Below are 51,377 nucleotides of genomic sequence, written 5' to 3' on the forward strand. Positions count from 1 at the left end.
TATGGATATCACTAAGAAATGGAATCAACCAGTTTTTAATTGGAAGAGTTGTATCTCACAGCTCGCCATCCATTTCGAAGATCGACTCAAACCAGAATTACCGTATTGAGGTATAAATCTAATCTTGATCGAGAAAATAGGGATGAAACTAGTAAGTAAATTTATTAAGAGAGATACCATTTACACAAAATTCAGGACATCCTCGAAATGTGGGTGCTATTTGACGCTTACTGCGTCCTTATTTTCTTTTAAGTATGGCATTAGCTCATCGACTGTCATCCCGTCAACGCCTGCCGCTCCTCTGTTTTGCTTTACTCTTTTGTAGGCTTCATTTAAATTCCCTGTATGCATTAATTTATCAAGTAAGCTTTCTGCACTGTCTTTCTCACTAGGTTCCAGTGAGCTAGTACTCCGCGCTCCCTTGGTACTCTCTGGTTCTGCCATACCCTCGCAAGGGAAGCCTGTTTTCACAGTTTTCTGCTCTCTTTGCACTATCTCACCTTCTCTCTAGTTTAAAAGACTACCATTGTTCGGTCCTTCCCGTCTCCGGTACTATGACCTCTGCTGACTTCTTACGGTTCAACCGTGCATCACTGCACGATTTGTCGCTGTGGGTTGTTGGTTAAAACCTCTTGTCGGCAACCCCCGTAAGACCTCCCCTGTTAAGAACGGTAACTTTCCTCTCATGTATCTGCCACATTTACACCGTAGAGTTCGGGTGGTAGTGGATTTTGTTTTGTTATGCACACTTATCCACCCCACATATGCCTTGTATGTGGTTTCTGTTCGTCAGACCGAGATTTTGCATTAGGCTTCCTTCAGACTCCACCTCACGATGGACGCCCTTGCCATCTGCTAACAGTTCCTACCACCAAGCCTGTAGCGGACTTTCACCGCCTAGCTACCGTTCATGTAGGGCAAACAAAGAAGGGCCCCGTTTGAACGGGACCCTCTGTGCTGTCTTATCTTTTATTCAACTTGTATTGCATAAACAGTAAGATCATAAGTACCTTTTTCATTAAATTCAACTTTAAACTCTGTTTTTTTGGTCTCTTCTAAAGTAAATCCATCTGGTCCCCAGTTACCTGTCGCTTTACCATCTTCATAATCAAATGTTTCCATTATACCCTCAAGATCTTCAACTTCATCTATTTTTATGATATCAAAATCATTCTCTTCAATATCGTCTTTCTCAACTTCGATTACATACCTTACATCATCAACCCAGTTAACATTTTCTGCAACTTCTGCTTCCACATCAAAGGTGAGTTCGTCTCCTTTATCAACATTTACAGAGTCATCTAAGGTCCATGAAAGTTGAACTGGTTCTTCGGGGAATGAAATTCTATCCTCATTTTCAAGTACATCTTCCCACTTAACTTCTATTTCTCCACCATCTATGATTAACTCTGCATCTTCTGCTAAAATCAACGTTGATTCATGCCATTCATTATTCCAGTAGTTATCATCGTCATATTCATATGTTGTCGGGAATCTAATAGGAGATGACCAGTCGTTTTCTTCTAACGCAAAAAAATCGTCGGTTGCTGTATTAGTTGCTAGCTTTTCATTCTCTCCGTATATGTTTAAATCTAATTCGTCTAGATGGCTTGAATCAAAACCATTAAAAACTACTTCATAACTATAACCATCGCTAACACCTGATAATCTTTCTAGTTCTATATCATCTTCATCAGGTAAGAAAGCTTCCGCATCACTGTCAAGGTCTACGTCAATGGTTTCTTCATAATCTTCATCATTAATTGTAACAATAACTTCACCTTCATCTGGAACTAAAAAACGTGAATCATGCCAAGTATTTTCCCAATAGCCATCTTCTTCATAATCAAAACTTCCAAATGGAGCAAAAGGTGATGATAATCCTGATTCATCGTCTAACTCTTCCCAACTATCCAATTCATTGGTAGCTAGTTTACTATCATCTCTATATAAGTTTATTTTAACATCATCGACTTCGCATATTGTTGCATTATCTAACGTGAATTCAAAGCTATATCCCTCGTAAAGGCTAGTATGAACCACTAGTCTTTCAATATTCACATCTATGTCTTCATCTACTTCTGTAACTTCAATTTCTGATTCCAAAATATTAGATATTGGGTCATCATTATTTGCCATTGCTCCTCCAGACATCATAAGTACAAACACCATCGATAAAGCTAAAACTATACTTAACCTTTTCATTTAAATATCCCTCCAATTAATTTTTTTGTTTCATTAAATTAATTGGCGGCCAGGCTACCATTCTTTTGAAAGAAAGGTCCTATGGCTTTGCGTCCCTATCTTTCGATAGGTTTGCCTTTTTCAATTTTTAAGTAAGTATTAAATACTTTGCTGTGTGTTTTTTTCTTCATCACCCCCTTGAACAAGATTTTTTATATTTAATTTTCATTGCTACCACTGTTGTTTTGTTAATAGCACCTATCAAGAGTAATGGAAAATATTAAAAACCCCCTCCAGCCCTTGCTATACAAGGACCGAAGGGGGTTAGCCTTCAGAACAATTTGTTGTGATAAAAGATATTTCCCACGGTTCGTTTTTCCCTTTGCTTTAACATCATCTTTCCCTTAAATAAGCTTATTACAATCATCTACAGTAAGTATACATAAAACTTAACAAAAACTATTCTATTACTTTATTTCTATATTATAAGATAAAACATGAGATAATATGTTAATAATTTCGTTAATTAGTTTTTGACCATTACTTTCGTTTTCAAGAATTTGTATTGAATCTTTTAGATACCAATATTTGTCTAAGTTAGATTTTACCTCTTGTAATATCTCTTTAGCAGCATACCCAGTAGAACCAATTGGAATAATTATTTTATTATATTCTTTTGCTATTTCAAACTCTTCAAAGACTCCTGCTGCATTAATTATACCAGTATCATTTTTTTTGTTTCCAAATATAAAAATAGCCACACCTGATTCATAAATCAAGTTTTTTCGATATTCTGTCCAAAGTTCCTTTAAGTCTTTATGACTAGAAGAAACTTGAGGAAAAGGTTTCAAAGTTAAATAATCATCTATTTTTTTAAATTTACTATCGTATATTTCTTCTAGTGCCCCGTTAATTATATAACTACCTACTCCAATACCAAAACCTGAAATAACCCTAAAATCTTGACTTATTAATTCTTTAGACATATTATACATAAAGTTAGTTGCATCATATTTTTCAAATATACCGTATTCTTCTGCACTTCCAGATATAAAAATGTTTTTTAGTTTTGTTTTAAATTCAATACCTCTGAGTATTTCTGTAATCTCTGAATAATCGTCTACTAGAATTGCATTTATGGAATAACGTTTTAAATCGTTACATTTTAATTCTTGCTTAATTAAGTCATATTTATAATCTTCATCATTTTTGTAATCTGTAGGTTGTACTTTTTTAAAAAAACAATAATGATCACGCCTGTTTTCACCTAACAAAATACGTATTCTACTCAGAATATAAGCGAGATTTGGATCTTCAAAGCTAAATCCTATAAATAAGAATGTCTTTGATATTAAATCTCCTTGTAAATTTGTAGAAAATAGTTGTCTATTCAAATTAAAAGTCTCATAATCATCCTTCGTTACAACAGCATTTTCTGGAGTTCTAACATCACCATGCATTTTATATATTATAGCATCTCTGTCAGAAACATTTAATGCTAAATTTTCTTGAGTTATTTTAATATCAGGTTTTCTGTTTTTATCTTCAATTGAATCCTCAATTAAAGTATCATAGTTTGTTGTCCAATACGTTTGGATAGGTAAACGGGTTAATATATCAAGATTTTCGTTAGATTTAACCTCTTTAGTAAATTCTTCTAAAATTTTTTGGTTGATTTTATTTCTGTTTTGGCCTTTTTCATTATAATGATATTGAGCTACTGCAATTAAATCTTCTTCTTTATCTATATCTAGCCCTAGGTCGTCAGCAATTTCTTTTAAAAGACTTCTCCAATCTAAATACCCCGATGGTCTAGATAGACCAGCTCCCGCAAAAATTGCTGCATTTCCATCCCTAATAGCTTTTAAAAAATCTTTTTCAAATTCTTTAATAGTTGCAACCATACCGATACCACCCTTTTGTTGTGCTAAAAGTTGTTAATAATTATTTCTGGTTTCTATTGCTTCTTCAACCCAATCTTGTAAGTTATTATAAATATAGTCGTAAACATTTTTGCTATTCTTATAAGGAGGATCGTAAGCCTTTACTAAGCTCGATAGCTTAACTGTTTTATCTTCAAATTCAACATTAAAGTCCTCAAAAGGATTTTTACCTTTTTTTGATTGATCACCTTTATAATCCTTTAGGTTGTGGATATAAATTCCAAATAGACCTTTTCCCTTTTCCCATGATTTCTTGATTTCACGTTTAATCCATTTTCTACCAGCAGTTTTTTCTCCAATTAGAACTACAGTACATGATTTTCCATACAGTTGTTCATCAATCCAATCTTCAATGGCCTGATCTCCGCTTTTCTTAATTTGTTCCCATTGGTTGTCTGAAACTGGTTTATTTCCCTCAATAACACCCATATTTCTCACCTGTGCAGCTCGCCAATTATCAGGTTTGTAATGAAAACTGTAAAACACTCTCCGTGCCATCAAAATGAACCTCCTTGTAAAGTGATGTTATCTTGGATTTTTGAATTCAAATTGCTTTTTATATTTTACTCCTTATAGCTCGTAAAATATAAGTAAGATGATACTATCTAAATCCAAGATCTTATTTATATGTAAAATTCTTCATTTTCTAATCTAATTCCTTTTAACAAATTTGGATCTTTTATACAATACTTGTTAAAATTAGTTGTTTATATAGTAAAAAAATTAAGCAGTAGCAATTATAAAAGGCTACCGCTGAGTAATAAGTGGCTTAAGTTTATATTTCGGTTTCATTAATTAAGAAGATCATTAGCTATTAGTTCACCTAAAAATATCATTAATTATCTTGCATCATCCTCAAACGATATAGTACAAACTATTACGAAAAGATGTATTTATAATAAGTTGATATTCATTCTAAAGCAATCTTGTGTATACCTCCGTATTCTCAATTTTTTCGTGCCCTAATAAAGATTGTATTGCTCTAATTGGCATTCCTTTTAGTAATAAGTGAGATGCAAAGGTATGTCTTAATATTAACGGAGTTACTTTAAAACTACAAAACTCAGTGAATTCTAAGAAATTATACGTTAAAATATGATAACCGAGGGGTTCTCCTAGTGTATTTATAAATAAATAAGGGCTATGATCTTCTCTATCATTTAGGTAGTCTTTTAAAAGTTCCTTGCAGTATTCTGTAAATAATACTACCCGCTGCCTCTTTCCTTTCCCATTTGTAATTAAAATCTCCCTATTTGCCCAGTTAATATCAAGTAGTTTTATGTTTAAAAATTCTGAAGCTCTGACACCAGTATCATAAAAAGTTTCTATCATAGCTTTTTGAAATTTGTTTTTCGGGGCCTGCCTTAGCTTTTCTAACTGGTCGATTTTTAGATATTGAGGAAGAGGTGGTTTTTTCTTAGGTTTTAATATATTTTTAGCTGGATCTCTTTCTATCAACCCTTCTTCGTAGCAGTAATTATAAAAATTTTTTAGATATGATAGTTTATTCCTTTTAGTTGATGTTCCCCTTTCTAGGCTATCAAGGTGAGAAAGCCAGGCTCTTATATCATTCGGTTTTACTTCATCAAATCTTTTTGAGATAAATGAAAAAAATTGATTGAACATTGTCTTATATGCTTTGACTGTCAGCTCACTTAGTTTGTTTTGGTTATCAAAGAGAAATCTATCTATTACATCTTGATTGCTTTGAACTTGCAATTTAATTATCTCCCTTCTAACCTTTATATTTTCTATACAGTTTTCTTAATTCTATCGATGGGTAATTAGTATAAATAATTGTAGTACTGACAAAGGCATGTCCGAGGGCATCTCGTATAGCCGATAAATCTTTTCCTTCTATTAACAAGTTGGTAGCAAAACTATGCCGAAATCTGTGAGGATACACTCGCTCATATAGCTCTGCTTTTTTCCAATGCTTTTTTACTACATCTCTCACATTATTGGTGGTTATTCTATTTCCATTTCTATTAACAAATAAAGCGAAACTATTACCTGGATGAACCTTTAGATATTTTTCTAGAATAACTCGACATTGATCAGAAAATTTCTTTGTTTGTAATTTGTTTCCCTTTGCAAGTACTTTTGCTTTACAATTTTCTAAGTCTATATCTTTGATATCTAAACCACATATTTCTTTGTTTCTAGCCCCCGATGAAATTAATAGTTCTATAATTGCCTGATCTCTTAAACTTTCATTCTCTACCGTAAGTCTATATTTAGCTAAGTTTATTGGATCAATATGCTTTGGAACAGGTTTTGGCACTTTAGCTCGCCAGCGTTTTTTAACTAAAACTTTTTCAATATATCCTTCATCCTCACAAAATTTAAAGAACATTGTAAATTTGGATAAATATTGATTGAATGTCGCTTCTTTTATATCACCTAGACTATTTAGCCAGTCTATCACATCATTAGAAGTAAGGTGTTCAAAGTCTTTGGGGGTGGCAACAAAGAATCTCTCTAATAGTTGTCCATATTTTTTTATACTTTCAAACTCTCTATCAGCAGATTTCATTTCCTTCAAGAATTCATGTATTGTATGTCTCACCCTTTCTGGAACCTGGTTGTTTTGTACTTGCCAGATCTGTGTCATTGTATTACCTCCTTTAGTTATTCAGTCCGTTCATAGTCTTTTCTATCCTCTTCTTCGTCAGAATCAGTGTAAATTTTGGTGGAATTAATATTCGCATGACCGAGTAATTTTTGTAGGTAGTAATCTTCTAGATCTTTATCAGCCAAGTGCATGGCAAAACTGTGTCTTAACATGTGAGGAGTAATTTTATAACCAAGGAATTCAGAGTACCTATTTAAACACCTCCTGACCCATTCAGAAGATAAAGGGGTGCCCCACCTGTTGCAAAAAAGATAGGAGCTTTCGACAGTTCTGTTTGCCAGATAATTTTTTAATCTTTCCCTACAATCTATACTGAAAAATACATATCTCTGAGTATGGTTTTTGGCTTTTGTGATAAATATTTGACCACTGTCCCAGTAGATATCAGAGAGCCTGATATTTAATAGTTCACTTATTCTAACTCCTGTGACATAAAGTGTTTGAACAATACATCTTTCTCGTTTACTTTCTTTAGAGATCTCCATAAGCTCAGCTACTTGAGCTACTGTTAAATGTTTAGGTTCTTCTGATGAGTCAATTTTCTTTAGCTTAATAGTCTTAGCAGGATTTACTGGGACAAAGTCTTCTTCATCACAATAGCTGTAAAATGATCTGAGTGCTGAGATCTTTTGATTAATGCTAGTCTTTTCTAACCCTGTCACTTCCTCTAAATGTAGCACCCAATCTCTCACATCAGCTTTCTTTACTGTATTAAATTTTTTTTGGCAATAATCAAAGAACTGTTGCAGTGCAATATAGTACACCCTTTCAGTTGAGCTACTAGAGATTTGATTATTCTCTTCAAAAAATCTATCTATTGTTTCTTGCGTAGTTTTTTTCATTTACACTAGCCCCTTTTTAATAATCTATCCGTTTTTCATATTCATACTTCATGTCTTCTGTCAGTATATGGATATAAATCATGGTAGTATTCAAGTCATTATGACCAAGTAAATAAGAGATTAACTTTAACTTGAGTCCCCTGGATAGCTTTTCAGTCGCAAAGCTATGACGACAGGTATGGGGTCTAATTAATAAATTTAAGTCTAGTTTTTTTTCTATTGATTTTAAAATCTTGTAAATTCCATCAGATGAAATTCTTTCACCTCGATAATTTAAAAACAGTGCGTCATCCCCTTCACGTGCTATCCTCTCTTTTAAATATTGCTTTAAGAAGATCCGACAATTTATTGAAAAATATACTGTCCTGGGTTTATTTCCTTTCCCTTTATAAATCTTGGCACTCTTTTTATCTAAATTGATGTCTTCTAGGTTAAGGTTAGTTAGTTCACTTCTTCTCCAACCACAACTAAGGAGCAGTTCTAATATTGCTTTATCCCTCGGTTTGATTTTGTCTAGTTTCATTCTGATTCTTGAGAGTTGAGTGCTATCATAATATATAGGCAATTTCTTAGGGATTCTAGGGTTCCAGATTTTTTTGAGTAACTTTTTCTCTGGACTTAGCCACCCTTCTTCTCTGCAATGGTTGAAGAAACTAGACAATACAGAAATTGTATGCTGCAGGGTCTTGGGTTCTTTATCGAAATAGTTTCCTTTTAACCATTTATAAACATCTTCTTTTGTTAAGTCTTCTAGCGGTTTATTAATTTCAATAAAAAGTTTTTCCAGTTTCCGCCTGTATTGGTCAATAGTATTAGGTGACTTATCGTCTGATTTTAACTCTACTAGAAAATCATTAATGACAGTTTTGTTTGTAGCATCAATTCTTCTATCTTCAACTAACCAGTAGGATTTTTTTATGGTTTCACCCCCTTGTCTGTGATAGTAATTTTAGTGTTATTGTTTCAGTTTCAGGAAGAGTATTCCAATGAATGATATTATGTTAACTTGTTTGTGTTTTCATTTTATAACCATTTACAAATAATTTCATTAGTACTGTTTTGGTCTTTTTGGATATTTGTAGTATTTTACATATTTGCTAATTATTAGTTAGTATTATTATGTTTAAATGCTATCTAATGGATAGCACTTATTGTTATAATCAGTTAAATATAAAATAGCAACTAACACCTTAAGTTGGGGTAATTGATTATAATAGAAACCCATTGTAGAGATTAAACAATAACATTTATAAATCACTTCAGCCGTTCAAGGTCAAGCATTATTCTCTAGAAAACAAAAGAAGGGCCCCGTTTGAACGGGACCCTCTGTGCTGTCTTATTAAGATTAATTGTTAAGGTTAACAAATTCAAATTCTACTGTGGCATCGCCACTTTCATCTTCTGCGGCTTCTATATTCGCTTGAGTTTCAACTTCTTCAGCACCTTCGTCAACTACTATTTCATCATCATAGCTAACTTCTGCTATAACGCTTCCTTCGTCTATTATGTTATGAGATAACCCTACTTCATCTGGCAGTAATTCTGGTGAAATTACTTCAGCATTAACAGTGACATCTTTACTATCTCCTTGATCCATAGTCACTTCTGTAGTACTTACTTCTTCATCCATTCTCAAATAAGTACTATAATGATCATTTCCAGCTTTATCTACAACTTTCACAGGACCTTCCGCATCATAATCTTCTATAGTATTTGACTTAGCTAATTCGTAAGCGGCATCTATGGCATCTTTTTCTTCATCTATTTCTGTTGCAGCCCAAATACCTTCGCTATCCATTACCTCTATAATAGTATTCTCTTTAACAACTATGTCATCAGAAGCTGGATTGTCTACAACAAGTCCAATATTACCTTTTGTTATATCATTATCTTTAATTGTTACTTCATCTACATCTTGTATCATAATAGGTACATGATCATCAGTAGAGTCCTCATGTCTTTCGATTGTATTATCTCGTATCGTTGCATTTTCACCCGTTACGCTGAATTCAGATGGTGCATGATCTTCCTCAGTTTGTACAATAGTAACATCCTCAACTGTAACATTATCAGCTGTGATTTCAAAAATCTCACCTTTATGGAATGCATGCTCCAATGTATTTTCATTCCCATCAATTTCAACATTATCCTCATCAATTACAATAGTATCTTCTATGGTAAAACTGTCATCTAGAGTAATTTTTGCATCTTTTTCAATAGCATTCTCAAGAGCTTCTTGGGAATCAATTTCCTCAACATCTTCTTCAACAGTAACATCTACTTCCAACTCATTTGAAATTGGATTTGCATAACCTACTCCAGACATCATAAGTACAAATGCCATGGATAACGGTAAAATGATTGATAACTTCTTCATTAAAAATCATCCTCCTTAAGTTTTTTATTCGATTGATAGTTAAAGCTTTGAAAGCTTTTATCTACTTATTTTTTCTTCACCACCCCCTTGAACCAGATTTTCTATATTTGATTTTCATTACCACCACTGTTTGTTTTGTTAATAGCACTTCTCGTTTCATCGAACCAAAACAAAAAATCCTGCAGATCACCTTAATGGCAGGTGTTCTACAGGATGGGATTAAACTTTCTTTGTTGTGTTAACGGCTCATAACCGAACTTTCTCCTCCGCTAAAAAACGGCGATTTTTGTCTCGCCGTTTTTTAGCTTACTTTAAATGATGTATTTATCATATACTTCTTTTCTCGCTTCATGATAAAGCTTTGTATATACCTTGGTGTTTTCCCGTTTATCGTGTCCGAGTAACAATTGAATACATTCTAGGGGCATTCCTTGTATAGCAAGATGTGCAGCAAAGGTATGGCGTAGCGTCCTTGCATTAACTTGAAAGCCGAGCCTATCACTGTAGTTATGAAACATGTCTTGGATTGTCTTTTTGCTAATAGGTTTTTTCCCATTGTATGGGGTGAAAAGATAAACGCTTTTAGGGTTTCTATCCCTTAAATAGCCCTTTAGCCGATAATAACACTCGGTGTTAAACTTAACAAACCTTTCTTTTTTTCCTTTTCCATCTCGGATAAAGATAAACTTACTTTTCCAGTTAATGTCCTTTTTTTTAATGCGGACTAGTTCACTTAACCTAACACCTGTAGTATATAAGGTTTCTACTACTGCACTATCTCTTTTATTATCTTTTGCCATTTCCCGAAGTTTATTCAGCTTATCAAAACTTAAATAGTAGGGAAGGGTTTCATCAATCTTTGGGTTTTCAATGTTCTCTGTAGGGTTTTTTGAAGTCTTGCCTTGTTTATATAGATATTCATAAAATAGTCTTAATGAGTTTAGCCTGTCTTTAATTGTTCTTGGCGATAGCCCTGAGTTTTTCATGGCTAGTCTGTAGCTTTTAATATCTTTTCTTTCTACATCGTAATACTCTTTATTACAAAATCTGAAAAAATAGGTTAAATTCTTTTTGTGTAATATTAGTGTTCTTTCCTCTCTAGATTTTCTGTAGTGACTTACGAGCTCATCTATCTTTCTTTGGTTTTTGTCTTTTAACAATTTCATCACTCCATACATCTTTTGTATTCATCGTCAATGCTTCCAAGAAGTAGTCTCGCATAAACACCTGTGACATTTAAGTTGGTGTGACCTAATTGGTCACCGATATAACTCATTTCTGCCCCTTTATTTAAAAGGTCAGTAGCAAAGGTATGTCTCAGCCTGTGGGGCGTAAGTTTAGAAGATAGATTTGCTTTTTTGCCGATATTTTTAATTATTACTTGCATCCTCCTGGTTGAAAGCCTTTTTTTACTTTGACTTAGAAAAACTGCTCCTTTACTTTGATGGCGATTTTTTAAATACTTCTTAAATAACATGTAAGAGACTTCATTAAAGTAGATAAATCTGATTTTTTTACCCTTTCCTATAACTTTGGCGGTTCTTTTTTTCAAATCAAGATTTTGGATATTTAAGCTGTAAGCTTCACAACACCTCGCCCCTGAACTTACAAAAAACTCAAAAAGTAAGCGATCTCTTAATTTTTCCTTTTCTGATTGAATCCTTGCTTTAACTAGTTCATTTTCCTCTAAATATCTAGGGAGCGAGTCTGTAAGTTTGGGACGCCATTCAGGTTTTACATTCAGGTCAGTTATGTATTCTTCATTCTTACAAAATTTTAAAAATGCTGAGATGACTGTAATATAAGTGCTTTCTGTATTTTCTTGTTTTTCTTCAGATAGTTTATCAATACAGTATAAAATATCTTTCGAGCTCCATTTTGTAAGGTCTTTTGGGTTAATTAGAAAGACTCGTTTTAAGACATTTCTATAAAGTTTGATAGTTTCTTTACTTTTGTTGATAGAAGAAAGCTCTGAGATGTAGTCATTTACTATTTCACGGTTCTTCGAGCTTATAGCTTTTGTGGTGATTTCCCAGTCTTTAGTCATTTGAGATGCCTCCTAAAAGTTAGTGTAAGTTTTTAGGTCATTAATATTTTTGTGACCTAATAGTAATTGAAGTTTTTCATCTTCCATACCTTTTTCAGCTAAATGTACTGCAAAGGTATGCCTTAGTATATGGGGTGTTACTTTATACCCCAACTCTTTTGAGCATTTTCTAAAAAACTTCTGTGCCCACTGACAGGTAAGCGGTTTTTTATACCTGTTAGAAAACAAGTATGGGCTATCTACCTTTTTGTTTTTCAAGTGATTTTTTAGCCTTTCTTCACATTCAGAGGTAAATAAAACAAATCTTTCTTTATTTCTCTTTCCTTTTCTAATCCATATTTGTCTTACGTCCCACTTGATATCTTCAAGTCTAATATTTAAACATTCACTAATCCTAACCCCTGTGAAATAAATGACATCGACTAGTGCTCTTTCTCTTGGCTTATTTTTAACTAACTCCATGAGTTCTTTTAATTGTGTCCTACTTAAACTTTTGGAGGCATCATCATCTATTTGGGGACCTTCTACTGTAGACGGTAGATTAACTTCAATTAAATTCTCTTCAAATAAATAGTTGTAGAATGATTTAATGGCCATGAGTTTGTTTTTTCTACTCCGTGGTTTGAGTTCTTTTTCATTTAACTCTTTGAGCCATTCTCTAATATCTTTTCGTTTTACTTTGTCATAATCTTTTTTACAATAGCTAAAGAACTGGTTTAATGCTATTCTATATACTCTAGCTGTTTCATGGCTAAACCACCTGTTCTCGTTAAAGAAAGATTTGACCGCATCATAGGTTCTTTCCATCTTATATACCTCCCATTTTTTTGTTGTAGTCAGAGCTTAATTCATCAGTGGGAATGTGAGCATAAATGGTCGTTGCTCTTAGATTGGCATGTCCCATCTTTCTACCAATTTTAGACAGCTGGTTTCCCTTAGAGTATTCGTTGGTGGCGTAGGTGTGTCTAAAGATATGGGGAGTAATTCTATCTTTGAATCCTGCTGATTCACCTAGTTGTTTTATTATTTTGTATAGCCTTGATTCACTTAATCTTCTTCCTAATCGACTGATAAATAGGGCAGGATTATCGTCTTGGCGGGTTTTTAAGTATTTTTTTAGCAAAAACGAACACTCTTCTGAAAATTCAACCTCTCTAGGTTTGTTGCCTTTACCTATTACGTTAGCAACTCTATCTTCTAGGTCAACATCTTCGATATTTAAGTTTAAAAGTTCTTTTCTTCTGCAACCAGATGACTTTAACAGTTCCTTTATTGCCCGATCTCTTACTGATAGTTCCTCTGCTTTGATTTTTAGCTGTGCTTGTTCATTTTTGGTGAGACTTTTAGGAAGCGATTCGGGAACTTTATAACGCCATCTTTTTTTAATAAGTACTCTGTCAGTGTAACCTTCAACCTGACAAAAAGTTGTAAAGCTTTTTATGATCCAGTAATTTCGGCAATAAGTTGTGGCCTTTTTTTCACCATAGTTCATATGTAAGAATTCAAAAACATCCTTTGGAATAACATCTTTCACTGGCTTATCACAGAAAAGTAGCAATTTTTCTAATACTTTTTTGTAGGTTTCAATTGTTTTAGAAGATTTTCCTTTTTCATTTAAATCCAAAAGATAATCTTCAATCACCTCCCTATTCATAGGATCTAAGGTTTTACTAATTTGTAAGTTTGTCATGGCTTTCCTCCTATGTAACTTTTAGTAAAAGGCAATTCATATTATAGTTTTTGCCTTTAAGGATATATTCTGTTTTGTGTTAATCAATTTTATGCAAAAAATTTAAATTTTTTGCATAAAATTAGTATATATTGGGTAAGCTAGGTAGATTCTAGTATTTTAGAAATAGCATACTAGATTTTATTTAGTATTGAGATAGGCGAATGTTAAACATAAAAAATGCCGCCTTAAAAGGCGGACATTAGCAGCTGACAATTAAACTTTTATTCTAGAAACCAAAAGAAGGGCCCCGACAAAAACGGGACCCTCTGTGCTGTCTTATTAAGTTAATTAAATTACTCTGCTTTTTCTGCCCAAATTTCAAGTTCATATTCTCCTGCTTCTCCAAACTCTATTTCTTTTTCTTTTGTATGCTCATATTTTCCATCTTCTCCAATGGTTACTGGATCAAAGTTAAGCTCTGGTTTAGGATCATCAGCATCAGCTGTTACTTGAGTATCATGCTCATACTCTTCATGCTCCCACTCATGCTTCAATTCTATTTCACCGATATTTCCAAGTCGTCCTGCTTTAACGTCAAATTCGATGTCCATGTCATCATGTGCATCTACAACATCAAACTCTTTTAAATGCTCTTCATTATCCCATACAAGTTCAACTTTATAATCTTCAAATTCAAATGAAATGTCGTCTATGTCTGAAGCATCACTATCAATAAGTTCTTGTCTAGCTTCACGCAAGTTATCATGACTATTTACCTTTTCGTGTTCTTTCATGAATTTAATCGCTTGAGAATCATCCCCATAATCTTCAACTGTTACTCTACTTAATGTTAAATCTTCTATTCTATCAAAAGTCCAAATTCCTTCATCACCTACATCTCTAACTTCTACATCCTCTATAGTGACATCATCATGATCACCATATAAAGCAATTGGACCTCCTGTGATATTAGAATCTTCAATTGTTAGTCCATCATTATTACCACCATCATATTCTGTTTTTACCGCTGCATAAGTAGAACCTCCGTCACGATCAACATCAACATCATGCATTATAAATTCCTGTGCATCCTCTTGTATAAGGATTGGGAAACTGTAATCGCCTTTTTCTAAATTTGAATCAATTGTTAGGTCTTCTAGCTTGATGTTGTCAGCATCAACTGTTACAAGACCTTCCTGACTCCCTGTATCAACTTCAAACTCAAGTGTATTGCCATCTCCGTCAATGGTTAAAGATTCATCAATTACTAAGATATTATCTTCAACTGTAATATCATTATCTAAAGTTATACTATCTTCTTCTTCAATTGCTTTTCTTAACTCGTCTTCTGTGCTTACTGTGTCAGTTACATCAACGTCAAAAGTACCTCTTAGTATATTAGATATACCACTTTCTTCTTCTTCAGCTGCAACTGTCCCAGACATCATAAGTACAAATGCCATGGATAAAGCTAAAATAATTGATAATTTCTTCATTAAAAATCATCCTCCTTAAGTTTTTATTCTGATTGATCCTTAAACTTTTGGAAATCTTCATCTACTTAAGCTTTCTCCACCACCCCCTTAATCAGAATATCAATATCTATATTCAATTTCATTGCTACCACTGCTTGTTTTGTTAATAGCACTTATCAGTACCACTAAATATTCTAGCAATATTCTATTAGTCATCTTCAACTTTAATTTTAGCTTCTAATTCGTTAGATATGGGCTTGTAATCAATAACATCTGGTATTATTTTATTGTCAGAAACTTTGCTTTTAGGGGTGAAGCTATTACTTTCAAGTATATCTTTCAGATCAGTTGTCTCTGATTCTGATTTAACTTGTGGATCATTATTTAAAAAATAATTATCTTCTATCTGTACGTTCTCAAGTTCATCTTTAATTAAAATACCTAAATCATCATTTGTAGTAACTTCAAATCCTTTTAAAATTGTGTTATCAGAATCAATTTCAATAGTATTTTCAATTGTAGCTTCATGTTTTTCTGTTGACTCTACTGTTATTTCTTCGTGAATAGTCACTTCTTCATCATACTCACCTGGATAAACTTTAACACTTTCACCTTGATATTCATTTACATCATCTATAGCGTCTGGGATAGTATTAAAGATTAATAATGTTTCACTATCCTCTTTAAGAAGACCTACTGTATTGGTTACATCAAGTTCTACAACTGATGTATCAATTTCTGTAACACCACCAATACAAGATATGCTACCTATTACTTGTCCTTCATCAACAGAAAGTACACAATCTTCAGGGTCTACATCCTCATCTACGGTGATATGATTTAAAATGGTGTCCTCACCTATTATTGTAAAGCCACCTTCCCCTTCTGCAGTTAACACTTCATCAATTTGTACATTTTTTAATCTTGTGTCGGACCCAGCTAAGATAACATCTCCACCTGGGCTACTACTTATTACTTCAACATTTTCTAAACTAGTATCAATACCTTTATCTTTTAGATCACCTTGAATGGTAAGGTCTTTTAGCTCTATCTTTTCTACATCTTCTTCAATAGTTACATCACCTTCTATAATACTTTCACCTTGGCCCTTACCTGTAATTGTTTGTTCATCTTTAGTAATAGTGAAGTCATCTTTAAATCTAGTATCTTGAAGCTCTATAGTTTCAATTTGTTCTTTTTCAAGAACTTCTAAAAACTCAGATTCATTAAAGACTTCAACTTCCTCCGTTTTTTGTATATTGATCTCTAAAATGGCAGGTTCAATATCATCTTCATGAGATTTAATAACTAACTGTAACTCTTCACCATGACTTTTTTTACCAAAGAAAGCGCTATCAAGAGTTAATTCATCTTCATCAAAATACCATTTTTCTTCTTCTAAAGTTTCTTCACCTTTTTTAATTTCATCTACACTTGGGTAAGCTTCAAGAGTTAAATCATAATCAAAAGTTAGATCATAATCAAACTCGTCTGTTCCTAGATATAGCTTTCTAGTAGTATCTTCATCAACATACACATTTCCTTCTTTATGAGCATAACTACCTTTACTATAATTGATTTCAGTATCACCATCTGCAGTTACTTTTCCGCTTGCAGTCTTTTTAATATATAGGTTATCTTCACTACCATCACTTTTAGTTATTTCATATGCTCTACTATTAACTATCTCTGAACCATCTGATGTAACTAGTATTTCATTTTGTACCCAGCTATCAGTTAAAGTTATGTTATCCCCATCTACTGTCACAAAGCCCCCTGGGCTATTAGATGCAACTTCTATATTTTCCGTTTCAATATCTTCTCCCCTAAGTTCTAGTTCACCCATGATTATTAAATCTTTAATATTTACTTCATCAGCTTCAACAGTTAAATCTCCATCTATAACCGTCTGACTAATTTGACTAGTTGAACCTTGAAGAGTTTGTCCATCAACTTTAGATGTGAAGTCACCATCAAAATTATCTACAGGTAAGTTAACATTTTTAATATCTTCATCCTCTAAAACATCCTGTAAATCTTTAATTTCAAGAGATACAGTAGCTATTACAGTTTCTAACTTTGAAGGAATTATTATATGTTCCTTACCATCAGGTTTAACAACATTTCCTTCAAAAGTATATTCACCAGTTTCTTTACTATCGTAATCTTCACAATCCCAATCACTTATCTTTAGATCTATCTCTGTATCATTATTAAGTACTGCTTCAACCTCATCTGGTAGACCATTAATTACTTCTTCTTGTGAAGTTCCATAATTAAATGACTCAAAGAACTCTTCCTCTTCTAATTGTTTTATTTCAACAACCTCTATTAAGGTAATCGACTCTGTTTTATCTTCATCAAGATCAATCGTACCTTCTTCGGTTCCATACCCATCTTTTGAGACTTCAAAGTCATATTCTCCTTCTTCTACGTCTTCAAATACAACCTCACCTTCATAGTCAGTTTCTTTATCACCTTCACCTTCTAAATCAATTCTTGCATCTTTTAGCGGATTTTTTTCATTATCAGAAACGTTAAAAGTTAAGTCATATTCATCAGTTGTACTTCCTCCTGTTCCTCCACTTGTTCCTCCACCTGTTGTAGTTTCCTCTTCTTTTTCATCTAGATCTTCTTCTATTATTTCAGCATCTTTAACTTTACTGATCTCTTCAGGTTCACTATCAAGGTTTAGCTCCGTTTCACCAGTAACTTCAACCTTAAGTTCTTCGATCTCAGAGCTTCCTGAAATACTTGTGTTTTCTTCATTCACTACTACAGTTTCTATAGAAGCATCATCCATTGTTACAGAAATATCTTTTTTATTAATAGATACTTCTGTAATACTACCACTACCAGATACGGTGTTATTATCACCTTTAATAGATACACTAGTAATAGTTGAATCTTTACTAGTTCTAAAACTAACATCATCAGCATTTAAGTCTACCGCATTAACTTCAGTTTCTTCTTTTAGTTCAGTATTTACCACTTCTTTTTCAATATCTACTTTTTCTAAAGTAGAATTATTGAAAACTACAGACTCAGATCCACCACCCTGTACAAAAGTAGTACCTTCTACTACAACATTTTTCGTTTCAAAATCATTTTCAATATCTTTTGCTATTAGTAGTTCCTCTTCTACAGTTAGATCAGATACTATAACATCTTCTCCTTTTACAGTAACTTTAGGGATAACCTCTTGATTTCCATCAAAACTTACATCAGAGGCATTGATAGTTATAGAGTCTATTGAAACAATTTTATTATCATCATGATTAACTAATAGCTTAGCTCCTTCTAATGCTTCACTATTTTCATAACTAAGTAAGCTAAGATCCTCATAAACGGTATACTTTCCATCTTCTTCTGTAATAAGGTTGTTATCTTCAGTTATCTCTTTTACAGTTACAGAAGAAGTATCAATAATTTCATATGCTTTAGTTATATAATCTTCGGCATTAAAGTAAAGTTCATAAGTTAATCTTGCTAGTGCTTGTCTACTAGCATAAGAGCTAGGGTTAAAACTAAATGAACCATCATCATTTTTACTACCTTCAATAAAGCCAATTTCTGCTCCTAAAGATACATAGTCTTTTGCCCATTTTGATGTCTCTTCCCAATCAGAAAAACTAGGATCTAGTTCTTCTATTGCAGCTATTTCATCTAGCTCAAGAGCTCTCATGAAAAAAGTAGCTAACTGCTCCCTTGTAACATTTCTATCAGGAGCAAACTCAGTTTCTGTCATACCAGTAGTTATTCCAGCATCCACTAAAGCTCCAACCTCTTTTGTATACCAGATGTCTTCTTGAACATCATAAAAAGATGCTCCTAACTCATAATTGTCCTCAAGCTCTAGTGCCCTAGAGAGAATAACTGCAAGTTCTGCTCTAGTAATGCTACTACTTGGTCTAAAGGTTCCATCATCGTAACCAGTAATGATATCTTCCTGGTGCAATGTTTCAATTTCTTTTTCAGCGTAACTACCACTCACATCTGTCAGTCCATCATCTACAGCAAAAGTTATACCTGTAGTACACAATATAAAAGTAATTACTATGAGTAGTAACTTGAACCTTTTACAGCTAGTATAGTTCATGTCGTTCCTCCTTTCACAAATTGCAACTATAAGACAACGGTCACAATTAATTAACCACCTCCTACCTTTGTATTAGTGATAACTAGTTCTTAAGTCACGCTATTAATAGGTTAACAAGTTTTATGCGAAAAGTTTGTCAAAATTTGCTATTGTTTTTAAAATTTGTTTTTTATTATTTAATAAAAGTATTGGCATTTAGGTATTAAAGATAGCTGAAATTCTTTAAAATTTTATTAAAATTATAAAGAATTTTTATTTAAACTCTCCTCATAATGAGTAGGTAGTATTCACAGTAATTAGCTGTAGCTTCTACCTCTCACAGAATCGTGCTTCAGACTGTCTATAATCCTGTAAGAGTAATTGATAAAATTAGGATATCAATTAAGACAAAAACCATATAACAGAAAACACTTACTTAATTCTTTATTAGCTTCGACAAGTCGCAACAAATTTCTCTTTCGATTTAACGTAAAATTAAGTAATGGAATAAAGAGAAAGGAGGTATGAAATTTAGTAATTTCTAGAATTTCATAGATACTATTTTAATTGGAGTGGTCTTTATGGAACTGACACATAACCCATCTTTATTAGTGTTTTTAATTATTTACTTTGGGATAATGTTAGGTATAGGTTATCATTACTCAAAAAAGGTTAGTGACAGTGAGGATTTTATGTTAGCAGGTCGAACTCTTGGACCTGTTGTTTTGATGGGTACCTTAATGGCTACATGGGTTGGTAGTGGTACTGTAACAGGAGGGGATACATCAATAGCTTATTCATATGGTATCTGGCCTGCTATACTATATGGTTTTGCTAGTTTAATAGGTGTAAGCATCTTATTTCTTATAGCTCCTAAAATTAGAGCACTTGGAACATATACAGTTTCAGAAGCTTTAGAAACCAAGTATGGAACAAGTGCTAAGTTAATCGCTAGTATAATTATAATATTAGCTTTTGTAGGTATTGTTTCTTATCAGTTCACAGGACTTGGAATGGTACTAAATGTTACAACTGGAATATCAGTTGATATGGGAACTACAATTGCAGCAGTAATTATAATCTTTTTAGCAACAATCGGTGGTTTAATGTCAGTTGCACCTACAGATGCACTAAGTGCTTTTATCATCGTTATTGGATTAATAGTCGCTGTTCCATCAGCTTTAGGTCAGGCAGGTGGATGGGAGAATATTGTAACTGAAGTACCTGAAGCTAGTTTTGGTATCTTAGGTGAACTAAGTATTATTGAATTTTTAGGTTATTTCTTACCTTCGCTGTTCTTATTATTAGGGGATCAAAATATGTATCAACGACTAGCTTCTTCAAAGGGAGATAAAGAAACTAGGTTAGGTTCAATTGGTTGGGCTATTGGTCTACTTATAATATATCCATTAGTATCAGTAATAGCCTTTACTGCTAGAGTTAACTTTCCTGATATAGATCCTGGTCAGGCACTAATAGCTACAACTACAATTATGCCTACATTTATTGGCGGATTTTTACTAGCATCTATCACTGCTTTTATTATAACTACTGGTAGTTCTTATTTACTTTCTTCAGCTACTAACATCACTATGGATATTTATAGAAACTATATTAATCCAAACGCAACCGGTAAACAACAGCTATTTATAACAAGAGTCTTATTAGTAGTACTAGGAATATTAGCATATGTTTTAACTCAATACTTCCCAACTATTTTAGATGCTCAAATGTATGCCTACACAGTCTATGGCGCAGGCATAACTCCCGCTGTTCTTGGAGTATTTTTATGGGGACATAGAGTAACTAAACAAGCTGGTATTTCATCTATGATTTGTGGTACTATAGCTACTTTAATTATAGAGTTCTCTGGTGTATTTGCTTATGACCCTGTAATTATTTCTGTACCTATTGCAGTAATTGTACTAGTAGTTGTAACTTTATTTACTAAACCTAAAGATCCTGTGGTTTCTAGAGGTGATTAAAATGTCAAAACTACTTATTAAATCAGTCAATATCATTGACGGTGATTCAAATGAACTACAAGAAAATATGGATGTATTAATCGAAGGTGAAAAGATATCTAAGATTAAAAAAACAATCTCAGATAACGAAGCAAAACAAATTGATGGTACTAAAAAATACTTAGTACCGGGTTTAATCGATACTCATGTACACTTAGTTTGGGATGGAAGTGGTGACCCCCAATCTAAGATAGAGAAAAAAGACCATACTTATTTATCACTTACAGCACTAAAACAAGCAAAGTCCTGCCTATATAATGGTATAACCACTGTACGAGATGTAGGTAGCCCTGGATTAACGGTATTAAGTTTAAAACAAGCAATAAACGAACAGAAGGCAGTAGGGTCAAACATTATATGTTCAGGACCTGCCATGGTGATGATAGGTGGTCATGGCTGGTTTTTAGGAAAAGAAGTTTCAGGTGAAGATGAAATAAGAAGAAAAACTCGTGAGGTTTTAAAGGAAGGCGTAGATTTAGTTAAAGTAATGGCAACTGGTGGTATATATACTGATGGAGAAGAACCAGGTGCCCCGCAGTTACAAGCTAAAGAAATAGAAGCTGCCGTTATAGAAGCACATAACCAAGGAAAAAAAGTAGCATCACATGCACAAGGGTTAACAGGAATAGAAAACTCAATAACAGCTGGTGTAGATTCCATTGAACACTGTATATTTGCAGATGATAATTCTCTTCAAAAAATGAAAGAACAAGACATTTTTATGGTACCAACTTTAAATGTTATGAAAAGGATGGCAAACATAGGAGTAGCAGGTGGACTTCCTGAGTTTGCAGCAAAAAAAGCAAGCCAAGTAGTTAAGGTACATCAAAATACTTTTCAAAAAGCTCTTGATAAAGGAGTTAAAATAGCAGCTGGAACTGATTTATTTGCTCCTTACTTACCCACAAAAGAATATTTTAATGAATTAAAACTAATGAATGAGCTTGGTATGTCCCCGTCACAAGTATTACGTTCAGCTACTTCTAAAGCAGCTGAGCTACTAGACATTACAAATAGAGGAATAATAAAGGAAGGTAATATTGCAGATCTTGTATTATTAAATAATAACCCTTTATCCGATATTGGAGCACTTAAAGACCAGTACAAAGTTATTAAAGAAGGCTCATTGATTTGATGTAGTAAGTCCTCTGCCCTTTCAAGCAGAGGACTTTTAACCTTGTGGATAGTGGATAACTTAAAAATAGTGAAAGTTATTCACAGTGTTATCCACGTAGTTCTTAACAAGTTAACTTCTTAAGTTCAATAACTTCAAAATCCATATACTCTGGTCTACTTACAGTATTAGGGCGAAAAGCCCACGCTTTCAATCGTGGGATGAAATCCTATTTTTTTAATAAAATTAAGTTGTACTATACGTAGTTCTCTATTTCTATAGTAACATTTTTAACTAATACTAATCTATATAACAGAAAAACTTTCGACTAAAAATAAGTCGGTAGTTTTTCTGTGTACCTTTTAAATAACTAATTGAGATAACTTTTTTATCATACTGAATATCCTCTTTACCTTAAGGAAATATGATGTAAAACTTAGTTTTATATTCATTAGAATTAATTTTCATTTCTGCATTATATTTTTTGTAAGCCATAACCCCTCCCACTCCCTTTAGTTGAATATCCTTGATCAAAGATTTTTGTTTTTTGTTTCTTTGATATTTTGGATCCATTATTTGAAACAATAATCATTTTATTATTATTGTGATTTTTAAATTCGAGACCAACATACCTATCATTATTATTAAGTACAGCTTTAAATGTATTATTTAAAAGGTTTGCAACAATAGTATTCAGATCCCAAGAACTTATATCCCATTCAGTAATATCATCTTTGAACGCAAAAACAAAATTAATGTCTTTTTCTTCAGCTAACTTATTTTGAGTATTTAACGTGACTACTGTATATCTATTAATAATGTTAAATGCAATATTACACCTGTAACTATTGCTGTATTAATAATTACAGGATAAAATGCAGAGAAATCGAGCGAGTTTCCTTAGACAAGGGTATCATCTCCCTCGATTTATCATTTTTTTGTTATATGGTAACTAGTGAGTAAAGAACTCCTAGTTACAACTACCAAAGGAATTTTTTCTTATATCCGTCCTTCGAAATAAATGCTTAATTGTCCCAGTATTTGAGCCCAATTTTTTGTTCTCATAGTCCATTTTTTATTGATATCCATAGTCGAAAGATAAAGCATTTTTAATAAGGATTCATCTGTCGGAAAGATGCTCTTTGATTTAGTTGATTTTCTGACTTCTCCGGGATATTTAAACATAGCAACCATCTAGTCTCACTTTGTAGTGAACGGCACCCATGACTACATGTGCATAGATTTTGCATACATACTCAATACCTGATTATCAATACTTGATACGTCTCTCTGATTCTTTTTCACTGTTTGAGGTTCGAATTCTCCTTCACGATCTCTTGGTACTTCAATTCTATATTGCCATAATTTGATCTTAATTGTTTTTCTCTCTTTCCATTTCGACTATTTGTAGTTTCCTTTCATACTTCTAGTGAAGGTATACACCGTTTATTTTACACTCTCGAGCCCTTCCTTTGGAAAACAGCTAGTTGCTTTTCTAAATCACTAGGTTATTTTTCGACTTTTTTAGGTCCCTACTTTTTGTGGGAAACTTGTTTAATTATTTTAACACTTCTTTTAATAACAGACCTGTTTATATGGAGCTAAATGTCGAAATATCAATAACTCATATTAATAAATAAAACGATACATTTCCCGGGAAATTCGACATAAAAAAAGAGTTGCCCGAAAACCGGACAACCCTTTTAGAGTCTTATTCTTCATCATCTTCTTTTTCTTCAACAACAACTTCTACTTCTTCAGTCTCATCATCAGTTGAAACTAAGAAAGTATGTGTACCTTTATCATCTTCATCAGTTTCTAAAGAAAATACTACAGTCTCTTTTTCATTAGCTTCAAGATCAGAGAAAACTTCAATATCTAAAATATTGTCATTTACATCAAGAAGTTCAACAATTTGTCTACCTTCAACATACCCATCGTTTTCAACAGTAGCTTCAATTTCTATCTCTTCACCTACTGTTACAGATTCAGTAGCATCTTTGATATCTACACTAAAAGTATTTTCTTCTACAACAAACTCATGGTCTTTTTCAATTGTATCAGCGTTATCAGCTTCAATTGTTAAAAGAGATAAGTATGTATTAGGAGTAGTGAATCTTTTTAAATCGAAGCTTAATTCTTTTTTCTCTGAAATACTATCAAATGTTTTTTCTTCATTAAACACTGCTTCATCTGAGTCTTTACTATATACACTTGAGGTTACAGTTACATCTTCTGCATCTACACCATTTGTTTCTTCAATTGTAATGTCTAATTCACTGTAGTCATAACCAACTACTTCATTTGTTAAAACATCTTTCCAGTCATTACTAACCTCAAGTTCAGCTGTTTTAGCCTCTACAGAAGTGTTAGTTGTAGCTAGTTCTTTAAAGTCATCTTCATCTTCTAAAACTTCATAAATAGAAGCTACAATAGTATCTTCTTCAGAAATTTCATCAATATCACTTACTTCAATTTCTTTAGTACCTTCACTAGAGATATGTTTTACTACACCTTCATCATCATTTTCTTCATTCATAACAACTAAAATTGTTTCACCATCAAAGTTAGAAACATCATATTCTACTTCAAAAGTTTCTTGGTTAACTTTAATATCATCAATTTCTACTTCAATTTCTTTTTCATCTTCCTCTAGATCTTCACCAAAAATTGCTTCTCTTACAAAGTCAGTTACAGCTGCATGAGCTGGTGGTCCTTGTCTCTTTTCTCGATTTTCAAACATTTCTCTTACTTTATCCGGAACACTAGCATGTTCTGGTGGTCCTTGCTCTCCAGCGTGATCAGGTGGACCAGGTTGTCCTGCATGATCAGGGCGTCCTTTAGATTTTGAACTTTCTTTCTCTTCTTCCTCATTTTCACTTTCTACTTCCTTTTCTTCTTCAGTTTCTTCTACTTCCTTTTCTTCAACCTGTCTATTAGGCCCTGCATGATCAGGTGGGCCTGCGTGCTCCGGTGGTCCTTGTGCAAGTGCAGTTCCTGTACTAAAAGTTGTAATTAAAGCTAACATAGCTAAAGTTTTTAACATATTAAATACACCTCCAAAATATTTTATAATTCTTCTGATTCACTCCATCTTTTCTCCATATTTTCAAAGCTGAAGTCATAAATCTTCCATTCGTTTTCTTGTAGACGAAGTTTTAATTGTTCTGTGTAACTAATATTTTCTGAATTAATAATAGTTTCAGTCATAATACTATCAAGTTTGTTTTGAAGCTCTTTTTCACTTTTATCTTCTGTAATTAAAACTTCTTTTGCATTCTTATAGTAGTTTTCTAGTACTACTTCAAAATTGGGTTTAGTAAACTCTACATTTACATAAGAAATATCATCTTCTATTTTGTAATCAATAGGTTTTAGTTGAAACCTTTCAAGAACCTGTTTATCTTCTTCTGTTAATTCTTCTAGATCTATTTCTAGATCTAACTCATCTTCTCTATCGAGATATGTCATGTCTTCTAAGTCTTCTTGGTTTTTATAAGAGCTCCAGTACTTTTCTACTACCTCAGTTGGTTTAGTTCTTTTAGGTGTTTCTAGTCCAATATCAATTTCACCAGTTTCAGAGTGATACTCTACACTATCACCTAAAATTTCACTAACAAACCTTAAAGGAACTAAAGTACGTCCATCAATTGCTTGTCCTGGTACCTCTAGTTCGTTTTTTTTGCCATCTACTAAAACTTCCTTTTTCCCTAGAACCATTTCAATAGTTGTATTATCTCGTTCAATAACTACCATGTTTTCTTTTGAGACCCAATCAACATGAGCACCTAGAGCTTTCGAAACTTTTCTCACAGGAATTAAGGTCCTACCATCTTCCATTTGAGGAGCTACATCAAAGGTTAGTGATTCTCCGCGAACAAAGATTTTGTCCTCTAAAGGAGCATTACTACGTTTCTCTATTAGTTCAGGTGCTTTTTTTATCTTTTGTAACTCTTGTTTTCTTTCTTCGATACTCTCAGTAGCTTCAAAAGACAATCCATAAGCTAAAGAGCTACCACCTAAAAAAGTAACTAGAGAAACTAATGCAAGGATATTTTTCGTTTTACACACTGTATCACCTCCTCTATACGTTATTGTTTTTTACCCCTTCATCTACAAGTACGTAAACTAAATGTAATTTTAGGGACTTTAAGAAAATTGTTTTGTTTGTAATCTATACAATAATAAAAAAAAGAAACTAGTTACAGGTACAAACACCTTAATTTCTAGTACCCCTTAAGTCTTAAGTTAAAAAAATAACCTATATTTATATAGGTTAACAGTCCTAAACTTTTAGACATAGAAAAAGGGGCTAAATCCCAGTATGGGTTTAGCCGCTTATATCTTTAATATTTAAATTTAGAAACCTCTTCTTGCATATCTTGAGCTAACTTTGCTAAATGATCACTAGAACGAGCTATCTCTTCCATTGAGGCCGTTTGTTCTTCAACTGAAGAAGACATTTCTTCAGTACTTGAAGAGTTTTGTTGTGCGATAGCTGCTAAGTTTTGAAGTTTATCAATAATCTCTTGTTTCTTTTTTTGCATCTCACTACCAGTTTCATTTAAAGTTTCAACAACTTCTCTAACCTGTTCAATCCCATCAGCTATGCCTTCAAATTTAACATCAGCTTCTTTTACGTATTGAGATTGTTCTTTAGTTGTTTCACTTACTTCTTTCACAGTACTAACAGCTGTATTAGTTTTATTCATAAGGTCAGTTACTATTTGAGAGATCTCATCAGAATACTTGTTTGAGTTTTCAGCAAGATTTCTTATTTCATTTGCTACTACTGAAAAACCAGATCCTGCTTCACCAGCTCTTGCAGCCTCTATACTAGCATTTAATGCAAGTAAGTTAGTCTGTTCTGCAATCTCTTTAATAGTATTACTAGCTTTTTCTATGTTATCTGCACTTTGTTTAGTTTCATTGATTATTTCAGCAATATTTTGTGAAGCTGACTCGTTTTGTTCAGTTTTATTAGTTAATTCTTCAACTACCTTTGAACCTTGGTTCTTTAAGTCTGTTACATTTTCTATAGCTGTATTTAACTGTCTTACATAAGACTGTTCTTGTTCAACTATCTCACCTAAGCTTTCAGTACTATCTGATGCTTGTTCAGTACTTTCAGCTTGGTTACTAGCACCACTTGCAATATCTTCTACAGCTTTTGAAACTTCATTAGCTGCACTTGTATTTTCTTCACTGTTAGCACTTAATTCTTGTGAAGATGATGCTACTTGTTGTGCTTTTTCTTCAATACCTTTTAATAAGTTTGAAATGTTTTCTCTCATATTAGTGACTGCTCTTGTGATATCACCAATTTCATCATTTCTATCTAAATACTTATTTGAATTAGCTTCTTCATTATAAGTGAAATCATAATCACCTAATCTACTTATAAGCTTTGTTAATTCACCAATTGGTTTACCAGCTACTTTATTTACAAAGTAAGCCATTAGAAAAGCTATTAAAAGAGTTAGTACAAAAGCAGTTACAATTACAGTTTGAGTAAACTCTACATCACCTAAAACTTCATCTTGAGAAACATCATAAAATAATACCCAATCTAACTCCTCTAGATAAGTACTACCTACATAACTATCATCCGCTTCGAATACTTCTTCTTTTTGTAAAGTAGTCTCTTCTATGTAACCATCTCTTAACATATTTAATCTATCTTCATTAGCTTCATTACCAGGTTCAGCTATTACTGTCCCTTCTGTATTCATGATATATACTGAACCTGCGTAATCTTCACTAACTTCTCTTACATAGTTAGATAAAAAACCTAAAGTAATATCAGCCGCAACTACATTATTATCATATGGATAAGATACCGTTACTGTATAGTCACCTGAACTTGCATCTTGATAGGGTTCAGTTACATAGGCTTCACCTTGTTCAATAGCTCCTTGAAACCAAGCTCTATCCCTAGGATCATAGTCATCTCCTAAGTCTCGTTCTGGTTCTACTATTGTTTCTCCTTCATCTGTTCCAACATAAATATTCATGACATGCTCATTATTATTAATTGTATTACTATATAAGTTTCTTAACTCTTCTTTTTCATATTCTAGTTCTTGTTGAGAAAGTGCTAACCCCTCTACAAGTACCATAGTTTCATTTACGACTTCTGTAATATCTTCTCTTATGATATTAACTTGACTCTCTATTTCATCTGTAACATAACCCCTTAAAGCCGGTAATGTATTCGTTATCACAACTGCCGATATACCAATAATCGGTATCAATATCCCTATAACAGATAAAATAAACAGTTTTTGACTTAATTTAAGTCTAGTTAACAATTAATTCACTCCTTCCCTAATTTTGTCTATATTTCTTATTTTTATAAGTATACCATACATTTTTTATTATAAATAGTCCTTGTTTCCTTTCGTTATAACATATATTTTTGCAATTTTCTAAAAACAACAACTGATCCTTTAAAATAAAAATTTTTGTAGGACATATTCATAAAAAAAGTAGGACATATTCATAAAAAAAGAATAGCAGCCTCCTTATTTAGCTCTATAATAAATATGCTGAAACATCAATGTAATAAGTAAGTAATACACCAATCCAAATAAAAGGAACAAAAGGTATTTGTGTCTTTCTATCAACTTTTCCTAAAAGCATACCAGGAATCATAATCAATAATCCAAGTACAGATGCAAAAAACAAGCTATAAAAAGCATCTAAAGCCCCTATAGTCAGAGCTATAACTCCGTAGAGCTTAACATCTCCACCTCCTAGTTTATTACCACTTAAAACCATAACTAAAAAAAGTGATAAAAACATCACAAAACCACTTACTAGATAATATAAAAGATAAAAGTCTAAAGCGATATGTAGTACTATTCTAAGTATAAGTATAATTGCACCAAATACAATTAACAGTTTGTTTAATATAAGCCTTTTTTTAATATCTGTTATGACAGATATTACTAGTAAAGAGCCTAAGGTCAAGTGAATTAATAAATCTATACTAAAACCGAAGTTATGATAAAGAAGCGCAAACGTAACACTAGTTATTAGCTCACCTAGTAGATAATAACAAGAGATGCTTTGCTTACAATTTTTGCATTTTCCAAGTAACAAGATATAACTTACAATAGGTATCATTTCTATTACACTTAATTTTTCTTTACAATTTGGGCAATGAGACCTACCTAAAAGGATATGTTTTAAATTTTCTTGTCCTTTATCAAGTAGGCTAAATGCTACTACATTGTAAAAACTTCCAAATAAAGTTCCTAAAATAAAGAAAATAAATATATCCATTTTACAGTCTCCTATCATGTTATTAGAATAAATCTAGGGTTTAGCTCTCATAAGACTCCACTTAACTTTCCTAAAGACCCATCTAATTAAGTATATTGTTAGCAGGAAGATGCTCGTCCATAGTTTTTTTAGAGATTAAGCCCTGTTGGGCTAATTCTTTTATAGCACTCTCCATAGTTTTCATTTGGTATTTAGCTCCCATTTGCATTTGTGAATAGATTTGATGTGTTTTTCCTTCTCTAATTAAGTTCTTAATCCCAGGAGTAGAAACTAACGCCTCTATAGCAGCCACTCTATTCCCTCCTACGCGTGGGAGTAATCGCTGTGCTAAAATACCCTTTAACGTGCCAGCTAATTGTATCCTTACTTGATTTTGTTGATGTGGTGGAAAAACATCGATAATTCTATCAATAGTTTTTGGAGCATCTACTGTATGTAAAGTAGCCAAGACTAAGTGTCCGGTTTCTGCTGCAGTGATAGCAGTTTGAATAGTTTCTAGATCTCTCATTTCCCCTACTAAAATAACATCCGGGTCTTGGCGTAAAGCTGCTCTTAAGCCTGGAGCAAACCCAGAACAATCACTACCAATTTCTCTTTGATTTATGATGCTTTTTTTATGATCATGTAAGTATTCAATCGGATCTTCTAGTGTGATTATATGTGAGGTTTTTTCACGGTTAATATACTCAACCATTGAAGCAAGGGTTGTAGTCTTACCACTACCCGTAGCACCAGTAACAATCACAAGTCCTTTATCCTCTCTTGCTAAATCCTTTACCAAAGGGATAAGACCTAATTCATCTATTGAAGGTATCTTTGAAGATATAATGCGACAAGAAATACCGTAACTACCGCGCTGTAAAAATATATTGATCCTAAAACGTCCTATACCAGCTAAACTATAAGATAAATCAAGTTCACCTTCAGATGTAAGTTGATCAGTCCCTTTTTTGGACATGAGTTCTTTTGCGAGTAATTGAGTCATACCAGGAGTCATTTTTTCTTCTTGTAAGGGGGTAAGTACTCCGTCTTTTCTCACCATAGGAAAAGATCCTACAGTTATATGTAAATCTGAAGCCTTTCTTTCTACTGCCTTAGTTAATAGGTCAGTCATAGTAATCTTTCCAACAAAGTTATAGTTTCGATCATTTAACTCTTCACTTTGAGTAGTATTTTTTATCATATTATCACTCCTAAGTAAATTATGATCTAAGCTACCTTCTTCTTTAAAAGGAACTTTCACCACCTCTTTCATGGTAGCTAAATTTTACCATATACTCCTTATCATCTTTACCTGATGGATCAGAAAGTCCCCAGTCCTCTTCATATTTTAATCGTAAAAAAGGACAAGTCACATACAACCATTTTTATAGCTATATCTACTTTAGAAAGCTCACTAATTAATATTGGATATTGCTCTTTATTCATATCCACAGCATATAAGTCTTTAATTACTCGAACAGCATCTTAATTAATCTGTGGCTTAGCCCCTATACCAGCTGAGAAAGGCTAAAATACATCAGATGCATATAATTTAGAAATCGCTTCTGCCATTTGTGATCTACAAGAATTATTAACACATACAAAGGCTACTTTTGGTTTCATAAGTATCCTCCTAGTTAATTTTTATACCCACATACATTTTACTAACCATTTCCATTCTATCAATATAGTCTTTAACATGTTTTTTATATTCTTTCTTACAATCCTCCTAACTCTTCACTAATAAATCTTAAAGGTACAAGGGCACGACCATTTTTATCAATATACGGATCTTTTTCTAGTTCAACTAGTTCATTGTCAATATAAATATCTAAGTTTTCTTCAGCTAGAACAAAACTAGTTGATAAAAGTAGTAAACAAGATATGATAATTAATTTTAGACTTTTTCTCAATAGATCACCTCGTTTAAATTATCACTCACATAGGTCAGTAGTTTCTAACAAATCTAGAAACTGTTTTTGTACAAAGTTATCTGTTTTATCATAAAGGTTAATATAATTTTCTAAAAGTTTTTCTCCATTATGAGTCAGGGTAGTTCCTCCACCACTTTCACCACCAGATTTCTTTTCTATTAAATTACAATCTAGTCTATCTTCAACCTTTTTTAATTTTCCCCAGGCAGTACGATATGACATATCTAACTTTTTAGAAGCCTTACTTATAGAACCAGTTTCCTTAATTGCTAAAAGCAATTTTAATAAACCTTCACCTATTATTAGTTCACCATCATCATTTTCTATCCAAAGCTTAAATTTAATTTGCATATTTACACCCCTTATATATAATATCATTTAAATAAGTTTTAATAAATTTATTTAGAAGGATTTTCTATAAGAATATAGAAATTAAATTGACGATATGTTAGTATAGACATATCGAGTTCTTAAATTAGAAGGGAGAGAAGTATTATGTTAAAGAAATCACTATTAGTTCTTCTAGGGTTAACCCTAATTTTACCTTTATTAGGATGTGAAAGTGAATCAGAGGTTTTAACACTAGCAACTACTACCAGTACAGAAGACTCTGGATTATTAGATGAGTTATTACCTATTTTTGAAGATGAAACAGGCTATCGAGTAGATGTAATTGCAGTTGGAACTGGTCAGGCTTTAGAAATTGGTAGAAGTGGTGATGCTGATATATTACTCGTTCACGCAAAAGGTTTAGAAAAAGAATTTGTTGAAGATGGTTACGGGACAAAGCGTTATCCTGTAATGTATAATGATTTTGTTGTCTTAGGACCTTCTAAAGATCCTGCAGCTGTTTTAGAAGCTAATAACCTTGAAAAAACAATAACAGAAATTTATGAAACAGGTGAAAAAAACGAAACATCTTTTGCTTCAAGAGGTGATAAATCAGGAACACACGTAAAAGAAAGTGCACTTTGGGAAAAGTTTCAGTTAGATGTTGAAGCAAAGGAGTGGTATAACTCTCTTGGACAAGGTATGGGTGATACTTTAATTGCAGCAAATGAAATGAACGCTTATAGCTTATCAGATAGAGGAACTTTTCTTTCTATGAAAGATAAGCTAAAAAATCTAGATATTGTTTTTGAAGGGGACGACTTACTTACTAACCCCTATGGAATTATCCCAGTAGATCCTGATACTCATGAAAATGTTAAGTATGACGCTTCTAAAGAACTAGTAGAGTTTTTTACTAGAGATGATACCCAAAAAAAAATATCAGAGTTTCGGGTAGATGAATATGGTGAACCACTATTTTTCCCTGATGCTAACTAATATTTACAACGGAGGATAGATACATGGATAATATTATATCTGGTTTTTTTGAAGCTATAAAATTGTTGGTTAATTTGGATCCTTATGTTATGGATATAATTTCAGTTTCAATGATGGTATCAGGTATTGCTCTAATAATTGCTTCTTTGATAGGAATACCGTTAGGTGCTTTTCTTGGCTTAACTAGTTTTCCAGGTAAACATTTAGTTGTTGCATTGTTATACACAGGAATGGGCTTTCCTCCTGTAGTTATAGGTTTATTTGTTTTTATTTTATTTTCAAATGTTGGACCTTTAGGATCACTTGAATGGTTATACACAACCAAAGCTATGATTGTTGCCCAGTCTTTTATATCATTTCCTTTAGTAGCAGGGTTTACAATGACTGCTGTAATGGGTGTTGATAAAAGTCTATTACTACAATTACGAGCATTAGGTGCAACTAATCGACAAATAATATGGGCAATAATAAAAGAAGCTAGATTAGGTGTCTTAGTTTCAGTTATTGCAGGATTTGGTGCTATTATATCAGAAGTTGGTGCAGTCATGATGGTAGGAGGTAATATAGCAGGTAGTACAAGGGTACTTACAACCGCTATTGTATTAGAAACTAGACAAGGTAATTTTGGACTTGCTATAAGTTTTGGTTTAATTCTTTTAACTATAACTTTTATAGTAAACTTTATTATGCTTCATTTTCAAAAAAGGAAGTTGATTGGTAGTGACTAATGTATATAACCTTAAACATATCTCAAAATCGTATAATGATAAGACTGTTCTTGATATTGATAACCTTACAATTCGCAGAGGTGAAATCTTAGGTTTAGTTGGTCCAAGCGGTGCAGGAAAAAGTACATTACTTCGTATATTAAATTTTATAGAACATACTGATACTGGAAAAATTAATTTTTTAGATAAGACCTATACTAAGAATAAATTACCTGATTTAGATATTCGAAGAAAAGTGACGACAGTATTTCAACGACCCTACTTAATGACAAGTTCAGTATATCAAAACATTATCTACCCTCTTAAAATAAGAAATCAAAGTTACGATCACGAAGTAGATGAAATAATTGAAAAACTAGGACTAACACAATTAAAACACAAAAGAGCTGATAAACTGTCGGGTGGGGAGGCACAAAGAGTAGCATTAGCTAGGGCATTAGTATTTAAACCAGAAGTAATACTTCTTGATGAGCCTACCTCAAACTTAGACCCGGCTAATGTAAAAATTATTGAAGATATGATTGAAGATTATAGAACTAAATTAAATGCTACAATCGTAATTGTAACTCACAATGTATTTCAAGCTAAAAGACTTGCAACAAAAGTTAGTTTGCTTTATAAAGGAAAGTTAATTGAAGTAAATGATAAAAAAGATTTCTTTATTAATCCAAGTCATAGTATTACAAAACAATTTCTTTCTGGTGAACTTATATATTAGTGGGTGTATCAAAAGTATAGTGTGGCCAACTAGTATCCTGATAGATTGTTTACAAAATGTTTACAAAATGTTTGCATTTTGTTTACAATTACATCTTATATAGTTGTTATAATAGTTTCGCTTAGCTAAACTAACATAATTTTGAAGGAGGGGTATTGTTGTTAACCAACAAAAAAATCTTATCAGTATTTGCAGTCTTCCTACTGACAATCTCTGTAGCGTTTATCGGAGCAGGATGTGATGGCGAGGAGCCGGTTGACGAAGATGTAGAAGAGAACGAAATGGAAGAGAATGAGCTAGAGGACGAGAAAAAAGAAGGCGACAAAGATGAAGATGAAGTAGAAGAAGATGATGAAGATGAAGAGGAAGAGGAAGAGGAAGACGAAGTAGAAGAAGATGAAGATGAAGAAGAAGAAGACGAAGAAGACGAAGAATAAGAGAAACATTTATATAGAGTCTGTCAATTAATTGGTGTAAACATTCCAATATGACCTATAAGAATACTTACTTTAAGAAATCGAGGGAGTTTCCTTAAGATAAAGGATTATCTCCTTCGATTTTTATTTTTGTTGTTATATGGTGACTAGTGAATGAAGAACCCTAGTATAAACTACCCGGTAAAATTTTCTTATATTCGTCCTCCAAAATAAATGCTTAATTGTCCCAGTATTTAAGCCCAATCTTTTGTTCTGATAGTCCTTTTTTTAATATCCATAATCGACAAGATAATAAAAGCATCCCCGGGTTTTTAGCAAGGGCTCTTGCTAAAAACCCGTGAAATTTGTCAGTATAGATCGCATCAATTTTAATTCCTTGTTCTTTCTCATATTCTTAGAGTGCTTAAATCTGCCGCTCTATATTCTGCTCTTTCGAGCTCACTCTAACATAATCATAAATCATAACCCCACCTCCAATTAATGTGTTAAAAAGTTTGTATCACTGCCTGTCACAGATTAATTACTTTTTTAACCGAAAACTCTTTTTTTTAAGTTATGTTTCTAGCTATTTTTTGTATCTCAAAAAAGTGTAGGTTTTTAACATATATAAAATTTTTCTAAAAAATTTTTAAAAAAGTGTCTAGAAAATTGTTCAGTTAATCATAACTAGAGTGAAGAAATAATTAATTTATTGAGGGGGGGGAAATTTATGAAAAAGTTGATTTATATGATCGAGAAAGCAAAGAGAGATGAAAGTGGTTTTACACTAGTAGAGCTTTTGATCGTCGTTGCAATTATTGGCGTCCTTGTTGCAATTATAGTACCGGTAATGGGAGGGCAGACTGAAACTGCAAGAGAAAATGCAAACGATGCCAACATAAGAACTATAAAATCTGCCATATCAGCTTATTATGCAGAAGAAGGTAGTTTAGATGAGCTGGATGAAAGTGCACTTAAAGAGTATATCGACGTAGACGAAATAGAATGCCCTTGGGATGATAGTGTTACTGGTATTAATATAGATATAAATGATGCTGACAAGCCAGGTGACCTTGATGTAGAACATGAAGGTGATGGTGAAGGACCCGCGAGTGGTGATGCGTACAAAATAAGTGGACCAGGAGACTAAGGCTAGTTACCTTACGACTAACTAATAATTTCTTAGTTAAAAAACCGCACTCCCATAAGAAGTGCGGTTTTTTAATTGTGACTTTAAACAGTTTTCATATAACCTTTTTTAAAAATTTCTTTATAACAGTACTCGAAAATGTTTTATGCACGCAAAAGTTACTTTATAAAAGGTTTAACTCCTTTACCAAAGGATTTTTATGACTAGAAAATATAATACTCATGATCACAGATTGATATAAATAATTGTTGCAATATATGTTTAAACAAAAATTTGTCACAGTATTAGTATGATACTGTGAATATGTCTATAAATACATAATACAGTCTCAGATATTCCAATCAACACAAATAAAGACGGAACAATTCGAGTGTCCCGTTTTAGATGTAATTATATATTTAGCTTTTCAGGCTTTCATTTTGCTACATATTAGCTTTTCTCTTTAAGGAGGGAATAATCCCTACGTAACTAGATAAAGATGGTCATACAACCAAATGAAAGGGGTCTTTAATCATTTAGTTTTATCTATGTCTCAATTCAGTTGCATAGAAATCGTATACAATTTCTATGCAGAAATACAGTTTTAAATAATTACTCTTTCATGTTTCTTTTAATGCTTCTTCTATTACATCAACCATTTTCTTGTTTTATTTTAGTGAGCAGCATAGATTTTTAATTGAGTGTGAAGCTCACTATCAAGTTCAAAAGTTGTTTTCTTTTTTGTTTTATTTACACCTTCCTCTTTTCGCTGTATTCCTGTATAAAAATCAATCAGAACGGTAATTCATCATCCTCCTTCATCTACAAAGTTTTATATGAAAATACCTGTTTATTTTGTTAAAATCTGCTTAAGATCTTTTTTTATAACAGTTTCAAGCTCTTTTTACACCAATGAATTTTTTTATTGAGAAAGTTACTGCACAACAATACGCCTTCCCGCCATCTACCATTTCTACTATAAGATTCACCATCCCATTTATGGCTAGTCACGCCTAAAGTTCTAATATTTTCTTCTGCTATTTCTAGTGCAATTTTTGCATCAACTCCCTTTTATAGATTAAATTAATTGTCTCCTAGGTTCTATAAGTGATACAATATCTTTGTAATTTTATTAATCTTATGCTAGGAGTCAATAAATGAAACTAATAAAAAAGACAATTGGTAAAATTGTATATGGCACCACCCAAATCATCTCTAAATTATTTGATGCATTAATAAGTTTCATAGAAATCACTGTTTCATTAGTAAAAAGTGCTATGAGTTTATTTTTTGGTTTTTTAATGGTTGGGGGATGTTTTCTAGTACTTATAATGTTAGGTCCCCTTACATTTACTCTGTTAACAGAACCAAACTTATTACTTTTTATAATATTTATTATTATCTATCCCCTATTAGGTACAATTCTGTTAGCATATATAAAATATTTTAAATATATGGTTACAGAATATTTATTTGACCTCTCTAATCACTTGATAAATGATAAGAACAGACGGTTTAATTCATTTATAGAATATGGAGAAGAGTATAAAAGAAAAGAATATGCTAAAAAGGAAAAGGAACGAAGAGAGAGACAGTATCAACAACAAAAAGAATGGGAAGAAAAGTTTAAAAGATGGCAACAATATTCAGGAGATAGACAATATAATTGGTATGGTCAAAGTAACTATCAAACTTATACAAACCCAAATATTGATTTTAAAAAGAAATATGAAGAAAGCTGTGACATTTTAGATATTAGCTATAATGCAAATAAAGATGAAATAAGAAAAGCATTTCGAAAAAAAGCAAAAAAATATCACCCAGATGTAAATGATTCTCCTGATGCTTCAAACTTATTTAAGAAAATAAATGATGCTTATGAGTTTTTAAATGATACTAATATAGAAAGATATAGAAACATTGAATAAAGAAGGAGTTTTGTAATGAAATGGCTAAAGAATTTTATGATAGGTAGATATGGTCTAGACCAACTATCTATAGCTCTAATTGTTCTAGCATTGTTTTTTTCTGTATTAGCACCAATAATACAAAACCCGGTGTTAGAAGCTCTTTATATTGTAACAATAGTTATTTTGTTTTATCGAATATTATCTAAAGATATAACAAAGCGTTCTCAGGAAAATAGAAAATTTCTTGAATTTTGGAGTCCTATAAGAAAAAAATTCTCTAATAAAAAGAACCGCTTAAAAAATTCTAGATACTATCGCTATTATAACTGTCCAAATTGCAAACAAGACCTACGTGTTCCAAAAGGAAAAGGTAATATCATTATTACCTGTCCTAAATGTACCACTAAATTATCTAAAAAGACCTAATATATTTAATAGAAGGTAAATATGATTATTTATAGAATATAATCTATAATATTATAGATGGGTTGTTATCTGGAGGGATTAATTTGGCAAGAAAAAAATCTTACTATGCAGTAAGACAAGGACGTAAGACTGGTATATACTACTCATGGGATGAATGTAAAAAACAGATAGATGGTTATAGTAATGCAGAATATAAAAAGTTTTCTTCACTAGATGAAGCAAAAGCTTATCTAGGTGAAGAGTCCAAAAAGCAAAGTAACTTAAAAACATCTAACTCTGTACTAGCTTATATAGATGGAAGCTACTGTAAAAAATCAAAGCTCTACTCCTATGGATGTGTTATCTTAAAAAACAATACTGTTATTACAGAGTTTAATGGAACAGGAAAGGACACTGACTTAGCTAAGATGAGAAATGTAGCAGGAGAACTTCTTGGAGCAATAAAAGCCATTGAATGGGCGTATGAACATAATTATGAAGGTATCACACTATACTATGATTATGAAGGAATAGAAAAATGGGCAAAAGGTTTCTGGAAGACTAACAAGGAAGGTACTAAAGATTATGCAAAGTTCATACAAAAATATCTACCGTTAATAAATATTGATTTCAAAAAAGTAGCTGCTCATTCAGGTGACTATTATAATGATAAAGCAGATGAATTAGCTAAACAAGCTATCACTAACTATTTAGGAGATAATAACTCAAAAAAACAAGATAAAATTTCTATTATCTTTGATAAAGTAATGACAGAAACTGAAAGTAATAAAAAAACCAGTATTAATTTTAATATTAACGGTTATAGTCTTACAGAACAAAAGGTTTCAAAGTTTACAAAAGAAGTATGGAAAAGTTATGGTAATAAAATTAAAGATATTGATGAGATTAAAGTTAATATAAATACTAAAACTATTCATTGGGTGATAAAAGATCAAAAGGGATCTAACCATGAGTTTAGTTACAGTTTTGACTAGATAAGGGTGAGTAGCCAAAAGAGCCCTAATTCTAAAGATATCTGTAATCTAAGTTAATGAAAGATATTTAAGTAGGAGCTTTGCTCCTACTTTTTTTATTGGTCATAGACTTCATTAAAATTGTGTTTATAAAAAACTTTTTCTTTGAGTTTTTTATACATTATAATCATTTAACAGCCCTCTCCTTATTCAAAGGGCTGTTATAAATAGTGGCTGGCCTTCTAAAAAGCCCCTTCGTTTCAACAAATTTTCCTGTAAATCGATACTATTTTTCCCACTGTATCCCTTTAATATAACAAACTTTGACAAAATTTTATTATAATTTTCAAAATTACCAATATAAGAGAAAAGGGAGGATTTTTAAATTCGTGATAGAATTTTTAAATGGCATTTGTATACCATTATCAAACAATTTTCACAAATTTTTTTACAGGGAGGGCAAGATTAAATGTCTAAGTCTACTTCTAAACAAGGTGGTTTGACTCATCACATGCTTAATGTCATTGAACAGGTAGGTAATAGACTACCACATCCTATTGTGCTCTTTTTCATTCTTTCCATTGGAGTAATTTTCACATCCTTTTTTGTTAGTCTTCTTGATGTAGCAGTTGAACATCCTGCTACCGGAGAATTAGTGGAAGTGGAAAATCTTCTTTCTCGAGAAGGTTTTCAAAGTATCGTCAGTGAAGCTGTAGACAACTTTACCAGCTTTGCTGCCCTAGGTGTCGTGATAGTTGCTATGTTAGGTGTAGGTGTTGCTGATGAAACTGGTTTAATTAATTCTGCTTTAAAAAAGTTAGTTCTAGGAGCTTCCGAGCGCTACCTAACTTCAGTTATTGTTTTTGCAGGTATTATGTCTAACCTAGCTGCTGATGCTGGTTATGTAGTTGTGGTCCCATTGGGTGCAATGATTTTTGCTGCTAAAGGTAGACACCCCTTAGCTGGACTAGCTGCAGCATTTGCCGGAGTTTCCGGAGGGTTTAGTGCTAACCTGCTCGTAACGTCAGTAGACCCTTTACTAGCAGGTATGACTGCAGAAGGAGCCCAAATTTTAGATCCTAGCTATACTATAGCTCCTACTGCTAATTATTACTTTATGGCTGTCTCTACCGTACTTATTGTTTTACTTGGAACATGGGTGACAGAAAAAATAGTTACCCCTCGATTAGGTACTTATGAAGGTAAGTTTGAAGGTGAAATGAAACAAACAACTCCTGAAGAAAACAAGGGATTAAAATCTGCTTTAACCTGGCTTCTTATAGCTATAGCGGTTCTTTTATTGTTGACTGTACCATCTAATGGCCTTCTACGGGCTGATGGAGAACTCATTGGTGCAGGAACACCATTTATGAATGGAATTGTTCCTATTATAGCTGTTTTATTCTTTATACCTGCCTTAGCTTATGGCTTTAAAGTCGGACACATAAAGAGTAGTAATGATATAGCCAATAGTCTTAGCAAAGGTATGAAAGACATGGCCGGTCTCATTGCTCTATTCTTTGTTATCAGTCAATTTATTGCTTACTTTGAATGGTCAAATATGGGAACAATTTTAGCTGTTAATGGAGCTGAATTTTTAGAAAGTATTGGTCTAACAGGATTACCATTAATTATACTCTTTGTTATTCTAATTGGTTTTATAAACCTTTTCATGGGAGGGGCAGCCACCAAATGGGCTATTATGTCTCCAATTTTTGTTCCTATGTTAATGGAACTTAATTACAGCCCTGAATTTGTACAGCTAGCCTATAGAATTGGTGATTCAGCTACTAATATTGTTGCTCCTTTAATGACCTATTTTGCAGTTGTGATCGGTTTTGCCAAAAAGTATGATGAACATGCTGGAATTGGGACTATTATTGCTACCATGATCCCGTATGCTATTGCTTTTAAGTTAGGTTGGATCATTTTACTTTCAATTTGGTTTGTGTTAGGATTACCTATTGGTCCAGGAGATACAATCTTTCTTAGTATGTAATAAAACTTATTTTTTCTATTGTATACTCTCTCTCGAGTATACAATAGAAAAAACACATCTGGCACCAATCATTTAATTGTGGTTGGTGCCATTTTTTTATGCTACTAACCCGTAATCTATTAGATACAACTTGTTTTAAAAACCATAGTTTATTTCGGTTACCTGAGCCATTTTACTCTAGACAGTAGATATGCTCCTCCTAATGGTAAGTAAACTGTCTACCACAAGGGGAACATATCAATCATGGGGTGTCCTACTGCTCTTTATTTGGTAAAGGTTCAACAAGTTCTTCACCGGTTTTAAGATCTTTTACTGTAACCTTATTTTCTTTCACTTCTTGTTCTCCTATGACAATGGCATATCTTTTATTTGTACGGTCAGCATATTTAAAAGATTTACCAATACTTCTATCAACCTTTTCTACTTCTGCTAGATAACCTTTACTACGATATGTAGTTGCTATTTTCAGTGCATCAATTTCATATTCTTTTCCTAAAGGTATGACTAACACACCATCTCTATTTGTTGTTGTCTCATCTTTTAATAGCTCATATACTACATCTAATCCAATTGAAATTCCCACTGCAGAGCTATCAGAACTAGTTACTTCCCTTACACCTTTGTTATATCTACCACCAGCTGCAATGCTTGAGGTAACATTTCCTTCTGTAGTAAATACTTCATAGACTAACCCATCATAAAAGTTTAGTCCCCGAGCTAAAGTTGGGGTAAATAAAATATAATCTTCTCTACCTAATGCTCTAATATAATCAGTAACTTCACTTAATTCACTCAAACCTTCTTGTACTATTTGATTATCAATACTCTTTAAATCATCATAGGACGCATCTGTTAATTCAGAAAGGGTATCTTTTGCAAGTTGTTCAGATAATCCTTTATCAATTAGTTCTTTTACAAGAGTATCAAACTCTAACTTTTCTAATTTATCAATTGTTAAAATAACTTCATCAATCTTTTCATCTTCTATTCCTTTAGAAGTTAAGTAACCCTCAAGAATTTTTCTATTATTAACTTTCACTTTTACACTTAACCCAACTTCTTCAAAAATATCAAGCACCATATTAATAAGCTCAACTTCAGCTAAAAGTTTATCACATCCTACAATGTCAGCATCACATTGAGTGAATTCCCGTAACCTTCCCTTTTTTGTAGGACCATCTCTAAAAACTTTCCCTATTTCATAACGTTTGAATGGTTTTCGAATACTTTCACTTTTTTCTCTAAGCACTTTCATAAGTGGAACAGTCAAATCAAACCTTAAGCCCAGGTCTCTATCCCCTCTATCAGTTAATCGATAGATTTCTTCTAATATTTCAGCTCCTCCACCATACTTTGAGGTGAGGACATCCATAGGAGTTAAAACTGAAGTTTCTACAGATTCAAACCCATACCTTCTATAATGCTTTTCAATTATAGTTTTAATCTTATGTCTTAATTCATTTTCAGAGTAATCCTTTATTCCTTTAAGTTTAGACATAGCTATCACCTCTAATTTTACTATTTTATGAGTATTTTACTTGAAAATATTGGCGCGGGTCAATATTTTTCTCCTACATATAACAACAAAATCACATTCATTAGACAATAAATTGATATATTTCCTGGGAAATTCGACAAAGATAGTGGTCAATAGTGTGGGAACTAAAAAGGTCTTGATTCACAATCATCGCTAAAAGAACAAGGTATATGATAGTAATTAAAAAATACCGGATTGTATATATTTTCTTCAATTAATAACGGAATATAACCTAATAAAGGAATTTTAACTGGTTTATCGTTGATTGTTGGAACTACTCCACCAACCCAATCAGACTGTATAGGTGGAAACATACCACATTCTTGATCTGTTACCTCATTTGCATCTCCTTGTGTTACAAAACCGTCTTCTTTTTCATCACATACAATTCTATGAAGAGTCCAATTACAAATACCTGCTTCTGGCGATCTAAAAATCACTTTATCACCTTTTGATAAGTCTTCACAATCAACAGGTAAAACTGCTACCAAATCTCCTCTTGTCATACTAGGCTCCATACTCCATGAACGAATAGTAACCGCAAGTGTAGGTGCCTGTCGATAAATAGTTATCACAACCATTGAGAGGACAAAGGTGATAACTAAAACGAGTAAAACCGTTTCAATTTTTCTCTTTTTAGACATGAAAGGCCGTTACAAGAAATTTAAAAAGTTCGCTTCCTGTAACGGCTTTCACCACCTTTCTTTTTTAGTTTCTCATAGAGAACTAAAGCTTTTAATTAAATTATATGTTTTTTTCTTTAAACTACAAAACTAATTTTAATCGTCAGAAAATTCTTGTTAACTCTACTATAACTTATTTAAACCACAATTTAAAACGATTTTGTTACAAGTATAATATTTAAAGACTTATAATTTTAAAAGATAATTCCAATACTAAAAATAAACTTTATAAAAAGGAGCGTCTAAAAATGAAAAAAATTAGTCTCTTATCCATAATAATAAGCTTAGTAACATTATTAGCTATTGTGGGTTGTCAACCCGAAGAAGAGGATAATGATACTTCCCCAACAGATGAAAATGGAACAGAGGTAAGTGAAGAAACCAGTGATGTTGTAATAATTGGTGGCGGAGGAGCTGGTATGGCGGCAGCAGTATCAGCAGCAGAAGAAGGTGCAGAAGTTGTACTTATCGAAAAAATGCCTGCCATTGGTGGAAACACCATCATATCTGCTGGAGCTTATAATGCTGCTGACCCAGAAAGGCAAGCAGAACAGGGTATTGAAGACTCTGTAGATTTTCACTTTGAACAAACTTACGAAGGCGGAGACGAACAAGGTGATGAAGAACTAGTAAGGACTTTAGTAGAGAATTCATTAGATACTAAACACTGGCTTGAAGAGTTAGGTTTAGAGTTTGAAGATGAAATAGATTCAGTAATTGGTGCTATGCATGAAAGAACCCATTACCCTGTAGCACCGTCAGGGACTGGGTATATTTCTGTTTTAGAAGATACAGCTAATGAATTGGGAGTAGATATTGAACTAGAGACCAAGGCAAAACAACTTATTGTGGAAGACGATGAAGTTACTGGTGTTATTGCTGAAAAAGATGAGGATGAAATACACTACATGGCAGAGGACGGTGTCATCTTAGCTACGGGTGGTTTTTCAAAAAATATAGAAATGAGAACTGAGTACGATCCTGAATTAGAAGAAGATATCCCAAGTTCTAATCAACCAAGCGCAACAGGTGAAGGAATACTTATGGCTGAAGAAATTGGTGCTGAACTAACTAATATGGACCAGATACAGATTCTTCCTATTGCAAATGAACATGGTGGGCTCGAAGGTAGTACAACTATCAATATTGAAAATGTTGTATTCGTAAATCAACAAGGTAGGCGCTTTGTACATGAAGATGCTAGACGAGATGTTTTAGCTGATGCAGTTTTTGAACAAGAAGGTGGTTACTACTATCTGATTAATGATTCCCAAATCATCGAAGAAGAGAACGAATATGGTGAGTCTATAGATGAATTAATCGATGCCGGATCAGTTAAAAAGGGAGAAACTTTAGAAGAGCTAGCAAGAGAAATAGATGTTCCCGAAGAAGAGTTTGTAGAAACCATTGAAAACTTTAATGAAGCTGTAGAAGCTAGAGAAGATGAAGAGTTTGAGAGAGAAGTATTTAGCAATAAAATCGAAGAGGGACCTTTTTACGCATCTATTAGGTACCCTTCAGTTCACCATACCATGGGTGGTGTAAGTATTAACACTGATACTCAGATTATTTCACAAGAAGGAGATCCTATACCTGGGTTATATGCTGCAGGAGAGGTCACAGGTAACATTCATGGTACCAATAGGTTAGGAGGAAATGCAATACCAGATACAATGGTATTTGGAAGAATAGCAGGTCAAACTGTAGCAGGTATGGAAGAAGGTGATGAGGTATTAACTGGAGTCGGTCAGGGGTATGGAGGTAACATAGAAGTTGAAGTACATATTACAGATGATGAGATTACTCAAGTGGAAGTAATTGAACACAATGAAACTGATAGAGTTTCTGATCCAGCATTAGAAAAAATCCCATATGAGATTGTTAAACAAAACTCTACAGAAGATGTTGACACAGTAAGTGGAGCAACAGATACCAGTGCTGGTATATTAGAAGCTGTGGAGGACGCACTAGAATAGTTGTAGATTAATCTCTAACCAGATATTCTAAATTATTAAAGCCAGAAATTTTTTCTGGCTTTAATTTATTTTATAACAAAATCCTACATAAATTCATATTAATTAATATATAATCGCAAAGTTTTATAAAACTTGATATCTTAAAAGGAAGTTTAATCATAACAAAGAATATATATAAGGAACTAATACTATCTTATAAATATTATAATAGAAGGAGTGGTATTTTTGAGTCAACCTACAAAAAACCCCGGGTTAGCTGCTGTTTTAAGCGCTTTCTGGGGTGGACTAGGACAGATCTATAAATTTTAAAGGGAATTTTAATTATAGGAGCTCAGGTTATTAATTCTTTTCTTGCCTTCATTCTAATTGGTTTTATAACATTTCCGATTGTGTGGATTTGGAACATTTATGATGCTTATAAATGTGCAGAAAGATTTAATGAAAGTAACACACAACAAACTATTTATATCAATCATAATTAATTAAGATAGGGGCCGGTGACTAACCGCCGTCCCTCTTACACCACCGAACATACGGATCCGAATACGGCGGTTCTAGCTTCTCTATTCTTTTCTGCATACTAATCCGGTCCTTTGCGAGATGTTAGTTGTTTAATTTTAGCTTTGAAACGGTTTATTATTTGTCTAGCTAGTCGTATCTTAGGGTTCTTTTTGTGATGAGTGAAGCTAAATCCTAGTAGTTTACGCTTCCATGGTCTATCCACCGTTGTTTACTTTTAGTTTTCAGTTTCTTCTCAATATAAGTTGTAATAGACTGCATTATTCTTTCGCCTGCTCTTTTGATTTCACATAAATGTGAAAATCGTCAGCATAACGAACGAATTTATGACCTCGTTTTTCAAGTTCTTTGTCTAATTCATCTAAAACTATGTTATAAAGTTGTACATGTTAACTTAAAAGTCCCCCGTGGGATTCACCACTTTCTTCTCAAGGTAGGAACTTTGTTTTCTGCTTCTTTGAGACAGATGAACGCCTGGTAATGATTCTCCATAATTGGTTTGGTCCTTCCTTTATATCTTAAGCTACCAAGTACTATGACGTCTGCTGTTCAACATAGCCTCTCGACCATGCTTACCTCTTATCTGTGGCGTTCCAGCAGATTCTCCCCAGGTAGTAAGGACTTTGTCTTGATGTGCAGACTAATCCAGTGTTGCCTAGCCTTGTATGAGATTCGTGTCCCTCGGGGCGAAAATTTGCCGCTTACTTCCTTCAGATGATAGAGTCACCTCCACCACCCTTGTCTTGAGCTACAGCTACTACTACCTTCGCTGTTCGGGACTTTTACCCTATAGCTTATACCCATGCCGGGCACACACATTAAAAGGCTCCAATTTGGAGCCTTTATATTTTATAGATTTTTTCAATTAGTTTCTATAATTTTAATAATTTCTTTCTGTGGATGCCAGTCTACTTGAAAACCCAAATTTTCTAAAGCAAACCTTAATGGAATCAGTGTTCTACCATCTAAAATTTGAGGTGATGAGTCCATAGTAACTTTTTGATCATTAACTATAGAAAGTTCTGAGCCTATTTTTAACTCAACTTTAGTATTTTCATCTAGTAATATCACTTTCTTACTATCATTATTCCAAGTAATATTTACACCAAACTGGTCAAATACACCTCGTACTGGAATATAAGTTCTACCATCTTTAATCACAGGTGGTGTATCTATTTCAATAGTACTATTATTTAATATCCCTTCACTAGTATTCGGGGATAAAATTAGCTTTTTTTTATCTGTTTCAATATTACTATTTTTATCTACCCAATCATAAAAATATTCTAAAGTATGATATGACATACCACTATAGTTATTAAATTCGCTAAACTTTTTATCAGCTCTTATAAGTCGCTTTTTTAATTGTGAGTTATCAAAATCATAAACTGTTCCTTTTTTATTAGGTTGAAACTCTGTACCTATATTTACTTTAGTATTATAGTTATCAAAAAACTGTAAGTACTCTTTCCCTTTATTAATAAATTCTTTACTAGACTCTTTCTTATTCATAAGTGATACTTCATCTACAAGATTAATAATATCTTCTACATTATATTCTAAATAACATGGTAATAACTTAACATTTAAAGAAAGTTTAGTATCATGTTCTTCTATAGTTTTACTAACCTCTTTCAAGTTAAAACTCAACTGCTTTAATAGCTCTTTTTCATTATCATAAACTTTCTCTAAAATATGTGGTTCTACCTCTAAATGGATACCATCAAACTGATTATTCAGGTCTAGAACCTTTTTTGTTTCATGTATTAAATTATTCTCTTTTCTTTTTAAAACCCAAGCTTCAACTTCTATATTAGTTTTATTTGCTAATTTAATAAACTTATTATAAAGCTCTGGATTATTTTTTAATAAATACTTATCATGTAGATCCGCTACATTTAAATATACTCGATCAATACCTAGTCTGTGTAATTTATCTATTATTTCACCAGGTTCTTTTATGTATTTTTTCTCTTCTATCCAGACTGATTCCTTTTTTGTATCTAATTCTTCATGACCACTCGACTCTCCGCCTAATACAATAAAGACAATTAATAGTAAAATTACAACCTTTCTCATAAAAGCCCCCCTTACCTAGAAAATCTTTTTCTAACACACCATTCTATAACTATTCAAAAACTTTATAATTAGACGTCTAACAAGCTGAATTATCCACACAGTTATCCATAGTTTTTGTTAATAAACAAAAAAAGGGCCGTTAAAAGGCTCCTTACATGTCACCTAAGTAGACTATTAGCCAAGATGTTAAAGCTCCAAAAAGTATATGCCATGTTAAATGACTAAGATTAGTAATAGGTTCGACGGGGTCTAGGTGTGCAATTTTCAATCTTAATAAACATCCGAAAATAATGAGCCAAAAAAATAAGCCTACTGTGATCCCTTTTAATAGATAGAATTCACTACCTGTAAAATGAAGTAAAAAAGCTGTGATAACTCCCTTTACTCCAGCTACTGAATAATCATTAATAAAGCCAATAAATAAACCTATTCCTGTTTTTATATCCTTTTTTTCAACAAAAACTGATGTTGAAATATGCCAGATATATATTTTATTTATCCCAAAATGATATAGGAAAAAATCAAATAGATTTACAGGTATATTAGCTATTACTCCCGCTAAAGCACCTAAAGTAAAGATATCATTTATCATGTAATTACTCCTTTCCTTTAAAAATTATTCTTTGTATATAAAATACAAATTATTAATACTACGGCACTAAAGTTACTATATTAGAGAAAGTTTATTTGACCAGATGAGAAAAAATGGGTTCGAATTGTCTAATAGGAATATTTGTCAAATGGAGGATAATGAAGAATCAATAAATGTTATCGAAGACTTAAGAATACGCTATGAGAACAGCAAGTAGAAATGTCATCAGTAATCATGAAAATCTTTCAAATGAAGTAGTAAAACAGATAACTGAAGATTCTGAATAATCTCCAGGTTGCTCCCATCCAACATATTCTTCAATTGAGCTATAGATTATTTCACCATCTTCATTCTTCGTTTCATATGATTTGATTGTATATCCCTAATACTGTAAAAGATGATAATAGATTAAGATAAATCTTTTTAAATGAAGGTAACAACTATACAAATCTAGAATAGTATAGATAATATCTATATCAAGGAGGAATGTAAGATGAGTATAATGGTAGGTAAGAAAGTACCTGATTTTGAAGGAAAAGCTCTTGTAAAAGATGAAATAAAAACAGTAAAACTATCAGATTATGAAGGTAAATGGTTGGTTGTTTGCTTTTATCCAGGAGATTTTACATTTGTCTGACCAACAGAAATAGCAGCAGTTGCTGCTAAATATGATGAACTGCAGAGCTTAGATGTAGAAGTTGTAGCTGTCAGTACGGACAGTAACTTCAGCCACAAAATTTGGCACGAAGTAGAGCTTTCTAAAATGGTAGAAGGTGGCATCCCTTTCCCCATGATCTCAGACGCTAATGGTGAAATAGGTCGATTATTTGGCGTGTACCGTGAGGAAAGTGGTGTGAACGTTCGAGGACGTTTTCTCATTAACCCAGAAGGTAAGCTTCGAGCAATGGAGATCTTGACACCAGAAGTTGGTCGAAATGTTTCAGAGCTACTTCGACAAGTAAAAGCTTACCAACATATAGAAAAAACGGGAGAGGTAACCCCATCCGGTTGGGAACCTGGTAAAAAGACTTTAAAACCCCGAACAGACCTAGCAGGTAAGGTATGGAAAGAATGGAAGGTAGAAGATAATTATTAATTAGTTTTTGATATAAAACAAAACTATTAAGACTGTAAAAAAGCCCTTAAAACTTATTGAAATGTTTTAAGGGCTTTTCTTAGTGACATCCATTAATTAAGCTTTATTTAAGATTTTATTGTCTTGGTAACTTTTCTTAGTTAAGCATGGTAACCTATAATAAAATTGGCGGCGAAAGGCCTAGAGCTTTTAGTTTATTGGGTTAATGCTAAAATATACTAGAGCTCTATTAAAAGAGCGTTCTTCTATCTGCCTAACTCGTTCTCTAGTAATATCAAATTTATCTCCTACCTCTTGAAGTGTCAGGGGTTCATCATTATAAAAACCGTAACGCAGTTTTAATATATCACTTGAGCTATAGTTACTATTTCCATCTTTACTTTCTAAATAGGAAAATAATTTGTTAACTAGGTCTTTATTCGCTATATCTTCGATAAAATCATCATGTTCATATAACCCTTCATAAGATAGCTCAAAATTTTCTTCAAGTTCAGGATTTACACTATTACAAGCCTTATCATAAGTCTCATAATATTTATTTCTAGTTAAATTATCATAATAAAATTCCCTATCTTTTATAAAAGGCACTATAGATGTTTTGGTTTGTTGTTCATCTAAACCTATTAAATAGGTTCCATCATAAAAAAGATTATCTAGCATTCTATTTAAGTAATTTAAATCCTGTTCATCTTCTACATGACTAGATGTAATACTATATCCATACAGTTGATCAAAACTAATATAGTTTAACTTCCAAAGTAGATAATCCCTGTATGTTTTATCGTCAATAAAATAGTTATAAGGATCTTTACCTAGGGGTAGGTCCTTATCTAATATCTTTTCTATTTTCTTTAGTTCATCTATCCTATAATGAGGTATCCTTATGAGATTATGAAAAGCATCTTGATATCTTCTAAAGTATTGACGCAAATAAACAAGAAAATAATTATGAAAACTTGTTTCTCTATTAGGATCAAAATTTTCATAGGCTTTTTCTAAAGCAAAATACGACTCTTGAATATAATCTTCTGGATCAATAATATCACAACTATATGTGTTACTTAGGTCATAAGTGGTTTTAAAATAACTTTTGTAAGTTAGATCTAAAATTTCTTCTTTTGAGTATTCATTAAAATAACTATTTAAAATTCTAGTTGAATTTTCTATTGAATGTTCTTTTAGATTATTAAAATAGTGTTTTAATGGTTTTAACTCATACTCCTCTTCAAAATTATTTTGCTCTAAATGATTTCTATTCCACTTATCTGGGTTAAAACGCCAGAACCCTTTTCTTTGTGGATCCTTTTCAAAAAAGCTTTTTTTAGACAGAACACTAGAAATACTAGATTCACGATAGGGATAGTACTTAGAAACATATTCTTTGATCTCTTTTAAGTGAAGACCAGAAGGATGATAGATTAATATTTCTGATAATAGTTCTAAAAGAGACTTTTTGTCACTATTTGTTATTTCATTAGACAATCTTGTTGTACCTTTATAATGTTCTTGGGCTTTAAACACTTTTTCATCGACTTGTCCTATTTTTAGATGTATGTGATTTGAATCGTAAGCGTCAAATAGCACCCACATTGATTTAATAAAAAACTCCCATCTCATTAAATAAATAAGTGGGAGTGACTGTTATAATCAGTTTTTGCTATTTGCTTTGAGTTTTTTGCAACTTGCAGTTTTC

At 32.6% G+C, this 51,377-nt stretch carries 41 protein-coding genes, 5 pseudogenes and 1 riboswitch; of the genes and pseudogenes, 13 read left to right on the forward strand and 33 right to left on the reverse strand.

Annotation, left to right across the window (positions count from 1 at the left end; translation table 11 throughout):
* Window positions 1-216: 216 nt before the first annotated feature.
* From CDO51_RS08700 to CDO51_RS08770, 15 genes are all read right to left on the reverse strand, one after another.
* Window positions 217-471, reverse strand: a complete 255-nt coding sequence (locus CDO51_RS08700) for a hypothetical protein (RefSeq protein ID WP_205842183.1) — start codon at window positions 469-471, stop codon at window positions 217-219.
* 498 nt (window positions 472-969) lie between these two features.
* On the reverse strand, window positions 970-2,205 hold the full coding sequence (locus CDO51_RS08705; RefSeq protein WP_089023895.1) for a hypothetical protein: 1,236 nt from the start codon (window positions 2,203-2,205) through the stop codon (window positions 970-972).
* 41 nt (window positions 2,206-2,246) lie between these two features.
* A riboswitch (cyclic di-GMP riboswitch) is annotated at window positions 2,247-2,331 on the reverse strand.
* Between the two features lie 320 nt (window positions 2,332-2,651).
* Window positions 2,652-4,088, reverse strand: coding sequence for an SIR2 family protein (locus CDO51_RS08710; protein WP_089023896.1), 1,437 nt, complete (start codon window positions 4,086-4,088; stop codon window positions 2,652-2,654).
* A 33-nt stretch (window positions 4,089-4,121) separates the two neighbouring features.
* The gene (locus tag CDO51_RS08715) at window positions 4,122-4,625 is read right to left on the reverse strand and encodes a TIR domain-containing protein (protein ID WP_089023897.1); all 504 of its coding nucleotides are present in this window, start codon (window positions 4,623-4,625) and stop codon (window positions 4,122-4,124) included.
* A gap of 417 nt (window positions 4,626-5,042) precedes the next feature.
* A complete protein-coding gene (locus tag CDO51_RS08720; RefSeq protein ID WP_089023898.1) occupies window positions 5,043-5,846 on the reverse strand; it encodes a tyrosine-type recombinase/integrase in 804 nt (267 codons plus the stop codon).
* Between the two features lie 16 nt (window positions 5,847-5,862).
* Complete coding sequence (locus CDO51_RS08725; protein WP_089023899.1) at window positions 5,863-6,741, reverse strand: tyrosine-type recombinase/integrase; 879 nt, start codon at window positions 6,739-6,741, stop codon at window positions 5,863-5,865.
* Window positions 6,742-6,758: 17 nt separating this feature from the next.
* Window positions 6,759-7,604 (reverse strand): tyrosine-type recombinase/integrase, encoded by an 846-nt coding sequence (locus CDO51_RS08730; RefSeq protein ID WP_089023900.1) that lies wholly within the window; start codon window positions 7,602-7,604, stop codon window positions 6,759-6,761.
* Window positions 7,605-7,620: 16 nt separating this feature from the next.
* Entirely contained in the window at window positions 7,621-8,523 is a 903-nt protein-coding gene (locus tag CDO51_RS08735; RefSeq protein WP_420811489.1) for a tyrosine-type recombinase/integrase, read from the reverse strand.
* A 426-nt stretch (window positions 8,524-8,949) separates the two neighbouring features.
* Window positions 8,950-9,981 carry a right-handed parallel beta-helix repeat-containing protein gene (locus CDO51_RS08740; RefSeq protein WP_089023902.1) on the reverse strand — a complete coding sequence of 344 codons (1,032 nt, stop codon included), beginning with the start codon at window positions 9,979-9,981 and terminating at the stop codon, window positions 8,950-8,952.
* A gap of 311 nt (window positions 9,982-10,292) precedes the next feature.
* Window positions 10,293-11,141 (reverse strand): tyrosine-type recombinase/integrase, encoded by an 849-nt coding sequence (locus tag CDO51_RS08745; RefSeq protein ID WP_158212405.1) that lies wholly within the window; start codon window positions 11,139-11,141, stop codon window positions 10,293-10,295.
* A 5-nt stretch (window positions 11,142-11,146) separates the two neighbouring features.
* The gene (locus CDO51_RS08750) at window positions 11,147-12,028 is read right to left on the reverse strand and encodes a tyrosine-type recombinase/integrase (protein WP_089023904.1); all 882 of its coding nucleotides are present in this window, start codon (window positions 12,026-12,028) and stop codon (window positions 11,147-11,149) included.
* Window positions 12,029-12,040: 12 nt separating this feature from the next.
* Window positions 12,041-12,835: a tyrosine-type recombinase/integrase gene (locus CDO51_RS08755; RefSeq protein WP_089023905.1), complete on the reverse strand. Its 795-nt coding sequence runs from the start codon at window positions 12,833-12,835 to the stop codon at window positions 12,041-12,043.
* Between the two features lies 1 nt (window position 12,836).
* On the reverse strand, window positions 12,837-13,718 hold the full coding sequence (locus CDO51_RS08760) for a tyrosine-type recombinase/integrase (protein WP_089023906.1): 882 nt from the start codon (window positions 13,716-13,718) through the stop codon (window positions 12,837-12,839).
* Between the two features lie 335 nt (window positions 13,719-14,053).
* The gene (locus CDO51_RS08765) at window positions 14,054-15,196 is read right to left on the reverse strand and encodes a pectate lyase-like adhesive domain-containing protein (RefSeq protein ID WP_089023907.1); all 1,143 of its coding nucleotides are present in this window, start codon (window positions 15,194-15,196) and stop codon (window positions 14,054-14,056) included.
* A gap of 187 nt (window positions 15,197-15,383) precedes the next feature.
* The gene (locus tag CDO51_RS08770; RefSeq protein WP_089023908.1) at window positions 15,384-19,274 is read right to left on the reverse strand and encodes an S-layer homology domain-containing protein; all 3,891 of its coding nucleotides are present in this window, start codon (window positions 19,272-19,274) and stop codon (window positions 15,384-15,386) included.
* 560 nt (window positions 19,275-19,834) lie between these two features.
* Here CDO51_RS08770 and CDO51_RS08775 point away from each other — a divergent pair.
* Both CDO51_RS08775 and CDO51_RS08780 read left to right on the forward strand, forming a co-directional pair.
* On the forward strand, window positions 19,835-21,238 hold the full coding sequence (locus tag CDO51_RS08775) for a sodium:solute symporter family protein (RefSeq protein ID WP_089023909.1): 1,404 nt from the start codon (window positions 19,835-19,837) through the stop codon (window positions 21,236-21,238).
* A 1-nt stretch (window position 21,239) separates the two neighbouring features.
* Entirely contained in the window at window positions 21,240-22,412 is a 1,173-nt protein-coding gene (locus tag CDO51_RS08780) for a metal-dependent hydrolase family protein (RefSeq protein ID WP_089023910.1), read from the forward strand.
* Window positions 22,413-22,866: 454 nt separating this feature from the next.
* Here CDO51_RS08780 and CDO51_RS15405 read toward each other — a convergent pair whose 3' ends face one another.
* The 11 genes and pseudogenes from CDO51_RS15405 to CDO51_RS08830 form a co-directional block, all read right to left on the reverse strand.
* Window positions 22,867-23,223, reverse strand: coding sequence for an ATP-binding protein (locus CDO51_RS15405; protein WP_089023911.1), 357 nt, complete (start codon window positions 23,221-23,223; stop codon window positions 22,867-22,869).
* 167 nt (window positions 23,224-23,390) lie between these two features.
* Window positions 23,391-23,552 (reverse strand): annotated as a pseudogene (locus CDO51_RS15410) (IS256 family transposase); the annotation flags it as partial.
* Between the two features lie 75 nt (window positions 23,553-23,627).
* A pseudogene (locus tag CDO51_RS13505) lies at window positions 23,628-23,809 on the reverse strand (transposase); the annotation flags it as partial.
* 293 nt (window positions 23,810-24,102) lie between these two features.
* On the reverse strand, window positions 24,103-25,437 hold the full coding sequence (locus CDO51_RS08795) for a CARDB domain-containing protein (protein ID WP_089023913.1): 1,335 nt from the start codon (window positions 25,435-25,437) through the stop codon (window positions 24,103-24,105).
* Between the two features lie 23 nt (window positions 25,438-25,460).
* Window positions 25,461-26,462: a copper amine oxidase N-terminal domain-containing protein gene (locus CDO51_RS08800; protein ID WP_089023914.1), complete on the reverse strand. Its 1,002-nt coding sequence runs from the start codon at window positions 26,460-26,462 to the stop codon at window positions 25,461-25,463.
* 275 nt (window positions 26,463-26,737) lie between these two features.
* Window positions 26,738-28,702, reverse strand: coding sequence for a methyl-accepting chemotaxis protein (locus CDO51_RS08805; protein WP_089023915.1), 1,965 nt, complete (start codon window positions 28,700-28,702; stop codon window positions 26,738-26,740).
* Window positions 28,703-28,925: 223 nt separating this feature from the next.
* Window positions 28,926-29,678, reverse strand: coding sequence for a prepilin peptidase (locus tag CDO51_RS08810; RefSeq protein ID WP_158212406.1), 753 nt, complete (start codon window positions 29,676-29,678; stop codon window positions 28,926-28,928).
* An 82-nt stretch (window positions 29,679-29,760) separates the two neighbouring features.
* Window positions 29,761-30,798, reverse strand: a complete 1,038-nt coding sequence (locus CDO51_RS08815) for a type IV pilus twitching motility protein PilT (protein WP_089023934.1) — start codon at window positions 30,796-30,798, stop codon at window positions 29,761-29,763.
* A gap of 106 nt (window positions 30,799-30,904) precedes the next feature.
* Window positions 30,905-31,283, reverse strand: a pseudogene (locus tag CDO51_RS15415) (arsenate reductase/protein-tyrosine-phosphatase family protein).
* Window positions 31,284-31,378: 95 nt separating this feature from the next.
* Window positions 31,379-31,573, reverse strand: coding sequence for a stalk domain-containing protein (locus CDO51_RS08825; RefSeq protein ID WP_089023917.1), 195 nt, complete (start codon window positions 31,571-31,573; stop codon window positions 31,379-31,381).
* A gap of 21 nt (window positions 31,574-31,594) precedes the next feature.
* Window positions 31,595-31,945, reverse strand: a complete 351-nt coding sequence (locus CDO51_RS08830; protein ID WP_089023918.1) for a winged helix-turn-helix domain-containing protein — start codon at window positions 31,943-31,945, stop codon at window positions 31,595-31,597.
* A 144-nt stretch (window positions 31,946-32,089) separates the two neighbouring features.
* Between CDO51_RS08830 and CDO51_RS08835 the strand changes: the two genes are divergently transcribed.
* The 5 genes from CDO51_RS08835 (at window position 32,090) to CDO51_RS08855 (ending at window position 35,935) form a co-directional block, all read left to right on the forward strand.
* Entirely contained in the window at window positions 32,090-32,923 is an 834-nt protein-coding gene (locus CDO51_RS08835; RefSeq protein WP_089023919.1) for an ABC transporter substrate-binding protein, read from the forward strand.
* A 23-nt stretch (window positions 32,924-32,946) separates the two neighbouring features.
* A complete protein-coding gene (locus CDO51_RS08840) occupies window positions 32,947-33,651 on the forward strand; it encodes an ABC transporter permease (RefSeq protein WP_089023920.1) in 705 nt (234 codons plus the stop codon).
* Window positions 33,644-34,369, forward strand: a complete 726-nt coding sequence (locus CDO51_RS08845; RefSeq protein WP_240503535.1) for an ABC transporter ATP-binding protein — start codon at window positions 33,644-33,646, stop codon at window positions 34,367-34,369. Before CDO51_RS08840 ends, CDO51_RS08845 begins: the two co-directional genes overlap by 8 nt.
* Before the next feature lie 158 nt (window positions 34,370-34,527).
* Window positions 34,528-34,806 (forward strand): hypothetical protein, encoded by a 279-nt coding sequence (locus CDO51_RS14325; protein WP_205842186.1) that lies wholly within the window; start codon window positions 34,528-34,530, stop codon window positions 34,804-34,806.
* Between the two features lie 709 nt (window positions 34,807-35,515).
* Window positions 35,516-35,935 carry a competence type IV pilus major pilin ComGC gene (locus CDO51_RS08855; RefSeq protein ID WP_089023922.1) on the forward strand — a complete coding sequence of 140 codons (420 nt, stop codon included), beginning with the start codon at window positions 35,516-35,518 and terminating at the stop codon, window positions 35,933-35,935.
* Window positions 35,936-36,534: 599 nt separating this feature from the next.
* Here CDO51_RS08855 and CDO51_RS15420 read toward each other — a convergent pair.
* Window positions 36,535-36,582: pseudogene (locus CDO51_RS15420) on the reverse strand (hypothetical protein); the annotation flags it as partial.
* Window positions 36,583-37,071: 489 nt separating this feature from the next.
* Here CDO51_RS15420 and CDO51_RS08860 point away from each other — a divergent pair.
* The 4 genes from CDO51_RS08860 (at window position 37,072) to CDO51_RS08875 (ending at window position 41,202) form a co-directional block, all read left to right on the forward strand.
* Entirely contained in the window at window positions 37,072-37,842 is a 771-nt protein-coding gene (locus CDO51_RS08860; protein WP_089023923.1) for a DnaJ domain-containing protein, read from the forward strand.
* Between the two features lie 15 nt (window positions 37,843-37,857).
* Entirely contained in the window at window positions 37,858-38,250 is a 393-nt protein-coding gene (locus CDO51_RS08865) for a hypothetical protein (protein WP_089023924.1), read from the forward strand.
* Between the two features lie 83 nt (window positions 38,251-38,333).
* The gene (locus CDO51_RS08870; protein WP_089023925.1) at window positions 38,334-39,224 is read left to right on the forward strand and encodes a ribonuclease H1 domain-containing protein; all 891 of its coding nucleotides are present in this window, start codon (window positions 38,334-38,336) and stop codon (window positions 39,222-39,224) included.
* Window positions 39,225-39,672: 448 nt separating this feature from the next.
* Window positions 39,673-41,202, forward strand: a complete 1,530-nt coding sequence (locus CDO51_RS08875) for an AbgT family transporter (protein WP_089023926.1) — start codon at window positions 39,673-39,675, stop codon at window positions 41,200-41,202.
* 253 nt (window positions 41,203-41,455) lie between these two features.
* Here CDO51_RS08875 and hisS read toward each other — a convergent pair whose 3' ends face one another.
* Both hisS and CDO51_RS08885 read right to left on the reverse strand, forming a co-directional pair.
* Window positions 41,456-42,700 carry a histidine--tRNA ligase gene (gene hisS / locus CDO51_RS08880; protein WP_089023927.1) on the reverse strand — a complete coding sequence of 415 codons (1,245 nt, stop codon included), beginning with the start codon at window positions 42,698-42,700 and terminating at the stop codon, window positions 41,456-41,458.
* 164 nt (window positions 42,701-42,864) lie between these two features.
* A complete protein-coding gene (locus tag CDO51_RS08885; RefSeq protein WP_089023928.1) occupies window positions 42,865-43,383 on the reverse strand; it encodes a signal peptidase I in 519 nt (172 codons plus the stop codon).
* A gap of 287 nt (window positions 43,384-43,670) precedes the next feature.
* Here CDO51_RS08885 and CDO51_RS08890 point away from each other — a divergent pair, with 287 nt between their 5' ends.
* Complete coding sequence (locus tag CDO51_RS08890) at window positions 43,671-45,398, forward strand: flavocytochrome c (protein WP_089023929.1); 1,728 nt, start codon at window positions 43,671-43,673, stop codon at window positions 45,396-45,398.
* A gap of 555 nt (window positions 45,399-45,953) precedes the next feature.
* Here CDO51_RS08890 and CDO51_RS15425 read toward each other — a convergent pair.
* The 3 genes and pseudogenes from CDO51_RS15425 to CDO51_RS08910 all read right to left on the reverse strand — a co-directional run.
* Window positions 45,954-46,297: pseudogene (locus CDO51_RS15425) on the reverse strand (group II intron reverse transcriptase/maturase); the annotation flags it as partial.
* A 481-nt stretch (window positions 46,298-46,778) separates the two neighbouring features.
* On the reverse strand, window positions 46,779-47,996 hold the full coding sequence (locus tag CDO51_RS08905; RefSeq protein WP_089023930.1) for a copper amine oxidase N-terminal domain-containing protein: 1,218 nt from the start codon (window positions 47,994-47,996) through the stop codon (window positions 46,779-46,781).
* Window positions 47,997-48,147: 151 nt separating this feature from the next.
* Window positions 48,148-48,588, reverse strand: a complete 441-nt coding sequence (locus CDO51_RS08910; RefSeq protein ID WP_089023931.1) for a hypothetical protein — start codon at window positions 48,586-48,588, stop codon at window positions 48,148-48,150.
* Between the two features lie 493 nt (window positions 48,589-49,081).
* Between CDO51_RS08910 and prxU the strand changes: the two genes are divergently transcribed.
* Entirely contained in the window at window positions 49,082-49,684 is a 603-nt protein-coding gene (gene prxU / locus CDO51_RS14720) for a thioredoxin-dependent peroxiredoxin (protein ID WP_089023932.1), read from the forward strand.
* A gap of 189 nt (window positions 49,685-49,873) precedes the next feature.
* Here prxU and CDO51_RS08920 read toward each other — a convergent pair whose 3' ends face one another.
* On the reverse strand, window positions 49,874-51,274 hold the full coding sequence (locus CDO51_RS08920; RefSeq protein WP_158212407.1) for a sigma factor-like helix-turn-helix DNA-binding protein: 1,401 nt from the start codon (window positions 51,272-51,274) through the stop codon (window positions 49,874-49,876).
* Window positions 51,275-51,377 lie beyond the last annotated feature (103 nt).

Origin of the sequence: Natranaerobius trueperi (assembly GCF_002216005.1) — a bacterium.
Taxonomy (GTDB): Bacteria; Bacillota; Natranaerobiia; order Natranaerobiales; family Natranaerobiaceae; genus Natranaerobius_A; species Natranaerobius_A trueperi.

Bases quoted from the DNA above. Each gene is read 5' to 3' on its own strand.
- CDO51_RS08705 (WP_089023895.1), bottom strand. From the start codon at position 2,205: ATGAAAAGGTTAAGTATAGTTTTAGCTTTATCGATGGTGTTTGTACTT.
- CDO51_RS08710 (WP_089023896.1), bottom strand. From the start codon at position 4,088: ATGGTTGCAACTATTAAAGAATTTGAAAAAGATTTTTTAAAAGCTATT.
- CDO51_RS08715 (WP_089023897.1), bottom strand. From the start codon at position 4,625: ATGGCACGGAGAGTGTTTTACAGTTTTCATTACAAACCTGATAATTGG.
- CDO51_RS08725 (WP_089023899.1), bottom strand. From the start codon at position 6,741: ATGACACAGATCTGGCAAGTACAAAACAACCAGGTTCCAGAAAGGGTG.
- CDO51_RS08730 (WP_089023900.1), bottom strand. From the start codon at position 7,604: ATGAAAAAAACTACGCAAGAAACAATAGATAGATTTTTTGAAGAGAAT.
- CDO51_RS08740 (WP_089023902.1), bottom strand. From the start codon at position 9,981: ATGAAGAAGTTATCAATCATTTTACCGTTATCCATGGCATTTGTACTT.
- CDO51_RS08750 (WP_089023904.1), bottom strand. From the start codon at position 12,028: ATGACTAAAGACTGGGAAATCACCACAAAAGCTATAAGCTCGAAGAAC.
- CDO51_RS08755 (WP_089023905.1), bottom strand. From the start codon at position 12,835: ATGGAAAGAACCTATGATGCGGTCAAATCTTTCTTTAACGAGAACAGG.
- CDO51_RS08760 (WP_089023906.1), bottom strand. From the start codon at position 13,718: ATGACAAACTTACAAATTAGTAAAACCTTAGATCCTATGAATAGGGAG.
- CDO51_RS08765 (WP_089023907.1), bottom strand. From the start codon at position 15,196: ATGAAGAAATTATCAATTATTTTAGCTTTATCCATGGCATTTGTACTT.
- CDO51_RS08770 (WP_089023908.1), bottom strand. From the start codon at position 19,274: ATGAACTATACTAGCTGTAAAAGGTTCAAGTTACTACTCATAGTAATT.
- CDO51_RS08775 (WP_089023909.1), top strand. From the start codon at position 19,835: ATGGAACTGACACATAACCCATCTTTATTAGTGTTTTTAATTATTTAC.
- CDO51_RS08780 (WP_089023910.1), top strand. From the start codon at position 21,240: ATGTCAAAACTACTTATTAAATCAGTCAATATCATTGACGGTGATTCA.
- CDO51_RS08795 (WP_089023913.1), bottom strand. From the start codon at position 25,437: ATGTTAAAAACTTTAGCTATGTTAGCTTTAATTACAACTTTTAGTACA.
- CDO51_RS08810 (WP_158212406.1), bottom strand. From the start codon at position 29,678: ATGGATATATTTATTTTCTTTATTTTAGGAACTTTATTTGGAAGTTTT.
- CDO51_RS08830 (WP_089023918.1), bottom strand. From the start codon at position 31,945: ATGCAAATTAAATTTAAGCTTTGGATAGAAAATGATGATGGTGAACTA.
- CDO51_RS08835 (WP_089023919.1), top strand. From the start codon at position 32,090: ATGTTAAAGAAATCACTATTAGTTCTTCTAGGGTTAACCCTAATTTTA.
- CDO51_RS08840 (WP_089023920.1), top strand. From the start codon at position 32,947: ATGGATAATATTATATCTGGTTTTTTTGAAGCTATAAAATTGTTGGTT.
- CDO51_RS08855 (WP_089023922.1), top strand. From the start codon at position 35,516: ATGAAAAAGTTGATTTATATGATCGAGAAAGCAAAGAGAGATGAAAGT.
- CDO51_RS08860 (WP_089023923.1), top strand. From the start codon at position 37,072: ATGAAACTAATAAAAAAGACAATTGGTAAAATTGTATATGGCACCACC.
- CDO51_RS08865 (WP_089023924.1), top strand. From the start codon at position 37,858: ATGAAATGGCTAAAGAATTTTATGATAGGTAGATATGGTCTAGACCAA.
- CDO51_RS08875 (WP_089023926.1), top strand. From the start codon at position 39,673: ATGTCTAAGTCTACTTCTAAACAAGGTGGTTTGACTCATCACATGCTT.
- hisS (WP_089023927.1), bottom strand. From the start codon at position 42,700: ATGTCTAAACTTAAAGGAATAAAGGATTACTCTGAAAATGAATTAAGA.
- CDO51_RS08885 (WP_089023928.1), bottom strand. From the start codon at position 43,383: ATGTCTAAAAAGAGAAAAATTGAAACGGTTTTACTCGTTTTAGTTATC.
- CDO51_RS08890 (WP_089023929.1), top strand. From the start codon at position 43,671: ATGAAAAAAATTAGTCTCTTATCCATAATAATAAGCTTAGTAACATTA.
- CDO51_RS08905 (WP_089023930.1), bottom strand. From the start codon at position 47,996: ATGAGAAAGGTTGTAATTTTACTATTAATTGTCTTTATTGTATTAGGC.
- CDO51_RS08910 (WP_089023931.1), bottom strand. From the start codon at position 48,588: ATGATAAATGATATCTTTACTTTAGGTGCTTTAGCGGGAGTAATAGCT.
- CDO51_RS08920 (WP_158212407.1), bottom strand. From the start codon at position 51,274: ATGTGGGTGCTATTTGACGCTTACGATTCAAATCACATACATCTAAAA.